Here is a 48,157-nt window from a genome sequence, read left to right on the forward strand (position 1 = left end):
TTATGGAGTGCAAGGAAATATGATTGATTTTGGTTTGCAAAAAGAAGTTCCAACCAAAGATTTAATTCTCGAACTACTTGAATTTATTGATGATGTAGTGGATGAATTGGGAAGTCGTGACGAAATTAATTATGTGCACACCATCCTTCGTGAAGGAACCGGAGCCGCCAAACAATTAGCCATTTTTGAACAAACACAAGATTTAACCAAAGTTGTCGATTTTATCACGAGCGAGTTTACTAAGGGAATTTAGAAGGAAGAAGTTAGAACCATTTTTGTCATTCCGAAAGACGACGAAGTCGAAATAGGAATCTCCCGTCTTGACGGGCAAAAATGTTCGCTCAATCAAATCCATTTAAATCCATTAAGCAAAGCTTCAAAAATAAAATCCGCGAAAATCCATCTAATCCATAAAATCCGTGTTCCATTAAAAAATGTATTTAATAAAAGTAAAATCAAGAATTGTTAATTTCTATTGAATAAACAACAATAAAACCTTATCAGCCAACTAAATCAAAAGCGTTATCTTTGCATCAATAAATTGTTACCAAATGAATTCACAAATAAAAATAGCGATTTTAGATATGTACGACGGCGAACCCAACCAGGGAATGCGTTGTATTTATGATATTATCAATCGCTTTAATCAAATGGTTAGTTTTCAGGTTTTTGATGTTCGTGGAAAAAACGAGCTGCCAGACATCAAAAAATTTGATATTTTCATATCTTCTGGTGGTCCAGGAAATCCGCTGGAAGGCGACGGAGTATGGGACGTGAATTATTTCAACCTTATCGATTCGATTTGGAATTGGAATAACGAAAACGAAATGAAAAAGCACGTTTTATTTATTTGTCATTCGTTTCAAATGGCTTGCAAGCACTTTGGTTTAGCTGAAATTAACAAGCGAAAAGACACATCTTTTGGCGTAATGACTACACATAAAGTGAATGAAGGTCTAACAGATCCGTTGTTTGAGGGGTTAGACAATCCGTTTTATACGATTGACAGCCGTGATTTTCAAGTGATTCAGCCTAAACTGAAAAACATCAAAAAAATGGGTGCTCAAATCATTGCGTTAGAAAAAATCCGTGATCACGTGCAATACGAACGAGCAATTATGGGAATTCGTTTTTCCAATGAATTTGTTGGATTGCAATTTCATCCGGAAGCCGACCCGCTGAGTTTCCTGGCTCATATGAAAAATAAAAGTTTCAAAGAAAAAATCATCAAGATGAAAGGTCGTCCAAAGTTTCTAAAAATGTTAGAAGATTTGGTTGATGAAGAGAAAATCTATCGCACAAACGAAACGATTATTCCAAACTTTCTTCGTATCGCCATCAACGATTTGATGAAACATAAAAAAATACTATCTAACTAAGTTTTATAATTTTAAATTTCAAAAAAGGCACACTAGTAATTTCTTTTGTGTCTTTTTTTTAAAAATGTTTTACAATGAATACAGCTTTCAGAAAACAATTCAAAGAAGAATTCTCAACCGAAAAATACAATCAGTTAATTGATTCAATCACAGCTGATTTTGATTATAAACCGACTTTCAGAATTGGAGAAACGCCTTTTTTCATATCAAATGAATTAAAAGCTCAATTGTTAGAAGGTTGTAATGAAGTGATAGCTTTTATTCAACAAGACAACTTCAAAGAATTAACAAACAGAGCATTAGAATTAAATAGAAAAGTTCCAAACGAAGACAATCACACCACTTTTCTAGCCATCGATTTTGGTATTTGCGAAGAAGATGGAAAAGTTATTTCGAAGCTAATTGAAGTACAAGGATTTCCTTCATTGTTTAATTTTCAGAATCATTTGTCTCAAAAATTTGCTGACCTCTACCCTTTTCTAAATGAATTGACTCCTTATCTAAATGGTTTGGATAACGAATCGTATTTGAAATTAATCGAAGAAGTGATTTGCAATAATTACCCAAAAGAAAATGTAATTCTGTTGGAAATTGAGCCTGAAAAGCAAAACACCAAAATTGATTTTTATTACTGCAAACGCGACATCGGAATTCCGGTAATTTGTGTGACGGAATTAATTCAAAAAGGAAAAAAGCTGTTTTATACCAATGATAAAGGAATTGAAATTGAAGTAAAACGAATCTATAATCGCGTGATTTTTGACGAATTGGATTTGCGAACCGACTTGCAACTCAACTTTGATTTTTCTGCCGATTTAGACGTAGAATGGGCCGGACATCCGAATTGGTTTTTCCGCATCAGTAAATTTATTTTGCCTTATTTAAAAGGAAAATATTTTATTGAAACCACTTTATTAAGCGATTTAAAAGAAATTCCAACCGATTTAGAAAATTATGTACTTAAACCGTTGTTTTCTTTCTCCGGAAGTGGCGTAATCTTTCACGTGAAAAAGGAAGACATCGAAGCTGTAACAGAAAAAGACTTATACATTCTTCAGAAAAAAGTAAACTACCTTCCGATCATTCAATCACCGGATGGCAAAGTAAAAGCCGAAGTCCGGTTATTAGCCGTTTGGAAAAAAGATGCTCCCTCGCCTACTTTAGTCACCAACTTAGTGCGACTAAGCCGTGGCGAAATGATTGGTGTGAAGTTTAATAAAGATAAAGATTGGGTTGGTGGAACCGTTGGGATGTTTGAGAAATAACATTAAATCTTTTAAACATTAAGACATTAATAAACATTAAGACATTAAGATTTAAACCTTAATGAAATCAATCTTAATGTCTTAATGTTTAAAAAACTCAATAATATTTTCTTCTAATCTCTCCAAAACTCATCCCATCATAAATTATTTTCGTCACAATTTCTTTTCGTAAACCCTCCAAATCCTCATATCCCAAATACTTCGCCCAATCATCTTCATTTAAAATTTGTTTAATTGTTTTAATCGTTTTGGCAGTTTCAGAAGCATTTCGTAACGCAGCTTTTCCATCATAAAACGGCATATCTTTATGAAAAAAATCAATTGTTTTCTGTTCAAAATCCACTTGAATAAAGAATAAGTTGGCGGTTTCATCATTGGGGTAAAAATCTGTCCAGCGGGCAAAACCTATTTTGGTGTGTTGGTTTTTATAGTCGGTTAATGGTAACAATCGCCAACGGCAATTGGCGGCTCTTCCCCAATGGTTGGAGATGCGATACACACCTTCCTCGGTAAAAAAATATTCACTTCCTGACTTACTTTTGAAATGCGATTTTTGCAACTCAAAATCCGTTTGAGAAACTTCTTTCCAAAGGCAGAAAGTATGTTTATGAAAATTATATGAATTATATTTTTTCATTTTGTAAGTTGCCACGAATTACACGAATTTTCACTAATTTTAAAAAAATACAATTCTCATAATTCGTGAAATTAGTGTAATTCGTGGCTAGAAAAGCAATAAATTAAGTACAATTTGTAGCTAAAAATAATTAATGTAATTTTTTAACCGCCTGTTGTTCTGCAACTGTAGCAAAGTCTCGCACCAATCGCTCCGCATAATCATCTAATAATTCACGAACTCGCTCGTGTTTGTCGCATTTTACAATCAATCCCGCGTGGTATTCCAACGGCACACGGAAACATACTTCGCTATCATTAAATCCACTCAAATCAGGCTGTTCAAATTTGGATAACGTCAGAACAATTCCGGCGAATTGTTTCTTTTGCGAAGGAACTTTGTATTCTTTTCCTCTCACTAAAGCATCTTCAATTTTTGCCCATTCTCCCCACAAATTAATGTCGGAAGCGGCTTCCACCATCTCAGCCAAATGAGCTCCACCCACTCGCGAAGAAGTTTCTAAAAAGTAAATTTTTCCATCTTCATTACATTTGATAAACTCGGTGTGCGTAGCTCCGTGCTTCATACCAAACGCTTTCATCACTTGCTCATTCACTTTTTTGATGGCTTTGTCATCGGCAGAATTATATGGAATATTGGCACTTCTAAAAATACCGCCACCTTGCGAAATCTCCATCGGTGTAGCCAAATATTGCGATGTTAAACTGAATAAAACTTTACTGTTAAAATTCAATCCATCACAATGATAGACAGCTCCGGGTTTAAATTGTTCCACTAAATATTTAATGCGATTTCCGCCTAATTCGTGTATTTTTTCCCATAATTCTTCTTTCGAATGCACTTTCATAATTCCGTTTGCTGAAGCTTCCGAACGCGGTTTTAAAACCCAAGGCGGCGAAACAGTTTCTGCAAAATGATTGATGTATTCATCATTAAACAACGCACTAAAAGGCGGAACCGGAACACCCTCAGCGTGAGCTTTTACTCGCATAGCCAATTTGTCACGGAAATACCTTCCGGTGGTTTGCCCCATTCCGTCCACACGCAAGTTTTCACGTAAATAGGTTGCTTTTTCTACATCAAAATCGTCTAAAGCTACAATAGCATCCACTTTTTCAGTTCGCATTAATCCGGCAACACCTTGCAAAAGCATATCCAAATCCCAATCAATATCTTGGCCCGGCATATAAAAAATTTCATCAATCGAATCAAAAGCCCACGGTTTGTCACGAAGTTTTTCGGAAGTGATCAGAAAAACTTTGTTTCCTAATTTCTTCAAATTAATTAAAAAATCATTTCCTTTAAAATAATTGGAAATACAGATGAAGGTTTTGGTATTATTTTCCATAAACTATTGGTTTTCAATAAAATTAGTAATTAAATGCACGCCAAAAGCTGTTGCGTGTTTGGTTTTGGCAAATTCATCATCCACGAAAGTGACACCGGCAATGTCAAGATGTGCCCAAGAGGTATGATTTTCGGTAAAAAATTCTAAAAACTTGGCAGCAGAAATCGCTCCCGCCACCGGTTTTCCGGAGTAATTTTTCACATCAGCAATTTCACTTTCAATATCCGATTTATAAGCATCCCATAATGGCAATGGCCACAAACGCTCCCCTATTCCATCTCCGGCAAGCTGTAATTGTTTGACTAACAATTCATTATTTGTAAATAATGCTCCACACTCATTTCCAAAAGTGGCAACGCTACTTCCTGTTAAAGTAGCTAAATCAATCACCGTTTCAGGATTGAAATTTTTGATTAAATAGGATAAACCATCGGCTAAAATCAATCTTCCTTCGGCATCGGTATCAATAATTTCGATGGAATGACCGCTGTAACTTCCAATCACATCACTAGGCAAAAACGAATTGGCATCCACCGAATTTTCACAAGCAGGGACAATCGCCGTTACTCGATAAGGAAGTTGTAAATCAGCAATCAATTGCATTGCTCCTAAAACCGCTGCACCACCAGCCATATCGCACTTCATATGAACCATTCCTGCCGTTTTGATGTTGAGTCCGCCTGTGTCAAACGTGATTCCTTTCCCAACCAAACCGATGTGTTTTTTAGCATTTTCGGGTTGATAATCCATCACGATAAATTGCGATTCATTCGCACTTCCTTTTCCTACGGAAACAAAAGCATCTAATCCTACATCTTTTGACTTTTGCTGACTGAAAACTTCGACTGAAAATCCGAATTTCTTTCCCGCATCCATCGCCCAATCGGCTAAATGTTTTGGAGTAATTTTATTGGGAGGTAAATCTACTAAATGATAGGTTTCCAATTGAGCATTGGCGATTTTTAAACCTTTATCAATGGCATTTTTGACATCTGAATAAGAATTAATTTCTAAAATAAAATCTTCTAATTCCAACGGATGCTGCTTTTTATCCTTTTTGTAATGCCCTAATTGATACGTTCCCAGCCATAAACCGGAAATAATCGCTTCTATATTATCTGTGGATAAATCGCCGGAAAGAAACAATTTGGCTTCTTCTTTAAAATAAGATTTTTGTTTCGCAGAAATTCTTCTGAATGTCGTTTTAATTGATCTATAATCCGGATCCTTTCCCAAACCAATGAATAAAAAGATATTTTCATCCTTTTCATAAAAATAAAGACTGTCTTTTTTTCCTGAAAAAATAGTTTTCGATAAATGAATTTCATCAAAAATAATCGCCTCTTCTGTTTCCAAAAGCGGAATTAAATTTAATTTTTTATGAGATTGATTGTTTGTATAATGGATTTTCATTGTAAATTTTATTGATTTTTGACATTCTAATTGTCATTGATATTGTTACTCTTCTTTCGTACTAAAAAACAACCATTCAATTGCTTTCGGAAATTCATCACTCCAATACACTTCGTTGTGTTTTCCTTGTTCGTTAATGCTCAATCGCACTTTCATTTTATCATTCAATGCATCTTTTTTGAGTAATCGCTTTTTGAAATTCTTCACGTGGTCAATCATCGTGGCACTTTCATCACCGCCGGCGTACAAGTAAATTCGGGTATCTTGCGGTTCATCCATATCCAAAAAAGACAATTTTATTTTTGGAACAACCCAAAGTGATGGCGAAAAAATCATCAATTTACCAAAGACTTCGGGATACATAATTCCACTAAAAATACTTACTAATCCACCCATCGAACTTCCACCAATTCCTGTAAACTCACGTTCCGGTTTGGTTCTAAAATTTTCATCAATAAATGGTTTTAAAGTATCGGTTAAAAATCGAATGTACTTTTTACCTTGACCCGTTCCGAGAACCGTATTACCAACATTGTATTCTAATATTCGTTCGTTATCAGCGTGTTCTATGGCAATTACGATTATTTTACCAATATTATATTCCGCCATTACAGCGAGTTTTTTATCAATTTCCCAATTACCGTATTGAGCTTTTTCATTAAATAGATTCTGAGCATCTTGCAAATACATTACCGGATAATGTTCTGTAGAAGTCTCATAATCATAAGGCAATAAAGCCCAAACTTTACGTTTTTTATTCAGTTGTGGAATTTCAAATTCTTCGGAAACTAAATGAACTTTGGGTAAAAAATTGGGTTTAAAAGGCAACCAATTTTTACGCCATTTGGCAACATGCTCCTTTTTTACGCCATTGTGTTGTTTGCACGAACGGTTTTCGGTTCTGTTACCGTATTTATCAATTTCAACTTCACTCCAATCACCTCTCGTAAATTTGTATAACAATTCGTCGGGATAAACAAAATCGGTGGAAAATTTATAGTGATAGAGTCCCTTTCCAACTTTCTCCATTTGAAAATTCTTGTCTTGTGTAATCCAATTGTTAAAATTTCCGGAGATATACACAGGTCGGTCATCATCTTCATCGGTGGTTAAAAGCAAATTGAGTTGGGGTTCAATAATTTCTTTTTCAAGCTGTTGTGGTAGTATATTTTCTGCTGGCTTCATGCAATCAATTTAATCGTAATCTTAATTATATATAAAAAGTAAATATAGGTTTTTGGATTGTGATTAAAAATATTTTTTAACAGAATTTCGAAAAATGCAAGAATATTGAGTAATAGAATCAAATAGTAACAATTAAATAAATTTGAGCATTAATTTCATTCAAAAATCGTATTATTTTTAATAAATTAGCCACTTCAATTTTCACACAACAAACTAATGAAAAATACTGCATTAACGCACATTCACGAAAGTCTAGGAGCTAAATTAGTACCATTTGCCGGATATAACATGCCGGTTCAATATGAAGGAGTAACCGTTGAACACGAAACCGTGCGTAATGGCGTAGGTGTTTTTGACGTATCACACATGGGTGAGTTTTTGTTAACCGGTCCGAATGCTTTGGCTTTGATTCAAAAAGTTACTTCCAACGATGCATCTACCTTAACTATCGGTAGAGCTCAATACTCTTGTTTACCTAATAATCAAGGTGGTATAGTGGATGATTTAATTGTTTACAAAATAAAAGAAGAGCAGTATTTATTGGTTGTAAATGCTTCTAATATTGAAAAAGATTGGAATTGGATTTCCTCGCACAATGACTTAGGTGTGGAAATGAAAGATTTTTCAGAAGATTATTCTTTATTGGCAATTCAAGGTCCAAAAGCGGTGGATGCAATGCAATCATTGACATCAATCAATTTATCTGAAATTAAATATTATCATTTTGAAGTAGCAGATTTTGCAGGAATTGAAAACGTAATCATCTCAGCAACAGGTTATACCGGTTCAGGTGGATTTGAAATCTATTGTAAAAATTCAGAAGTAGAACAAATTTGGAACAAAGTTTTTGAAGCCGGAGCATCTTTCGGAATTAAACCAATAGGCTTAGCTGCCAGAGATACATTACGTTTAGAAATGGGCTTTTGTTTGTATGGAAACGACATCAACGACACTACTTCGCCATTAGAAGTGGGTTTGGGGTGGATTACCAAATTCACAAAAGAATTCACCAATTCTGAAAACTTGAAAAAGCAAAAAGAAGAAGGTGTAACCAAAAAATTAGTTGGATTTGAATTATTAGAAAGAGGAATTCCACGTCACGACTACGAAATTGTGGATGCTGACGGAAATAACATCGGAATCGTAACTTCCGGAACAATGGCTCCTACTGTTGGAAAAGGAATCGGAATGGGATATGTGAAAACTGAATTTTCAGCAGTTGATTCTGAAATCTACATTCGAATCAGAAATAATAAAGTAAAAGCGAAGGTTGTAAAAATGCCATTTTACAAGAAATAAAACATTTTGAAATAACGGTTTAAGTATTATTTTTGCACAACAAACAGAATATTGAAATAAATAGAAATGGGAAGAGCATTTGAATTTAGAAAAGCACGAAAAATGAAACGTTGGTCAGCAATGGCCAAAACGTTCACCAGAATAGGAAAAGACATTGTAATGGCTGTGAAAGAAGGTGGTCCGAATGCGGAAACCAACTCTCGTTTGCGTGCCGTTATTCAGAATGCCAAGGCTGCCAATATGCCAAAAGACAATGTTGAAAGAGCAATTAAAAAAGCGTCAGACAAAGACACAGCCAACTTTAAAGAGGTTTTGTTTGAAGGGTATGCTCCACACGGAATTGCCATTCTGATTGAAACAGCCACAGACAATAATAATAGAACAGTAGCAAACATTCGAAGTTACTTCAACAAATGCAATGGAACTATGGGAACGCAAGGTTCGGTTGAATTTATGTTTGATCATACGTGTAATTTCAGAATTCCTGCTGAAGGTCAAAATGTAGAAGATTTAGAATTAGAAATGATTGATTTTGGTGTAGAAGAAATTTTTGCGGACGAAGACGGAATTCTAATGTATGCTCCATTTGAAAGTTTTGGTGCCATTCAAAAAGAATTGGAAAACAGAAACATAGAAATTTTATCATCTGGTTTTGAAAGAATTCCGCAAATTACCAAAGAAGTCACTGCAGAACAAATGGCTGATGTTGAAAAATTATTAGAAAAAATTGAAGAAGATGATGATGTGATGAATGTGTATCACACGATGCAGGAATAGTTCCTTTTTCACTTACAGATTAATTTAAAACTCTCTTTTTAGAGAGTTTTTTAGTTTTAATAACGATTTAAAATTATAGATTGTTCAACTATTATCAAATTATAAATTACTTACTTTACAAAAAAAATGGCTAGATTTAAAGAAAATGATTTGCCTAAAGCAAAAATAAGTGCCTCTTCGCTTAGTAAAGCCTTACTCATATTCAAATATGCCGATACGCATCGATGGAAATTTTTAATCGGATTAATTTTTCTTTTGTTAACAGGTGGAACAGCATTGGCTTTTCCAAAATTAATGGGAATGCTAGTTGATTGTGTCAAAGACAAAGATTTAGATGCCGCAAACAATGTGGCTTTAGGATTAATTGCTATTCTATTTCTACAGTCCTTTTTCTCGTTTTTTAGAGTGTATTTATTTGTGAATTTCACCGAAAATACATTAGCTAATCTTCGTTTGGCTCTATATACCAATTTGATAAAATTACCCATGACATTCTTTTCTCAAAAACGAGTGGGCGAATTAAATAGCCGAATTAGTTCAGACATCAATCAAATCCAGGATACACTTACAACTACTATAGCAGAATTTTTAAGACAATTCATCTTAATTATTGGTGGAGTAATCTTGCTAGCCAGCGAAAGCATAAAATTAACTTTAATGATGTTGGCAGTGGTTCCGCTAGTGGCTGTAGCAGCAGTTATTTTTGGACGTTTTATTCGAAAATATTCAAAAAAAGTGCAGGATTCCGTAGCCGAAAGTCAAGTTATTGTAGAAGAAACATTGCAAGGAATAAGCAACGTTAAAGCGTTTGCCAACGAATGGTATGAAATTGCACGCTACCGTGGAAAAATAAGCGAAATTGTTTCCATAGCAATCAAAGGCGGACAATATAGAGGTTATTTTGCTTCTTTCATTATTTTCTGTTTGTTTGGTGCTATTGTAGCTGTGGTTTGGTATGGAGTTACTTTAAGTATAAATGGAGAAATGACTGTTGGTCAATTAATTACATTTGTGTTGTATTCCACTTTTGTTGGAGCTTCTTTTGGAGGAATTGCCGAATTGTATGCTCAAATTCAAAAGGCGGTTGGAGCTACTGAACGTGTTTTTGAACTGTTGAATGAACAACCGGAAAACATCAATGGCAACCAACCGAAACTAACAGAAAAAATTCAAGGCAATGTAACCTTCAAAAATGTAGGATTCAGTTATCCGTCACGAAAAGAAATTGAAGTACTCAAAGGGGTAAGTTTTTCTGTGAAATTTGGTCAAAAAATTGCATTAGTTGGTCCAAGTGGTGCAGGAAAATCAACAATTTCTGCTTTGTTACTTCGTTTTTATGATTTGAATTCAGGTGAAATTATCATCGATAATAAAAGTATTTACGACTACGATCTAGAACAATTACGCGGTAATATGAGTATTGTGCCGCAAGATGTTATCTTATTTGGTGGTAGCATCAAAGAAAACATTGCTTATGGTAAACCGGATGCTTCTTTTGAAGAAATTCAAATGGTGGCAAAACAAGCGAATGCCTTAGAATTTATTAATGGTTTTCCTGAACAATTTGAAACATTGGTGGGAGAACGTGGCATTAAATTATCTGGTGGACAGCGGCAACGTATTGCAATTGCTAGAGCTTTATTAAAAAACCCAAGTATATTGATATTGGATGAAGCTACTTCTTCATTAGATAGTGAAAGTGAAAAACTCGTTCAGGAAGCCTTAGAAACTTTAATGAAAGGAAGAACCAGCATAATCATCGCTCATCGATTAGCCACTATTAGAAGTGCTGATAATATCTTAGTATTGAATAATGGAATTATTTCTGAACAAGGAACACACAAAGAACTCTTAGAAATTGAAAGTGGAATTTATAAAAATTTAAGCAACCTTCAGTTTTCGGAATATTAATTGCAATAGAATTTAAAATTACTAAATTTACTATAAACAAATTTTTAAAATGAAAAAAATTATAATTCTTTTTGTTTTATCGCTCTTTTTAAAGGGTTGTAATACTACAAAAGATACTAAAATTGACGATTATGTTTTTAAACGAAAACAAGAGAAATCAAAATATATTAAGGCCTATAATGAGACATTAAAGCTTTGGAAAATTCCTTTTCAAGAAGAAAATATAAAAACGAGTTATGGAACAGCTCATGTCATTATTACTGGACCAAAAAATGCAGAACCATTGATTTTATTACACGGAATGGATGCTAGCTCAACTATGTGGTATCCGAACATCAAAGCATTATCTAAAAATCATCGCGTGTATGCCATCGATTTTTTAATGGAACCCGGAAAATCTGTTTCATGTGGAGAAACCATTTCAAAAGAAGAAACCATCGCTTGGTATAATGAAATTTTTAAACATTATAATTTAAAAAAAATCAAAATAGTAGGTGCTTCTCGCGGAGGTTGGTTGGCAACTTTATTAGCTACCCAAGAAAACAGCACTATCAGCAAAATGGTTTTGTTGAGTCCGGCACAGACGTTGGAAAATTTAGATAAAATGCATAAAGCTTCTTCTGCTTTAATGTTTAAACTTTTTCCAAACAAGAAAAAATTAGAAAACACATTGAATGCTTTTGCTTTTTATCCTGAAAAAATTCATCCAATTTATAAAAATCAGTTTTTTTTAGCCAATAAATTTGCAAAAACAAACATGAGTTTTATACAAATGCAACCGTTTTCTAAAGAAGAAATTGAAAAGATTACGATTCCTGTTTTAATTATGATTGGAGATAATGATATAGTAAATTCTCAAAAAAGTTTAGAAAAGGGCAATGAACTTCTTCCAAAAGGCGAAATGGTTACTATTGAAAATGCAGGTCATTTTTTAACTATCGATCAGCCTGAAGTTGTGAATCAAAAAATAATAGATTTTTTAGAAAAATAATTTTTGGTTGAATGGAATATAATAAAAAACTCCAAGTTAAAAGCTTGGAGTTTTCTATATTCTCTAAATTCTATGTTACTTAATAAATTCTATTTTCTGAACTTCTTCCAAATTAACACTATCAAAAAATCCTTGTTCATTCATCCAATCATCGCTAAACACTTTACTCATATAACGTGAGCCGTGATCTGGAAATATTGCAATAACGTTGGAATTAGCATCAAATTCGCCTTCTTCGGCAAATTGTCTGATGGCTTGCACAACTGCTCCGGAAGTGTAACCAACAAATAAACCTTCTTTAACGGCAATTTCTCTTGTTGTATGTGCACTTTCCTCATCGGTAACTTTGATAAATTTATCAATAATATCAAAATCTGTTGCAGTAGGAATTAAGTTTTTACCCAAACCTTCAATTCGGTAAGGATAAATTTCTTCGTTATCAAATTCTTTGGTTTCATGGTATTTTTTCAACACTGAACCATACGCATCAACTCCTAAAATTCTGATATTTGGATTTTTTTCTTTCAAAAACTTTGCAGCACCGGATAATGTTCCACCAGTTCCGCTGCAAGCAATCAAGTGAGTAATTTGTCCGTTGGTTTGTTCCCAAATTTCAGGACCTGTAGATTTATAGTGAGCATCAACATTTAATTGATTAAAATATTGATTGATATAAATTGAACCTTTGGTTTCTTCATGCAAACGTTTGGCTACGTTATAGTAAGAACGTTCATCATCTGCAGAAACGTGAGCAGGACAAACATATACCTTTGCTCCCATGCTACGTAGCATGTCAATTTTATCTCTAGATGATTTTGAACTTACTGCTAAAATACAGTTGTATCCTTTGATGATGCTTACCATCGCCAAACTAAAACCGGTGTTACCAGAAGTAGTTTCTATGATGGTATCACCAGGAGAGAGTAATCCTTGCCTTTCAGCTTCTTCAATAATATAAAGAGCAATTCTGTCTTTTGTAGAATGACCAGGGTTGAATGATTCAACCTTTGCGTAAAAATTACCTTCTAAATTCTCTGTAATCCTATTGAGTTTAATTAACGGTGTATTCCCAATTAAATCCAATACACTATTATAAGCTTTTATCTGTTCTTTCATAAAAAATATGTTAGTCAAGGCAAACTTCTCTTGTTTTTGGAAACCTTAAAACCTTGCAAATTTATAAAAAAAATTTTTACTTTTCAATTCCTTCTAAATCTAAAAGAAAACTAAACTCTTTTGCCAGCTCTTTTAACGCTTCAAATCTTCCTGAAGCCCCACCATGACCCGCATCCATGTTTGTGTCTAAAAATAATAAATTTTTATCTGTTTTTATTGTTCGTAATTTGGCTACCCACTTGGCCGGTTCCCAATATTGCACCTGAGAATCATGTAACCCGGTGGTAACCAACATATTCGGATAATCTTGTGCTTTTAAATTGTCATAAGGCGAATAGGACTTCATATAATCATAATATTCCTTGTCATTCGGATTTCCCCACTCATCATATTCTCCGGTAGTCAACGGAATTGTTTCATCTAACATTGTTGTAACCACATCTACAAAAGGAACACCTGCTAAAACACCATTATACAATTCAGGAGCCATATTCACAACCGCACCCATTAATAAACCTCCGGCAGAACCGCCTTGAGCATATAATTTTTTAGGATTCGTATATTTTTGGTCAATTAAATACTTAGAACAATCAATAAAATCGGTAAACGTATTTTTCTTCTTCAATAATTTTCCGTCTTCATACCATTGACGACCCATGTCCTCGCCCCCACGGATGTGAGCAATCGCATAAATAAAACCTCTATCTAATAAACTTAAAATTGTTGAATCAAAATTAGGTTCCATCGAATGTCCATACGAACCATAAGCATATTGCAACAACGGATTATTTCCGTCTTTTTTTACTTCTTTGCGATAAACTAACGAAATCGGAACTTTTGTGCCATCCGTCGCCGTAGCCCAAACGCGTTCTTCTTTGTAATTGTTTTTATCAAACTTTCCACCCAAAACAGCTTGTTCTTTCATCACCTGCTTGGTTTTGGTTCTCATATTAAAATCAATTACTGATGAAGGAGTAGCCAACGATTGATAACCATAACGCAGGATTTCTGTATCAAAATCAACATTCGTTCCTACATAAGCCGAATACGTTTCAATTTCAAACGGCAAATAATACTCACCACTTCCATCCCAGGGCATGACGCGAATTTTATTCAAACCATTCGAACGCTCTTCTACAACCAAATAATTTTTAAAAATCTCAATTCCTTCAATCAATACAGCGTCATTGTGCGGAATAACGTCTACCCAATTTTCTTTGGTAGTAGCGTTGTCCGGAGTTTTCATTACTTTAAAATTGGTTGCCTTATCTTTATTGGTTACAATGTAAAAATGATCATTAAAATGGGCTATATCATATTCTAAACCTCTTGTTCTGGGTTGAAAAACTTTGAATTTATCAGATGGTTTATTTGCATCCAAAATCTGAAACTCCGACGTTAAAGTACTACTACTGTTAATAACCAAGAATTTTTTAGATTTTGTCTTAGCAATGTAAATAGTGAACGTTTCATCTTTTTCATGAAAAATCAACTCATCATTTTTTGCATCGCCACCCAAAACGTGTTTATGAATTTTATCCGAACGTAAAGTTACCTTATCTTTCGTAGTATAAAACAAAGTCTTATTGTCGTTGGCCCAAACGGCTGCACCGGAAACATTTTCAACCTTATCTGCCAAAATTTCTCCGGTTTCTAAGTTTTTAACTTGAAGAGTATAAATTCTTCTTCCTACTAAATCTGTAGAAAATGAAGCTAATTTGTTATCTTCACTTATATTTAATCCTCCCAAATTGAAATATGAATGCCCTTTTGCCATTTCATTGCAATTAAACAAAATTTCTTCTTTAGCAGTTAAACTTCCTTTTTTTCGTGAAAAAATTGGATATTCTTTACCTTTCTCAAAACGAGTAATATAATAGTAACCGTTGTATAAATAAGGAACCGATTCATCATCTTCCTTAATTCGCGACTTCATTTCCTCAAACAAATCTTTTTGCAGAGTTTGTGTATGAGCAGTCATCTTTTGATAATATTCATTCTCATCTTTCAGATACTGAATCACTTCCGGATTTTCCCGATCGTTCAACCAATAATACGGATCTACTCGTTTATCTCCATGTTTTTCAAGAACTGTATCTTTTTTTGCAGCAATTGGCGGCACTATATTTTCTGACATATTAGCTTCTTTTTTTTGACAAGAAGTTGCAAAAATAACACAAACTAAACTTAACGATAACCATTTATTCATAAAAAATTTATTTACTCAAAACTATGCAATTTACTACATTTGTAGTTCTAAAACTATAAAAATTATCAACATGTTTGGAGACCTAATGGGAATGATGGGAAAACTTAAAGAAACCCAACAAAAAATCGAAGAAACCAAAAAACGTTTAGACCACGTTTTAATAGATGAACAAAGCAATGACGGGCTTTTAAAGGTAACTTTAACCGCAAATCGCACGATAAAATCAATCGACGTTCACCCAACTTTGCTCGAAGACAAAGAGCAATTAGAAGATTATTTGATTTTGGTTATGAACAAAGCCATCCAAAAAGCAACCAACGTAAACGAAACAGAACTCGCTGCAGTCGCCAAAGACGGCATGCCAAACATCCCGGGAATGGATATGTTCAACAGATAACGGATAACAGACAACTTTTTTAGTAGCGAATGGCTAGGGCTTTTTCAGCAATCCATTTTCCCGCTTTCCGTTCCAATATCTTTGGCAAAGTTAAAAACTTTGCCAAAGATGATTTCCACTGCAATCGGGGCTAAAAAGTAAACCATAAAAAATCGCTTTTCAAAATTGAATTTCTACTAAAAAACCATTTTCTCTAAAGCTTCCAACACATACGTATGCATCACTTCCTTATAATCCAAATGCGTCACCATTCGCAATTTTCCTTTACCTAACGAACTAATGGCAATATTTCGTTGCTTCAATTTTTCAATCACAACCGCATCTTGAATCGTTGGTTTCACCGAAAAAATTACAATATTCGTTTCTACTTCTTCCACAGATTGTACCCAATTTGTTTTCAAAAGGGCTTTGCCTAATTCTTTTGCTCGTCTATGGTCTTCTGTTAATCGTTCTATATTGTTCTCCAAAGCATAAATTGCTGCAGCAGCTAAATAGCCGGCTTGTCGCATACCACCTCCAAAAATCTTTCTAATTCGCATTACTTTTTGATAATCCTTTTCACTCATCAACAAAACCGAACCAATTGGTGCTCCCATTCCTTTAGAAAAGCAAACCGAAACAGTGTCAAACAGTTGTCCATATTCTAACGGATCTTGGTTTTTGGCAACCAAAGCATTCCACAAACGAGCACCATCCAAATGATATTTTAAACCATGTTTATCACACACTTTTTTAATTTCTACCAAATCCTGCATTTCATAACACGCTCCACCACCTTTGTTTGTTGTATTTTCCAACGAAACCAATGTCGTTAACGGACTATGATAAAAATCCGGCGGATTAATCGCTTCTTCAACTTGCTCCGCTGTAATCATCCCACGATTTCCTTCCAACAATCGGCACGAAACACCGCTGTTGAACGAAACTCCTCCTCCTTCATAATTAAAAATATGAGCATATTTATCGGCAATCAATTGCTCACCCGGCTGCGTGTGTAATTTTATCGCAGCTTGATTCGCCATCGTTCCACTCGGAAAAAACAAAGCCTTTTCCATTCCAAAAAATGCTGCCGTATAAGCCTCTAATTCATTCACTGTTGGATCTTGCTTAAAAACGTCATCGCCCACTTTTGCATTAAACATAGCACTTAACATTTCAGGGCTTGGCTTGGTAACTGTATCGCTTACTAAATTTATTTCCATTTAATTTTAAATTTTTTATTTCATTCAAGTAGGGAAAGGTCGTGACCTGTCCCTACGCAATTATTAATTTTCACCATTAGGACAAATCACAACTTGTTCCTACATTTGCAAAAAACAAAACTACAATAATTATGACAAATACCGAACAAATAAAAGGTATTGTAGAGCGTCTTGGTGCGTTGAGGAGGTATCTTTGACATCGATAAAAAATTAATCGAGATCACCAACGAAGAAGAAAAAACGTTCGATCCAAACTTTTGGAACAATCCCAAAGAAGCAGAAATAGTAGTCCGTGACCTTCGATCCAAGAAAAAATGGGTAGAAGATTACCAAAAAGGATTAGCCTTAGTCGAAGAACTTCAAATGGTTTTTGAATTCTTCAAAGATGGCGATGCTACCGAAGAGGAAGTAGATGCTATTTACGAACAAACCAACACCTTAGTCGAAAACCTGGAATTCAAAAATATGCTTTCAGACGAAGGCGATAATTTGAGTGCCGTGTTGCAAATTACTGCCGGAGCGGGTGGTACAGAAAGTTGCGATTGGGCTTCGATGCTTATGCGTATGTATTTGATGTGGGCCGAAAAAGAAGGCTACAAAATCAAAGAACTCAACTTTCAGGAAGGCGATGTAGCCGGAATAAAAACTGTTACCTTAGAAATTGAAGGCGAATATGCTTTTGGTTACCTAAAAGGTGAAAATGGCGTACACCGTTTAGTGCGAATTTCTCCGTTTGATAGCAATGCCAAACGTCATACATCCTTTGCTTCTGTCTATGTTTATCCATTGGTGGATGATACAATCGAAATCGAAATCAATCCTGCAGATCTAGAAATCATAACTTCAAGATCAAGTGGTGCCGGTGGTCAAAATGTGAACAAAGTAGAAACAAAAGTGCAGTTGTTTCACAAACCAACCGGAATTCAAATTCAGTGTTCAGAAACGCGTTCTCAGCAAGACAATCGTCAACGAGCAATGCAAATGTTACGTTCGCAATTGTATGAAATTGAACTCAAAAAACAAATGGCTCAACGAGCCGACATCGAAGCCGGAAAAATGAAAATCGAATGGGGTTCGCAAATCAGAAATTATGTGATGCATCCCTATAAATTAGTCAAAGACGTTCGTTCCGGACACGAATCCAGCGACGTAGAAGGCGTGATGAATGGCAACATCGATGCTTTCCTAAAAGCCTATTTGATGATGATGGGACAAAAGGAGGAATAGTTTAAAGGTTTAAAAGTTTAAAGGTTTAAAAGGTTAAAAGGTTAAAAGGGTTTGAGGATAAAAGCTCTGTTTGAATTAAAAAAAGAGTGAAGAAACCAATAAAGTATAGATTTTTTTACTACTTTTATTAAAAGAATTGGCATGAATCATTCGAAGGTAACCTTGCATACACCCGCCTTAACGCACGAAAAATCACTTAAAACATTAGTTGAAAACAGAACAGTTTATTCACTGAATAACTGTGAGTTAAACTTATTTGAAACGTATCAGAAAAGCATTAAGGTTCCACTGAAGTTTAATGATTTGGTGGTTACCAGCATGTTGCGAGGCAAAAAAGTGATGCATCTTTTTGAGGATCCAAAGTTTGATTATCTTCCGGGCGAAACAGTTATCATTCCTTCTAATGTTGAAATGAAAATTGATTTTCCGGAAGCTTCCCATCATAATCCAACGCAATGCCTTGCCTTGGCTATTGATCAATTTAAAATCAAAGAAACCTTAGATTTTTTAAACGAACGATATCCAAAAGAAGGCAATAGTCCATTTTGGAAATTGGATTATGAAAATTATTTCTTTTATAATAATTTGGAATTGGCTACCACCATTAATAAATTAATTAAAGAGTGTATGAGCACGGCCATTACAAAAGATGCTTTGGCCGATTTAACTTTACAAGAACTTCTGGTTAGAATCATTCAATCTCAAAGCATGAAAACGGTTGAAAGTTCGCAGCAATTGGATAGCACAAACCCTATTCATCACATTGTGCAATACATTCGCCAGAATATTCAAGAAAATATTAGTTTAAAAGTATTGAGTGACAAAGCGTGCATGAGTTCAACATCTTTCTATCGTTCTTTCAAAAGAGAATTAGGTATGAGTCCGATTGAATTCATTCTCAACGAAAAAATTAAATTTGCCAAGAACTTACTAAACAACCCAAAAATCAATATTTCCGAAGTTTCGTATGCGTCCGGTTTTGAAGATGCTAATTATTTTATCCGGCTGTTTAAAAAGCATGAAGGTGTCACACCCAAACAATACCAATTAATGAATTTTAACGGGTAATTTATTCATTGCGTTTTACTTCTTCCAAATTCATTGCTTCTTCTTCTGTGAACAGACGGTAGTGAATGATAAATGTTTTTCCATAAGGTGTTTCTAAAGAAAAACCGCCTGCTCCTATTCCATCGGTAACATCCAATGTAAAATGAGCATGTTTCCAATATTCAAATAAATCTTTGTCAACCCAAAATTCAAATCCGGTAACGGTTCCGATGCAAACATCGCCATAGCGTAAATAGAAACCACCTTTTTCAAAACATTGTGGTTGCGTTCCTTCACAGCATCCGCCAGCTTGATAAAACATCAAATCACCAAATTTTTCCTTTAGCATTTTGATTAATTCCAGTGCTTTTTCGGTAGCATACAATCGTTTTATTTTTTCCATAATTATAAAAGATAAGCCATGAATTCAATAATTACTTTCTGAATCCATGGCTAAAATTAACTAAATGTTATATTTAAAAGAAACCTAATTTATTTTTGTTGTATGAAATTAGCATATTTTTACTCTGACGATAGTGTCCTAACATCATTTTATGATTTTCTCTTCCAATTCCGGATTGTTTATAACCTCCAAAAGGTGCTCCTGCCGGATACGCATGGTATTGATTCACCCAAACTCGTCCGGCTTGAATGGCTCTCGGAACTTGGTATAGTTCATGAGCATCACGCGTCCAAACACCTGCACCTAAACCATACATGGTATCATTGGCAATCGCAATCGCTTCTTCTGTCGATTTAAATGTTGTTACCGCCAACACAGGTCCGAAAATTTCTTCTTGAAAAATACGCATTTTGTTGTGCCCTTTAAATAAGGTAGGTTGAATGTAATAGCCACCTTCCATATCGCCACCCAAATGATTCACTTCGCCACCACACAATAATTCGGCTCCTTCTTCTTTTCCTAATTTTATGTACGAGAGAATTTTATCTTTTTGAATTTGAGATGCTTGTGCTCCCATCATCACCGACATATCGAATGGATTTCCGGTTTTAATGGCTTTAACTCGTTCTAAAACACGTTCAATAAATTTGTCGTAAATCGATTCATGAATAATCAATCTAGACGGACACGTGCAAATTTCACCTTGATTTAATGCAAAAAGCACTGCACCTTCAATGGCTTTGTCTAAAAATTCATCGTCGTGATCCATGACCGAGGGAAAGAAAACGTTTGGTGATTTTCCACCTAGCTCTAATGTAACCGGTATAATATTTTCGGTGGCATATTGCATCACCATTCGTCCCGTTGCTGTAGAACCTGTAAAAGCAGCTTTTGACACTTTTGGATTGGTGACTAGTGTTCTACCTAGTTCCGCACCAAAGCCATTTACAATATTGATCACTCCTGCAGGAAGTAAATCTTCAATTAATTCCATTAACACAAGAATAGAAATAGGTGTGCTCTCTGCCGGTTTTAAAACCACACAATTTCCGGCGGCTAAAGCGGGAGCTAGTTTCCATACTGCCATTAAAATTGGAAAATTCCAAGGAATAATTTGTGCCACTACACCAATTGGCTCGTGAACTATAATAGAAACTGTGTCTTTATCCAGCTCACTAATTGAACCCTCTTCGGCACGAATCACTCCCGCAAAATAACGAAAATGATCAATAGCTAAAGGCATATCAGCAAGCATGGTTTCCCGAATTGCTTTTCCATTGTCTAATGTTTCAACAGAAGCTAAAAATTCTAAATTGGCCTCCAAACGATCGGCAATTTTATTTAAAATAATGCTTCGCTCCGTAGAGGATGTTTGTCCCCATGATTTAAAAGCTTCATAAGCTGCATCAACGGCCATTTCAACATCCATTTTTGCTGAGTGAGCGGCTTTCGACATTAGTTTACCATCTACGGGTGACAATACTTCAAAATATTGGCCTGTTGATGGCGGAGTCCATTTTCCTCCAATGTAATTATCATACTTTTCTTTTAATTGTGGTCTTTGTATTAAACTCATAATTTTTACTTTTTTATTTATTCAAATTTAAAATCATATTGTTTACAAAAACAGGACAAATCGTTCTATTTATAGCATTATATTGTCAATTTGATAATAGTAGTAACTTTTATTTTTATAAAACAAAAAAATATTCTATAAATAATAACAAATCAATAAGTTTTATTTTTTAATCAAATCCAATTAAATTTGGTTTTTATTATTTTAAAGCATTATTTTTAGAAAAAATATCAACTATTATATGAAAACATGCACTTTGCAGGAAATTAATGCCGTTTTGAACGGAACAATAGTAGGAAACACTTCACATTCAATTGAAGCTCCTGAGCAAATTGAAAAAGCAAAAGAAAACCACATTACGTTTATCGGTAATAAAAAATATGAAAAATTTTGGGCAGATTCAAATGCTTCTATTGCAGTTGTAAATGAAGATATTTCAATTGAACCCGGCGATAATAAAGCTTTCATCAAAGTAAAAAATGCCGAATTAGCGATGTCGCAAGTATTGGAATTCTTCGCTCCACCTCCACCCCATTTCGAATTTGATATTCACCCAACTGCTGTCATTCACAGTTCGGCAAAAATCGGTGAAGGAACTCGAATTGGTGCTCATACTTATATTGGTAAAGACGTTGTCATCGGAAAAAACACAACAATTTATTCTAATGTCTCCATTTTAGACGAATGTACCATCGGAAATGAAACCATTATTTGGAACGGTGCTGTGGTTCGCGAACGTTGTCACGTGGGTTCGCATTGCATCCTTCATCCTAATTCTACTATTGGTGCAGATGGATTTGGTTTCCGACCTTGTCCTGAAAGAGGTTTGGTAAAAGTCCCTCAAATCGGAAATGTAATCTTAGGAAACTGGGTCGAAATCGGTGCCAATTCCTGCGTCGATCGTGCCAAATTCAGTTCAACAATCTTAGGCGATGGCTGCAAAATTGATAATTTAGTTCAAATCGGACATAATTCAATTCTCGGTCGTTTTTGCATTATGGCAGGAAACAGCGGTTTGGCCGGTTCTGTAACGTTGGGAGATGGCGTAATCATTGGCGGAAGTGCTTCCATCAAAGACCACGTAACCATCGGTTCAGGTGCAATTGTTGGAGCAGGTTCAGGTGTTGCTGCCGATGTTCCAGCCGGAAAAACAATGCTCGGTTATCCTGCTGTTGAAGCTCGTGATGCCTTAAAACAATGGGCTGTTTTAAAAAGATTGGCTAAAAATTAAACAATTCAGCTTTTTAAATCTCAAACGTTTTCGTAATTTCGCACACAACAAAATTTACATTCTTTATGGACATTAACTTCAACAAAAACGAAGATCACAATAAACTCATATTAGCCGAATTAAAAAGACGTTTTGCCATTATCAAATTAGGTGGCGGCGAAAAAAGAATTGCCAAATTACACGCCGAAGGCAAAATGACTGCCCGTGAACGCATCGATTATTTGTTGGATGAGAAAGCCAAAAGCATCGAAATCGGAGGTTTTGCTGGCGACGGAATGTACAAAGAACACGGTGGTTGTCCGTCCGGAGGTGTGGTCGTAAAAATCGGTTACATCAAAGGAAAACAATGTATCGTGGTTGCAAATGATGCAACTGTAAAAGCCGGAGCTTGGTTTCCCATCACCGGAAAAAAGAATCTACGTGCTCAGGAAATTGCCATCGAAAATCGTTTGCCAATCATTTACTTGGTAGATAGTGCAGGAGTTTATCTTCCGTTGCAAGACGAAATTTTTCCCGATAAAGAACATTTCGGACGCATTTTTAGAAACAATGCCATTATGAGCAGTATGGGAATTACCCAAATTGCTGCCGTGATGGGTAGTTGCGTTGCCGGTGGTGCCTACTTACCGATTATGAGTGACGAAGCGATGATTGTCGATAAAACCGGAAGTATCTTTTTGGCCGGAAGTTATTTAGTGAAAGCCGCTATTGGCGAGAATATTGATAATGAAACCTTAGGCGGAGCCACAACGCACTGCGAAATTTCAGGTGTGACCGACTACAAAGCCAAAGACGACAAAGATGCGTTGGATAGAATCAAAAGCATTGTCAGCAAAATTGGCGATTATGACAAAGCCGGTTTCAATCGCATTAAAGCCGAAAAACCTGCGTTGAAAGAAAGTGATATTTACGGAATTGTTCCGAAATCCAGATCCGATCAATATGATATGATGGAAGTCATCAAACGTTTGGTTGATAATTCAGAAATGGATATGTATAAGGACGGTTACGGTCAATCCATCATCACCTGTTATGCTCGAATTGACGGTTGGGCGGTCGGAATTGTCGCCAATCAGCGAACAGTTTCCAAAACTAAAAAAGGTGAAATTCAGTTTGGTGGTGTGATTTATTCCGATTCGGCAGACAAAGCGACTCGTTTTATTGCGAATTGTAATCAGAAGAAAATTCCATTAGTTTTCCTTCAAGACGTCACCGGATTTATGGTGGGAAGTAAATCAGAACACGGCGGAATTATTAAAGACGGTGCCAAAATGGTCAATGCGGTTTCCAATTCCGTTGTGCCGAAATTCACAGTTGTCATTGGAAATTCCTACGGAGCAGGAAATTATGCGATGTGCGGAAAAGCATACGACCCACGATTAATATTTGCTTGGCCAAGTGCCGAATTAGCCGTAATGGGCGGAACACAAGCCGCAAAAGTATTAGCTCAAATTGAAGCTTCCTCCCTAAAAGCCAAAGGCGAAGTGGTTGACGAAGCCAAAGAAAAAGAATTATTCGATAAAATTAAAGCCCGTTACGACGAGCAAGTTTCCCCCTGCTACGCCGCTTCTCGTTTGTGGACGGATGCCATCATCGACCCGCTCGAAACCCGAACTTGGATTTCAATGGGAATTGAAGCCGCCAACCACGCTCCGATTAAAAAGAAATTTAATTTGGGTGTGATTCAGGTTTAAATTGGTTTAGTTTTTGATTTATAAAGATTAAAAATCAATTCAGATGAAACAACTTCTACTTTTACTCATTGCATCTTTTTCTATAAGCCTATCAGCTCAAAGCGAAGAATAGGCCGGAAATTATTTTCTTTTTAATGAAACTGTAAAAGGTGAAATCTTAGACTATAAACTTGATTTGAATAATGACGGAACATTTCAATTTACCAGTTATAGAAAAGATATTAGTAAAAATGAATATCATCATCACAGTAAAGGAAAATGGACTGTTACAAATAAAGTCATTCATTTTACAACCGAAAACATCGATTTAGAAGATAAAAAGTCTTTAAACTTCACTGGTACAACGGCAAGAGTTTTTAAAAAATCACCAAGAGATAAGTCGGATGTAATTAAACCAACATTTCTTCAATTCTATAAATCAAAAATTCCTTGGATTGAAAACTTAAAAATTTCTAAGAAGGAATAAAACCCAAAACCAACCAAATTCCAATTTCCTTTTATAGCTTTGCAGCGATGAAAAACCACACTCATTTTATCGCTTTTAAACAAAACATTTCCGGTATTAATTTACCTCATAAATTTACCTTTCCGTTTTACTACGAACCGCATAAGTTGAGTAAAATAGCGGCTTCCGAATTGCAAGACTACCTGCAAACCCAAACCGAATGGGAACACAATTTCGGTCTCCAAGAAGGACAAAAAGGTTTAGTTATCGGAAAAATGTTTGGCGTTTTAGTTGTGCAAAATCAATCAGGAGAAATCGGTTATTTAGCCGCATTCTCCGGAAAATTAGCCGACAGCAACGAACACCACCACTTTGTTCCGCCCGTGTTTGACATGTTGAAACAAGACGGTTTTTTTAAACAAGAAGAAAAAATCCTAAACGAATACAACCGAAAAATAGAAGCGTTAGAAAACGATGCTGAATTCATTTCATGTCAAAATGAACTCGCTTCTACACTCCTAAATGCTGAAAAAGACAAAACCGAAAAGAAAGAACTCAGAAAACAAAACAAAATCATTCGTGATGAAATTCGGATTAAAGCCGAAAACGAATTAGATTTTGAATCTTATAAAAGCATACAAAAAAGTTTGAGCAAAGAAAGCCAGTTAGAAAGCATTCAACTCAAACAAATGAATCATTTTTGGAAAGAAGAAATCGCGAAAGCTCAGCAAAAAGTAAACGATTTTCAATCCAAAATCAATCAATTAAAAGAAGAACGCAAAGCAAAATCGGCGGCGTTGCAACAAAAATTGTTTCAGCAATATTCCTTTTTAAATCAAAACGGAGAGACCAAAAGTTTAGGAGCCATTTTCGAAGATAATCCTCCGGCAAGTGCGGGCGAATGTGCCGCTCCCAAATTGTTGCAGTACGCGTTTGCTCATCAACTCAAACCCATTGCGTTGGCAGAATTCTGGTGGGGACAATCGCCCAAATCCGAAATCCGCAAACACGGTCATTTTTATCCCGCTTGCACCGGAAAATGCAAACCCATTTTGGCTCATATGTTACACGGAATGGCATTAGACGACAATCCCCTCTTGCAAAATCCGGCAGAAAACAAAGAATTAACCTTTTTATACGACGACGCGTATTTGTCGGTTGTGCACAAACCGGCGGAGTTTCTATCCGTTCCCGGAAAATCGATACAGGATTCGGTGTACACTCGCTATAAAGAGAAATTTCCCGAAGCAACAGGTCCGTTGATTGTGCATCGCTTGGATATGTCCACATCCGGCATTTTGGTCATGGCAAAAAGCACCGAAATCTATTTGAATTTGCAAGCTCAGTTCATGAAACGAACGGTACAAAAACGCTATGTTGCCTTACTTTCCGGAAAAATTGAGCAAGACAGTGGCGAAATCAATTTGCCGTTGCGAGTCGATTTAGACAACCGCCCTAATCAGTTGGTGTGTTACCAACACGGCAAACCCGCCAAAACGCAATGGAAAGTCATTGAACGACGAGAAAACACCACATTGGTACACTTTCACCCCATCACGGGACGCACGCACCAGTTGCGGGTGCACGCCGCCCATCCCGAAGGGTTGAACACCCCCATTGTGGGCGATGATTTATACGGCACCAAAGCCGACCGGTTGTATTTGCACGCAGAAGCCATACGGTTTTGGCATCCAGTTTTAGGGAAGGAAATGGAGATTGTGGATGGAGTTGGGTTTTGATTGGTTGGATTATAAGCCGTGGAGCTTACTACGTGTAGACTCATTAATCTGTCACCATTGATGCTTTATGTAGGGAGAAGATTAGGAGTTGGTATAAGGTATCTATAGAGGAGATTCGTTGTTGGTTGTTGGTTGTCTGTTGTCTGTTGTCTGTTGTCTGTTGTCTGTTGTTGGTTGGCGGTTGTTGGTTGGCGATTGTTGGTTGGCGGTTGTTGGTTTGCGGTTGTTGGTTGTTTGGTGGGAGTTTTGGGAAGTTGTTGTTGTGTTTTTTGGAGAAAAGTAGTATTTTTAGGGTTTTGATTTTAGTTTTTTTTATGGCAAAAATAATTGTACCGCCCTCCTATCTTGATGCTTTGGTGGCTTTGGATGTGGCGATTGCGGATTTGAATGAGCAGAAAATTAGGTTGTTGTTTGAGCTGTTGGGTATAGAGCTGACGGATGCTGATTGGGAAAAAATGAAGGTGTGGGAGCTTATCATGATAACTGTATTGGACAAGCAAATGGCTGTGCAACTCAACAAATTGAGTGCTTATGTGCCAAGGTTGAAGTTTGTGGTGCGGACAGACTGTATTCTTTTTACTTTATTGCAAGGAGATAAAAAGCGGCGGGTTTGGAAAGAACGGTAGATTACCGATTTTTACATAAAAATTTCCTGATTTGACAACGCTAGATTTGAGAAATTGAGTATTTTTGTTTAGTACGGTAGTTGTATTGGTAATTTACCGACGATATAGTAGCAAACCTTTTTATAATTTTACGATGAATACAGACAGTAAACCTAAGCACCTGGGCAGAAATATAAGCCGACTGAGAGAATTGAGAGGTATGAAGCAAGAAGCCTTGGCTATGGCCATAGGGGTGAGCCAACAAACGATTAGTATGATTGAAAACAGTGAAAAAGTGGATGAAGACAAACTTGCCGACATTGCCAAAGCGTTGGAAGTGAGTGTTGAGGCTCTTAAACATTTTAGTGAAGAAGGAGTTATTAATTATATTTCTAATTTTTACGACCAAAGTTCAAACAGCGGAAGTGCATCAAGCACAAACCACAATTGTACCTTTAACCCTCTAGATAAATTAATGGAAGTGGTTGAAGAAAATAAGAAGTTGTATGAACGGCTTTTGGAGAGTGAGAAAGAGAAGATTGCTTATTTGGAGAAACTAATTAAATAAATAATTAAGACCCACTCAATTGAGTGGGTTTGTTTTTAATGGTTTAATTTGTTAGTTTGAATCCCTATTGATAACGATGATTTATACGGCACCAAAGCCAACCGTCTGTATTTGCACGCAGAAGCCATACAGTTTTGGCATCCGGATTTGGGGAAGGAAATGGAGGTTGTGAATGGGGTTGGGTTTTAGGGGGTTTAATCAAAAAACTTGAAAAATGAAAATATGATATCTTTGTATAAAAACTAATTATTAATTATTATAATTATTTTTGTAACTATGTATTCAAAATATTAAATATGACAGATTATCATCAACTTTGGAAAACTTTATTTTTAATTAAAGATTATCTAATTAAAAATAAAATTCATAAATTTAAATCTTTTGATTTAATTAATAATTCAAAAAAGAATGGTAAAGATTCATTTAAAGTGCCAGTTAAAAGTTCTGAAGAAGTCATTTATTATATAAAATTTTATGACCTGATAGAGGAATTAACTGAAAAGGATATTGACAATCTTTACAAAGAAAAAGGTTATAATAGTTTTGATGAAATTTATTTAGTTTTATATGTTTAAATAAAAATTTTAGTAATGATTTTTAATTTCTATAACTTTTAAATTCCTGTTTTATAAAATATTTTTTTTTCTACAATTAGCAAATTATCTTCAAGTTTCATTATAAATTCTTTTTCAGGATCAATATTTAATTGTTTTATATCTGTTAATAATTTATTTGCCTCTTGATTGTCTATCATAGTAACTTCTAAAATTTTTCCGGTATTTAATTCTTCTAAAATTATAGATCTCAAATTTATTAAAAAGCCACTATATTTTCCATGTTCATCTTTTGGATGTAATGGCGGGTTCACTCCGTTTATTTTTATTACTTCTTCTCGTTGCTCCATATAACATAAAATTAAAAATATTTTATCAATGAAAAGTCTATTTCTTTGTTAAGTTAACATTTAAATCTTGTATGATTCTTTCTTTTTCATTTTGAAATTTTAAGTTTATTAAATTTTCAATTTTAATATTAAATTCATCTTCAGAAATTAATTTTTTTTGTTTAGCTTGAAGTAATAAATTATAGTCTTCAGTATCTTTTATATCCTTCTTTAATTTTTCTTTAGTATGTATTTCTAATTTATTGTTATACTCATCCTGAGAGATTAAACCTTTTTCAAGAAGTTTTTGTAAATCAAATAAATCATCACTGTATTTTTCCAAGTCTTTTTTCTTCACTTGGTTAGTGATGTCCGATTTTGTTCCTACAATTGTTTCAAAATAGATAAAATAAAGATATGGAATAAAAATCAACAATGATATCAAATAACTATCTCCTTTAATAGTATTTAGCTTAAGTTCACTAGAAGTTAACGCAAAAATAATCCATACAATGACAAACACAAGTACAAATAATGCATATTTATGTTCTTTAGCTTTAAATCTTTTCGCGAGTAAAAAAAATATTACTATTGCAAACAAAACTATAACTATTCCATAAAATGTTTCATAACTAGTTATTTCATAATAAATATCAGTATTGAAAACACTTTCATAATTGTTATTTCTGTAAAATTGCGATAATTTAATTTCTAATGATTTAAATTTAAATATAAATAATTGCCTAATGATTAAGAAAAATGATATTAAAGTAAAAAATTGAATTAATGGATTATAATTTCTCTTTGTGATTATTATCTTATTCATTGTATAGATTTATAAATGTTAAAATTATATTACAATAATAACATTAAATTTCAGAATATCAATTTCAAAATTTAGTTATTTCTTTAAATTGTTACCTATTTTGCACCTCTAAGCCCCTGCTCCTTTAATTCTTCTTCAATAGCACGTACTCTGTCAATATCATTTTTCAATCAGAAAAACAGCTTTTGATTTTTGTGAGAAGTTGAGAAAGTTATGTAGATTTTTTTATATTTACGAGTCAGCACTAATTCTATAGCAAAACATGATGAAGTACTATTTAACTTTTTTTATTTTTATTTCATTTGTATTCTCGACATTTGGTCAGACAAATGAATTTATTAAAATTAAACTTGTTGACTTTTCGAATGTTGAATTACCACCAAAGTGTGGACGTGAGCCATTTGGTGTAACTTTAAAATTTGAAATGCTTGAAAATTTAAATTCAATTAACAAGGGAGAAAATATTTTAGTGAAAATTTTATGTCCAAGTGATATTGGAGTGGAGAATTATATAGATAATAATCACTTTAAATTTTCAAGTTACTCAGACAAAGAAGAAATAAAAATGCTTGAAAAGGATTGGATTGTTTGGAACGTTTTTGAAAATCAAAATCTACCAACTTTTTGGGCTATAAAAATTGAAAAATTAGAATAAAACTAGTATCAACTAGTATCTTAATTCTTCTTGAATATCACCTATTCTGCAAATAGCAATTTCAATCAACAATACAGCTTTTGATTTTGTGAGAAGTTGAAAAAGTTGTGCAGATTTGGTTGTGTTTATTGGTTGGTAATAATCTTAGAAAACAAATACTATAATTATGAAATCCAATATTTAAACAAAAAAAAATAGAAATGCGGAAAATACAAAAATGAAAAAAGTAATTAAAATATTAGCAATTGTAATTCTATCTATATTTCTATTTTTTGTTGGTGCTTATTTGTATCTAACCGATTTTGGTCGAAAAGGAATTCTATCAAACGAACCAAGAAAACCCAAAATTGAAATTCCTGTAACATATACTATTGGTTGGTGGTCATACCAAGATGATTTAGTTATTGATAGCTTAAAAATTAAAATTATAGAAAGTAAACTAAACTTATTTAATTCCAAGTCTTTGATTTCGTATTCAGTTTATGGAAAAATGAAAATTGATAATAGCTATTGGGAACCAAATATTAAAGAAATACATTTATCTGAAAGAATTGAAAATGATAGTTTGAGAGATAGAATTATAGAAATCACACCAATAATATCTGTTACTGAAATAGACAACAAAAAAGATGGGTTAAAAAAATTCAAATTTACAAACGAGCATACAATAATTTCCAACGGTTGGGGAAATAATACATTAAAATTTATCTGTGGAGATAAAGAACAAATTATTAAGTTGCAACAAAGAAAATAATACTGCCTGCTCCCTATGTCTTCTTTTATAACAAGGTGTTCTGCAATTATCCCAGCTCCCCGCTTTCCAAAGTCTTCGTTGACAGCACACTGGTCTAAGAATGTCTATGACTTCGCTACCTGCTCTTTGAATAGCGGAGATTCCTACGGAATGACAAGATTGGGTGAAAACTGTGACTGATCCCGAAAGCTTTCGGGAGCAACTGATGAATGAAAACTACTAACTGACTACTGCTACCCTAACCCGCTCTTCAAAGTCTTCTTTGATAGCAGACTAGTCTAAGAATGTTTACTTCGCTACCTGCTCTTTGAATAGCGGAGATTCCTACGGAATGACAAGATTGGGTGAAAACTGTGACTGATCCTCCTTGCTCCCCTAAGTCTTCTTTGATAGCACGTCGCTCTACGAATGTCTCTGACTTCGTAGCCACAAAATAGGTTCATTTGTTTAAAAAAGTTGTATATATTTGAGAATTACTGTTAGTTATCAAAAAAATTGTTGCTGATGCATAGCTTAAATAAAATTACATGATAGAAAAATACAAGAAAATTTGTTTTAAAATTCTGTTTATAATTCCTTTAGTGGCAGGTGTATTTTTTTTAGATGTTTATGTTTTACCGCAAAAAAGTAGTGACGATACTATTGTTTCTTGTATAATAAAAAAAAATTACGGATACTCAAGAAAATTTACCTATAAGAAAAGTGAAATAATGCGTAATTATACATTCCACACTGAAAAGGGTCATCATTTTTCAACTGAAAAAAAATATATTGACGAAAATGAAATAACAATCGAATACAGTTATCTATTTAAAATTGTCACTTCTGTTAAGTCGCAAAATGAAGATTAATCATCTAAATTGACTTCCGGGTTAACCGGACTAAATTTAATGTTTACAACAAGTTTACTTCTATCGTCGATTGTTAGCATCCTGATTCTTCGGTTTAAAGAAAGCTTGTCTGTTAACGGGTTTTATAATATCATTTTAGTAAATTCATTTTTGATATTTTTTTTACTTTATTTCTGGGGCTTTCAGAATTAGGCTTCATCATAATCTCACATCAAATCAAGCCATCCCCACCAACCCAACAAATCAAAAAACTAAAATAAACCAAAAGAATAATGATTTTTATCTCCATTTTAGTTCTTCTACTACTTGCATTAGTGTTCACCTTCACACTTAAAGATAAAAAACTAAGAAGAAATTTATTAATTTTAATTCTAAGTGTTCTTGTAATAGGTATAGCATTAGCAATTTATCTTTTAATTCAATTTGCAAAAGTTTGGGATATTTAATTGGTTGTTTTAAATCTCCATCAAAAATCCAAATTGAGCACAGACACCTAGCCCCGATTGCAATGAAAAGCCTTGTGCAACTCAAGCTGATTTTTTCTTGCTGAACCAAAGCGACCAGAGGAAGCTCTTGGGGCAGCTTTGAAAAAACAGGTTGAGGAAACAAGCTTGGAATGAAAAGCGGGAATAGCTTCAAATAATTTCTCACAGAAAACACGGAAAGCACGGAAATTCGGTTGTGCCTGAAAAACTTTTCATTAGAACAATTTGCTATATTTGTTCCGCTTAAAAAAATAACAAACCGAAAAACCTTAATTAAAAATCATGAAAAGATTAATTTACATTTTTATTGTATTGGTGAGCTTTAGCAGTTTCAGTCAAGAAGTTTTTGACTACGAATTTGATGACAACGTAACCATTCAGGTGTTGGAAGATACGGAGGAAGGCGAAATTGCAGGTGGAAAATTTGTAAAAGGAACGTACAAAAATGAAATTGTGATTTTTATGGGTTCTGATAAAGGCATGGACAAAATGATTAATTCCGATGATGCAGGCTTATTGAAGTTTTTTCAGGGTGTGAAAGATGGAGCTATAAAATCAAGTAAGGGAACGCTACTGAATGAGGAAGTCATTTCCATTCAAGATCAAAAAGCGTTTAAGTTCTCGTATACTTTGAGCATGGAGGGTAAAAAGAACAGAGTAGACACGTATGTTTTTATTTATAAAAATGTATCATATTCACTTCAATTTGTTAATAGCGAAAAAGGTTTTGAGAAAGGGAATGATTTGAGAAAGCAAATTTTGGAGTCGATTGTGTTGAAGTAGTTTTTAACCGCAAAGAACGCAAAGGTTTCGCTAAGGGCACAAAGACGCTTCGCTTTTTAAGGGAACACGGATTGGACGGATTTGCTAAAGCAAAACGCAGACTTTCACGGATTTTGATAGCTTCGCTATAATGGATTGAAACGGATTCATAACTGTTAAATTAGTAGGTTTTACCACGTCTCGTCTCCCCTTTCCTTTGGAGAGTCCCGAGGCTTCGGGAGGGGTGAGGATAAAAAGTGATTTCTTTCTTATAAACTACTTAGTGTGACATACTTTATGTGATTTCTCCTATCGTCGAAATGACACAGACGGTCAACAACAGGACACAAAAAAAGTGACCCGTTTCCGAGTCACTTTCAGGGTAAATTTATAATATGGAATTATTTCACATCAAAACGGTCTGCGTTCATTACTTTCACCCAAGCATTTACGAAATCTTTTGCAAACTTTTCTTGGTTGTCGTCCTGAGCATACACTTCTGCATACGATCTCAAAATAGAGTTAGAACCGAATACTAAATCTACGCGGGTTGCCGTCCATTTCGTGATGCCGGTTTTGCGATCAACAATGTTGTATAGGTTCTCGCCTACCGGTTTCCAACTGTAATTCATATCAGTTAGATTCACAAAGAAATCATTAGAAAGTACGCCTTCTCTATCTGTAAACACTCCGTGTTTTGTTCCTGCATAATTAGTTCCTAACACTCGCATTCCGCCCAAGAGAACGGTCATTTCCGGTGCTGTGAGTCCCATTAATTGGGCTTTGTCTAACATCATTTCTTCAGGAGAAACTATATAATCCTTTTTCGACCAATTACGGAAACCATCTTGTAGCGGTTCTAAATCAGCGAATGAATCTACATCTGTTTGTTCTTGCGTTGCATCACCTCGGCCTGGTGTAAATGGTACGCTTATGTTGAAACCTCCTTCACGAGCAGCTTGTTCTACTGCGGCAGTTCCGCCCAAGACGATTAAATCGGCAATACTTACTTTTTTAGGTAAACTATCTTGTATCTCGGACAATCTGTTCACTACTTTTTGTAAACGTCCCGGTTCGTTTCCTTGCCAGTCTTTTTGTGGTGCTAAACGAATGCGAGCTCCATTGGCTCCTCCTCTAAAATCTGAACCGCGGAAAGTTCGGGCACTATCCCAAGCGGTATTGATTAAATCGGTTCGGGTTAAACCGGAATTCAATAATTTAGCTTTTAAATCTTCTATTTCAGAAGCACTCAACGTATAATCAACCTTTGGCACAGGATCTTGCCAAATTAAATCTTCGGCAGGCACATCGGCTCCAAGGTAACGTGATTTTGGTCCTAAATCTCTGTGGGTTAATTTGAACCAAGCTCTGGCAAATACATCACGGAAATAAGCCGGATCTTGTTGGAATCGCTCGGATATTTTGCGGTAAGCCGGATCCATTTTCAACGCCATATCGGCATCTGTCATCATTGGCATTCTGCGAACGGTTGGGTCATGTGCGTCAAGTGGCATATCTTCTTCGGCAATGTTTACGGGTTCGTACTGCCAAGCTCCGGCAGGACTTTTGGTTAACTGCCAATCGTATTTAAATAATAATTTAAAGTATTCATCGTCAAAAACAGTTGGATGGGTTGTCCATGCCCCTTCGATTCCAGACGTAACGGTATCTGCTCCGTTTCCTTTTCCGGTTGGGTTCATCCATCCAAAACCTTGGTCATGAATTTCTCCGCCTTCGGGACTTTCGCCTAACAAAGAAGCATCGCCATTTCCGTGAGCTTTTCCAACGGTGTGACCGCCGGCAGTTAAGGCAACAGTTTCTTCGTCGTTCATTGCCATTCTCTCAAATGTTACTCGCATATCACGAGCCGTTTTTAATGGATCAGGATTTCCATCAACGCCTTCCGGATTTACATAAATTAATCCCATCATAACAGCAGCTAGAGGATTTTCAAGGTCGCGTTCACCTGAATAACGGCTACCTTCGCTTCCTGATGGTGCGAGCCATTCTTTTTCTGAACCCCAATAAATATCTTTTTCCGGGTGCCAAATATCTTCTCTTCCTCCCGCAAAACCAAAAGTCTTAAAGCCCATTGATTCATACGCCATGTTTCCAGCTAAAATCATCAAATCGGCCCAAGAAATTTTGTTACCGTATTTTTTCTTTATTGGCCAAAGTAAACGACGGGCTTTGTCTAAGTTACCGTTATCAGGCCAGCTATTTAAAGGTGCAAAACGCTGATTTCCTGTGTTAGAACCTCCTCGCCCATCGGCAATTCTATAGGTTCCGGCTGCGTGCCAAGCAAGACGAATCATTAATCCGCCATAATGTCCCCAATCAGCCGGCCACCAATCTTGGCTGTTGGTCATTAGGTTTTTTAAGTCGGTTTTGAGTGCTTCTAAATCTAATTTTTTGAATTCTTCTGCGTAGTTAAAATCATTTCCTAACGGATTGGTTTTGGTGTCGTGTTGGTGCAAAATATCTAAATTTAGTGCTTTTGGCCACCATTCCATAACCGATTGATTTGTATTGGAATTAACTCCGTGCATCACGGGACATTTTCCGGAAGAAGTGTGTGAGGGTGTCGCTTCATTGCCCATTGCTTGATGATGATGTGGGCATTGACCTTCATTTGAATTGTTCATATTTTAAAAATTATTTGTTGGTTACTAATTTGCTTTCGATAAGAACTTTGTAGATTGAAAAATGAATTTTAAATTTATAAAAAATGAATGATTTATTAAACTATTTTATAATTATTAGCAATAAAATAACATTTAACTGTTTCCTTTTATTAAATCGTTTGATTTTTCAACAGGACTAAATTACCAAAAATTTACTATTGAAATATTTTTTTTAATAGATTTTATCTATGTTAAAATTGATTGGAATTTTTTGATTTGGAATAGTTTCAAATCGTAAACAAAATCATAAAATTAATTGAGTTATCTAAAATTAAATTAATATTGTAGCATTAAACCTTTATAACCATGAATCGACTTGTACTCTTTTTTCTGTTTCTGACTTTTATAAGTAATGCTCAGGATTTTACCCGTCGTGACACGCTTCAAGGAAGTTTACGTGCGGAACGAACTGCTTTTGATGTACAACGCTATGATTTGAATATAGCCATCAATCCGGACACAAGAACGATTGTAGGTTTTAATGATATTACCTTTAAACTAGTTGAAAAATCAGCAAAAATTCAATTGGATTTGTTTGAAAATATGAATGTGGATAGCATTATTCACAATAATAAAAAGCTAACCTATCAACGGGAATTGGATGCTGTTTTTATTGATTTACCAGCTGAATTAGCTTTGAATTCAGAACAAAAAGTACGTTTTTACTATTCCGGCAAACCTTTGGTAGCCAAACGTGCTCCTTGGGATGGTGGTTTTGTATGGAAAAAAGACAGCAACGGAAACGATTTTGTCGGAGTGGCTGTGCAAGGAACCGGAGCCAGTTTGTGGTATCCTGTGAAAGACCATCAAACGGATGAACCTGATCGTGGAGCTTCTGTGCGAGTGGCGGTTCCAAATGGATTAATGAATGTTTCGAATGGTCGGTTTTTAGGCAAAGAAGATTTAAAAGATGGCTACACACGTTGGGATTGGGAAGTTAATAGTCCGATTAACAATTATAATATCGTTATTAATATTGCGGATTATGTTCACATTCACGATGAATTGAATGGATTGGATTTGGATTACTATGTATTACGTGAAAATGAAACTATTGCACGCAAACATTTTGAAGAAGTAAAACCAATGATGAATTGTTTTCAGGAGAAGTTTGGAGCTTATCCGTTTATGGAAGACGGATTCAAATTGGTTGAAACTCCTTATTTAGGTATGGAACATCAAAGTGCTGTGGCTTACGGGAATAAGTATACAAAAGGTTATTTGGGAAATGATATGACCGGCACAGGAATCGGACTTTTATTTGATTATATTACGATTCATGAAACCGGACACGAATGGTTTGGAAACAGCATTACTTCAAAAGATATTGCGGATATGTGGATTCACGAAAGTTTTACCACTTACTCAGAATCGGTATTTGTGGAATGTCAGTTTGGCTACGAAAAAGCAATGGACTACTTAAACGGTCAAAAAAAGATGGTGGGCAATCAAAAACCGGTTATTGGACAATTTGGTGTAAATTATAAAACCGGAAATTCGGATATGTATTATAAAGGTGCATTGATGCTAAATACCATTCGTCACATCATAAACGACGATGAAAAATGGTGGAAATTAATTCGCAACTACGCAGAAACCTATCGTCATCAAATCATTGAAACAAAAGACGTAGTGGATTTCTTTACCAAAGAATCAGGATTGAATTTAGCTCCTATTTTCGATCAATTTTTACATCACAAAAATTTACCCGAATTAGAATTCAGAACCAATAAAAAATCAATTGAAGCTAGATGGAATACAAATGTAACCAACTTTGAAATGCCGATTGAATTTTACATCAATAACAAAAAATCGAGAATTTTAGTCAGTAATAATTGGGTGAAAATTCCGCATGCGAATACTATAGACGAGATTAATTTGTTGATGTATAAGATGTTAGTAACAGTGAAGAAATAACTTTTACACCTTACAAGTTTTCAAAAGCTGTAAGGTGTAAAAGACAAATTAACTCATAAACTTTCCCATTGTATCTTTACGAACAATCTTGCCTGTAGGAGTTTCTTCAAAATGCTTCACAAAGTGAATTTCTTTCGGTTTTTCATATTTATCTAAAACATCAAAAACACTGTCTTCAATTGGAAAGGTTTCTCCTTCCACAATCAAGACCAAACGTTCGCCAAGAACTTGATCCGGTTTTCCTGCAACAAAATAGCGTCTTGGAATTCGAGTAGCAAGTTTTTCTTCAATTTGTTCCGGGATTAATTTTATACCGCCGCTATTCACTACATTATCATATCTTCCCAGCCAAATAAATTGATTTTCAGAAACCATTTCAACAATGTCATTGGTTTCAATAACATCAGGGGAAACAGAAGGAGCTTTTATTAATAAACAATTTTTATCATCCAACGACAACATTACATTTGGGAAAACGGTAAAAGAATCCTCACCCATCTTTCGTGCTGCGATATGCGTAATCGTTTCTGTCATTCCATATGTTTCATAAATTTCTGATTTAATCTTCAGTAATTTATCTTCCAATGGTTTAGTTATTTTTGCACCTCCAATGATTATTTTTCTAACGTGTTTCAATTTATCTAACGAATATTGAGCCTGCATCGGAACTAACGCTGCAAAATCATAATCATAATCAATTTTGGCCAACGGATGTGAACTGGGAGCTACAAAATCAATTTCTAAACCTAAAATAAATCCGCGAATCAACATCATCTTTCCTGCAACATAATTGGCAGGCAAACAATGCAAAACTTTGTCGCCGGGTTTTAAATCAAAAAAATCGCCGGTTGCTAAGGCTGAACGAACCATTGCTTGTTTGTCTACTTTAATCAATTTTGGTGTTCCGGTTGAGCCGGATGTGTTCATTTCGATGTAACTTTTGTCATCAAACCAGTCAAGTAAAAAATCGCCAACAGGTTTTTCAAAATCTTCACCTTCTTTTATAAAGCTGTAGGCAGACATGCAAAGTTCTTCTCGATTGAGATGAAACCCGTTTAATTTGAATTTATTGTGTACGTTGTGATAGGTAATTTCTGTGTTAATCATGATCGCCAATGGTATTAATTAAATCATTTTCAGGACAATGTTCGTAAACTTTTCCGGTTAGTTTTTCCTTCCAATTTGTCCATTTATATTTCCTACCAAAAATAAGCAAAAGAATCGGAAAAATCACTAAAACAGGAAACAAAACATCAAAGCCTGCAGAAGGTTCAGAAACATCTTTTAGAATGGAATGTGTTTGAAAAGCTGTCCAATCGGCAGTTACCAAAAGTGCTCCAATTAGGTTGTTTGCAGCGTGGAAACCAAGAGCAAGTTCTAATCCTTCATCCATTAAGGTAATTATACCTAAGAAAAATCCGGTTCCTATATAATACACCATGATAATCATCCCTAATTTACCCACTTCGGGATTTGCAATATGCATTAATCCAAATGAAACGGAAGTAATTATCAATGGAATTAATCTGCTTTTGGTGACCACACCAATTCCTTGCATCAAATAACCTCTAAAAAGATATTCTTCAAAACTTGTTTGTAACGGGATTAGTACAATTGCTAAAATTAAAAAGGGAAAAAATTTAATCGGATCAAAGTTAACAACAAAGTTTTCGGGAGATAAAAAATATACTACCAAGGTTGTTGCTAAAGTAAAAGCTCCCCAAATTGAGAAAGAAAAAAATATTCTTTTCCAATCTATCTTTTTTCTGGAAGTAGTTAGACTTCTAATACTTTGTCCGTGAATGAATTTTACCCAGAAGAGCAAAATTAAACAGCAAAAAGCAAGTTGCCCAACCATTATTGCAAAGGTTAGATTAGTTCCTAATTGGTTTATCATTATTTGCATCATTTCCTCCACATTCATATCTTCTGTGGTGAAATAATTTAAGACAATTAAACCTAAAAACACTAATGGAATTGGTAGATAAAGAATAAAATTAAATTTTTTGTTGTTAATCTGATCGATATACATGTGCAAAAGTTTAGTTTTTCAAATATAGGTTATTTTGTTCTTGAATATGTTACATTTTTTTTAACAAAAATTGAGTTTCATTGCTTTTACTTTGTAAAAAAAGGAAAATGATAAAAATTTTACACAACCCTCGATGCGGTAAATCAAGAGAAGGAATTGCTTTATTAGAAGAAACCGGAAAACCTTTTGAAGTAATAAAATATCTAGACAATTCTCTGAATGAAAACGAGATAACATCACTTATTCAAAAACTTAACATCGCTCCAATTGATTTAGTGAGACAAAAAGAAAAGATTTGGATTGAACAATTTAAAGGCAAAAACCTCTCTGATTCTTCGATTATTAAAGCAATAGCAGATTTTCCTATTTTGATGGAACGACCAATAGTGATTTCTGAGAATAAAGCAATTATTGGTCGCCCACCTCAAAAAATTTTTGATTTTCTTAAACAATAGTTAAGAAATCATTTAACAAACCTTTGTGAGTTTAAGGTTAAACCTATCAATATTTTTGCAGTCTTAGCATTTAAATCAAAAACCAACTTAATGAAAAATTTTAAAGCTGTTCTTATACTATTCTTATTGAGTATATCTACATTGTCTTTTGCACAACGACCCGATGCCAAAAAAATTAAAGTTACTGGGAAAGTAATAGAAAAATCGTCTTCGCAACCTTTAGAATATGCAACAATTGTATTTCAAAGTGTTAGCAACCCAGATGTGGTTACCGGTGGAATTACAAATCCAAAAGGAGAGTTTGACATTGAAGTTAATGCAGGAAATTATAACATCAGAGTTGAATTTATTTCATTTAAAACTGTTGAATTTAAATCACGTAATTTGCAGTCTAACACAGATTTAGGAATTATTTCTTTAAGTGATGATTCAACTATGCTTGAAGGTGTAGAATTAAGAGCAGAAGCTTCAACTGTAGAAATAAAACTAGACAAACGTGTTTATAATGTTGGGCAAGATATGATGGTGAAAGGTGGAACAATAAGTGATGTTTTAGATAATGTTCCCTCTGTTTCTGTAGATGTTGAAGGTAATGTGAGTTTAAGAGGAAACGAAAATGTTCGGATTTTAATTGACGGAAGACCTTCTAATGCTATTAACGTTACTGATGCTTTACGATTAATTCCTGCCGATGCCATAGATAAAGTAGAAGTTATTACCAACCCATCTGCTCGTTATGATGCCGAAGGTGGTGGTGGAATTTTGAATATTATTCTTAAAAAAGGTAAAAATCAAGGTTTAAACGGTGTAATTACAGGAACCGTTGGAGATCCTAGAAACTATGGTTTAACCGGAAATATTAACTACAAATCAGAAAATTTCAATGTTTTTGCAACTTTAGGCTACAGTGACAGAAATAGCCCTGGAAATTCTAAAACAGATTCTCAATATTTTAATGAAGACGGAACTACAAAAAATTTCATTAACGAAAGAAGAACCAACAACCGTTTGAGAGAAGCATACAATGGAAGTTTTGGTGCAGAATGGTTTCTAGACAAAACTACCACTTGGACAAACACTGTTTCCTATAGAAAAGATGATGGAGCAAATCCTGATGAAGTATTGTTTTATGATTATGATGCCGATTTTAATTATTTGGGAGTTAGACGTCGTTTCAATGACCAAACAAGTTTTGGAGAAAGCATAGAATATTCTTCAAATTTGATTAAAAAATTCAAAAAAGATGGCCATCAATTAACCGCTGATTTTTCAACTTCACTAAATAAAGATAATGATTTTTCATATATTTATGATGTTAGAGATCAAACCACAGATAACGTTCAAAGGCAAAACAGAAACCTTTTTCAAGCAGACTATGTTTTGCCAATAGGAGAAAATTCTCGTTTTGAAGCCGGTTATAGAGGTGATTTTACCGAAGTAACTACCGATTTTGAAGTTCAGACATTTAGTGAAACAACGAATGAATTTGAAATAGATCCTTTTTCTAATGTCTTTGAATACAAAGAATATGTAAATGCCTTTTACACGCAGTTTGGTTCAAAAATCAACAAATTCTCTTATTTATTTGGTTTGCGTTGGGAAGATTCAAACATCGACGTTAACCTTATTTCAGATGATATATATACCAATAAACGATACAATAACTTTTTTCCAAGTGCCTTTTTTGCCTATGAACTTTCAGAAAAAAGCAATGTAACGTTGAGTTATAGCAGAAGAATCCAACGTCCAAGAGGAAGATTTTTAAATCCTGCCACCAACCTTTCAAGTAACATTAACCTATTTCAAGGTAACCCCGATTTAGATCCTGCCATGACTCATGCTGTTGATTTAGGTTATTTAAAACGTTGGAACAAATTAACTTTTAACACTTCCGCTTACATCAATAAAACTGACGATGTATTCCAATTTATTAGAAGAGAATCTGGAAATGAAATTGACGGTGTGGCAGAAGTTATTACAAGCCCAATCAACCTAGCTACAGAATACCGCTTTGGTTTTGAATTTACACTAAATTATTCTCCTTATAAATGGTGGAGATTAAACGGTAACTTTAATTTCTTTAGAAACGAAACCATTGGTGAATTCAATTATATTAATTCTGAAGAAGAGCTAATTAACATCAATTTAGATAACGTTGCTACAAGTTGGTTTGCCCGAATTAATTCAAAAGTTACACTTCCTTACGGAATCGATTGGCAAACAAATGCTACATACAATGCTCCGCAAACAACTGCTCAAGGTAAAAATCTAGGTGTTTTAAGTGCAAACTTAGCCTTGAGTAAAGATATTTTGAAGGACAAAGCAACTATCGCTTTTAACGTGAGTGATATTTTTAATTCAAGAAAAAGAATTTTTGAAACAAATCTTACTAGTGTAATTTCATCCGGAGAAATGCAATGGAGAGAAAGACAAATTAACCTTTCTATCACCTACCGATTTAACAAACCGAAGAACGAAAAAGAAAGAATGCCACGAAGAGAAAATGGCGATGACGGTGAGTTCATGGGAAAACCATAAACACAAAAACAAAAAGGGACGCAATAGCGTCCCTTTTTTGATTAATACATTTTATCAAATATATTATTCAGCGTCTTTTTTTGCTCTTTTCTCTTTGATTAATTCCATAATTGCTCCGCCCAACCAATAGTGAACAAATCCAACTAAAAAAATCATCAACCAAAAACCAATGGTTAATACGGTTAAGAAAAGTAAAAAGCCTAAGTACTGTTGAAATTCAAACATGTTTTCCGGAATTTATCGAATTCAATTACAAATGTAATTTAACTATATCATTTTATCAACATAAATTCAAAAATATTTTAAAATAGGAATGTTAATAAGTAAATTTGTAGCTCGGTTGAACGTTGTCAGTTGTCGGATATCGGTTTTAACGATTGCGGTAACAGATTTTGAAATGAATGACGAAGATGATGAAAAAAAATCAGTGTAAACCCGCGTTTAGCGTCAGCTAATCAGTCAAATCCGTGTTCCGTTTTTAAGTTGCGAGTTGAAAAGTTGCGAGTTACGGGTTTAAAAAAAGCATATAAATTTTAAAGATTTTTCAAATTATAATAATCTGTGTTCAATAAAAAACAAAATAATTAATAAATAAACACAACCATGAACTACCGTATCGAAAAAGACACCATGGGCGAAGTAAAAGTACCCGCCGACAAATACTGGGGAGCACAAACCGAACGTTCCCGCAACAACTTCAAAATAGGTCCATCGGCGTCTATGCCAAAAGAAATTATCGAAGGTTTTGCTTACCTTAAAAAAGCGGCTGCCTATGCTAACCATGATTTAGGCGTTTTGTCCAAAGAAAAAAGAGATGCAATTGCAGCGGTTTGCGACGAAATTTTAGCCGGAGAATTAGCCGACCAATTTCCGTTAGTAATTTGGCAAACCGGTTCAGGTACGCAAAGCAACATGAACGTGAACGAAGTCATCGCGAACCGTGCACAAGTGTTAGGCGGATTCAACATTGGCGAAGGCGAACAATTAGTGAAAGCTAACGACGACGTCAATAAATCGCAATCATCCAACGACACCTTCCCGACCGGAATGCACATTGCGTGCTACAAAGCCGTTATCGAAAAAACAATTCCCGGCGTAACACAACTTCGCAATACATTAAAAGCCAAAGCCGATAAATACATGAACGTGGTTAAAATCGGCCGTACGCATTTAATGGATGCCACTCCCCTCACCTTAGGTCAAGAATTTTCTGGCTACGTTTCTCAATTAGACCACGGTCTAAAAGCTTTAAAAAACACCTTAGATCATCTTGCCGAAGTTGCCTTAGGCGGAACAGCCGTTGGCACCGGATTAAACACTCCTCCCGGCTACGATGTAAAAGTGGCAGAATACATTGCCCAATTTACAGGTTTACCGTTCATAACCGCAGAAAATAAATTTGAAGCTCTTGCCGCTCACGATGCTATCGTTGAATCACACGGAGCCTTGAAAATGCTAGCCGTTTCATTAAACAAAATCGCCAATGATGTGCGTATGATGGCTTCAGGACCACGTTCCGGAATAGGTGAAATCTTAATTCCAGAAAACGAACCGGGTTCATCCATTATGCCCGGAAAAGTGAACCCAACCCAATGCGAAGCACTAACCATGGTATGTGCACAAGTATTTGGAAACGACGTAACCATTACCGTTGGTGGCACGCAAGGACATTACGAATTAAACGTATTCAAACCCGTAATGGCATCCAATTTCTTGCAATCGGCAATTTTAATTGGCGATGCCTGTGTTTCGTTTGACGAACATTGTGCACAAGGAATCGAACCAAACTACAGCAGAATCAAAGAATTGGTAGATAATTCATTGATGTTGGTAACAGCTCTTAATACCAAAATCGGTTATTACAAAGCAGCAGAAATCGCTCAAACCGCACACAAAAACGGAACAACCCTAAAAGACGAAGCCGTTTGTTTGGGTTACGTTTCACCGGAAGATTTCGATGCTTGGGTAAAACCCGAAGATATGGTGGGAAGTTTAAAATAATTCCACTTTAAATAAATTCTAAAAGCACTTTCAATCGAAGGTGCTTTTTTTTATCAGAAGCTATTCCCGCTTTCCGCTGCAAGCTTTTGCTCAAAAACCTTTTTTTCTATGGTCCGGCAGTAGCTCCCAAGGTCGCTCTGCCAAACCAAGAAAAAATAGGTTTTCTTCACAAAAGGCTTTTCGCTGCAATCGGGGCTAGGAGATTGTGCAAATAAGATATAATTTTCATAATTCAATAACATTCTATAATTTAGTGTTATGACAATAACAAAATAATATATGCCAACAATTACAACCAAGCTCATTCGCTACAAAGGCGAAAAAAGAATTGCTATTTACTTCGAAAAAAATGCGGAATTAATTCAACGAATAAAAAGATTAGAAGGAATTCGCTGGAGTGCATCACTAAAAGCGTGGCATTTGCCTAATAATGAAGCAAACCGAATTCGATTCAAAATTGTGGAGAATATACCCTCTCCCGAAGGTATTCAGCAAATTGAATTATTTAAAAATTTTTTACTTTCCAAGAGGTATAGCGAAAACACTATTAAAACCTATTGTGATGCATTAAAATCATTTCTCTCCTTTTTCAGCAATAAGAAAGTAGCAGAAATAGACAATCAAGATGCTATAATTTACAACAATGAATACATACTCAAAAACAACCTTTCCTCCTCGTATCAAAACCAAATTGTAAATGCTATCAAACTATTTTTCACTTCGCAATGTGATAAAAAAATTGTAATAGAAAAAATTCATAGACCTAAACGAGAAAAAAACTTACCAAACGTCTTGAGTAAAGAAGAAATAAAACTAATTTTAGAAGCCCATAGCAATCTTAAACATAAAACCATGCTAAGTTTAATTTATAGTTGCGGATTACGTTGTGGAGAACTACTAGCTTTAAAACCTGTACATATTGATTCCAAAAGAAATATAGTATTGCTAAAAAATGCAAAGGGAAAGAAAGATCGAATTGTTCCATTGAGCCCTAAAATTTTGGAAATGCTTCGAGAATACTACAAATTATTTAAACCAAAAACCTATTTGTTTGAAGGACAAGCTTCAGGACAGCCTTATGATGCTAGAAGTTTACAACTTGTATTAAAACAAGCACTAAGAAAATCGGGGATTACAAAACCGGCTACCTTACATTGGCTTAGACACAGTTATGCAACACATTTGCTAGAAAACGGTACTGATTTACGTTTCATACAAGAATTATTAGGTCATAGCAGTAGTAAAACAACAGAAATTTATACACACGTTAGTACTAAAAACATACAACTAATTAAAAGCCCATTTGATGATTTGTAATAAAAATTCCTATATTTGAAAATAAATAAAACGAAACAAACCTTCGCCAATCTATCCAAAAAAGGATGTATATACGAAAGTTTGTTTCGGATATAAACAAGTTGTGCGTCAGCTTAAAGACACCCCCTCACAGAAAATACTACCTTGACAAGATAGAATTGATTTATGAAGGGTGAAACTTTTCAGGGACAACTTTCAGCATTTCAATAAAACAATCTTTCCATTGACTTGGAGATAGATTCACGATTTTTAAGTTCAAATTAATTCCAAGTTTTTCGGAAATTTCATTAACCTGACTTTTTCTGAATATTAATTTTAAAGCCGTTCTGACAGGTAAATTAGGTTTTTGTAACAGAAAAGATAGAAAATTTAAATATTTGACTTTCTGATTAAAATCAATATGTAAAGGTTTTCGTTCAATTTTAAGAAAAGCAGACTTAACAGTTGGAGGAGGTATAAAACTATTAGGATTAATTTCGTAAACTATCTTCAAACTATAAAATGTATGATATAGGATAGTGTAAGGATTAAAGATTTTGTCTGCAAATAACTTTTTAGCAGGTTCAAATTGTAGGAAGATTGAACCGCCCTGAAAACTTTCCATATTTTCAAACATCAATATTTTTAAAATTTCTGATGTTATACCAAATGGTATGTTTGAAACAACCTTAAACGAAAAATTTGGAATTTTATAATTTCTGAAATCACATCCAAAAATTTGAATGTTTTGAGTTTGTTTAAATTTGTGTTTTAAATGCGTTATTAACTCAAAATCATTCTCAATCGCAATGACTAATTTAGCCTTTTGTAGTAGATGTACAGTTAGAAATCCTTTTCCTGCACCAATATCTAAGACCGTATCGTTTTGATTAATTCTTGATTGTTTTATTGCATCTTCAATTAGCACTTTGTCAATTGTAAAGTGCTGACCCGTAAATCTTACAGGCAATTTATTTTTATTCATTATGACTTCTTACAGGTGAATACTTGAATTCAAATCGTAGCGATTTGACTGCAAAATTAGTAACTTTGCTTCAATTTACAATAAGAAGATGAAATAAATAAAAGCCGAACGCACAACACGCGGTATAGTTAATTGCCGGTGCAGTGCGTATTCAAGCGGCACAGCTCGTATCAAAAGTAGTTGTAACTTGATAGGAAAGTGCTTCGAAATCGGCAACTAACCATACCGCCATCCGTTAGTGGCAATTTTAGAACGACACATATGACAACAAACATTTGGATTGAAAAAGGTTGGGGCGACTCGGTTGAGAACGCAACATTTGACGACATAAAAACCGCTATTGAAGAAACTATAAAAATGGATGAAGAGCACGGAGCTTTTTGGGTTGGACATATGGAAAATGAATTTGTTCTTGAGGTTCACAAAAACGGTGACTTGTTTTTTGTTTATGGAGAAAACCAAGACGAACAAATACAAACTAAACTTGACAATTGGGAGGATGTAAAACACTTCTTTAAAATGTATTTTGACAGCGATTTTGAAAAACTAAAAAAAGAAATTGAGTTGCGACCATTTACGTATAAAAAACTGACAAATGGATAGCAACAATTTACCAAAAACAGAAATAGAACTTGAAAATTGGATGAGCGAAAATTGTTTCAATTTCAATAGTTATTCAATAAACGGAAACAGTATTTATGAAGGTTTTGGAATTGACAAATCGGGCGGACTTTATATTTGGTATTATACAGAAAGAGGACAAAAAGATACTTTAAAGTATTTTCAATCAGAAGTTGAAATTGTTGGTTATGCTTTTAATCAAATTAAGTCTGACAAATGGGCAAAAACACATTGCATTGGCTTTTCGGAAGACGTAGATAAAATTACTGACCTAAAAAGTGAATTACAGAAAATGAGAATAGAATTTTTTGAAGACAAAATACCTTATTACGGATTAGAAAGACCTGTTTACAGAGTTTTTGTATTAGGTTGCGACATTCAAAAAACAGAACACTTAAAAGAAAAATATTGGACAGAAAAATAAAAACTGCCACTAACATCGGTAACCGTTGCACAACCCCTTCAAAAAACTAAATTTTCATTCTAATCATAAAAAACAACCTCGTTTAGTGCTTTCTAAGCGAGGTTTATTTTTGAGAGTAAGTTACTGTTTCTAAAAATCAGATGCCTTAAAAAGGTGTTTTTTAGGTTTACAAGAAAGGTTTTTAAACAAGCGTTTTCTTCCCCTTGCTTTATCGATACAACTTGGGCTTGGCTTTTTGGTTTTTTGGCAATAAACTTGAGGTATTTCTTCAAGTTATACGTCATAGCGGCCATCAAAACATGTTTGTTGGCTTGTTGTATTCCT

The 48,157-nt window shown here is 34.7% G+C and carries 44 protein-coding genes and 1 pseudogene (1 of these 45 running past the window's edge); 28 read left to right on the forward strand and 17 right to left on the reverse strand.

Features of this window, described 5'->3' with window-relative positions:
* The 3 genes from AC23MC_RS09920 to AC23MC_RS09930 form a co-directional block, all read left to right on the forward strand.
* A protein-coding gene (locus AC23MC_RS09920; RefSeq protein ID WP_487568198.1) for a carboxylate-amine ligase crosses the window boundary here: on the forward strand, positions 1–253 show its final stretch. The gene continues 857 nt to the left of window position 1, outside the view; 253 of the gene's 1,110 nt are visible here — the last part of the coding sequence; its start codon lies off the left edge, out of view; it ends in the stop codon at positions 251–253.
* A gap of 298 nt (positions 254–551) precedes the next feature.
* Complete coding sequence (locus AC23MC_RS09925; RefSeq protein ID WP_487568197.1) at positions 552–1,379, forward strand: type 1 glutamine amidotransferase; 828 nt, start codon at positions 552–554, stop codon at positions 1,377–1,379.
* Between the two features lie 74 nt (positions 1,380–1,453).
* Entirely contained in the window at positions 1,454–2,644 is a 1,191-nt protein-coding gene (locus AC23MC_RS09930) for a hypothetical protein (RefSeq protein WP_487568196.1), read from the forward strand.
* Between the two features lie 97 nt (positions 2,645–2,741).
* Here the strand turns inward: AC23MC_RS09930 and AC23MC_RS09935 are convergent, their stop codons facing one another.
* From AC23MC_RS09935 to AC23MC_RS09950, 4 genes are all read right to left on the reverse strand, one after another.
* The gene (locus AC23MC_RS09935; protein WP_487568195.1) at positions 2,742–3,281 is read right to left on the reverse strand and encodes a hypothetical protein; all 540 of its coding nucleotides are present in this window, start codon (positions 3,279–3,281) and stop codon (positions 2,742–2,744) included.
* Between the two features lie 130 nt (positions 3,282–3,411).
* On the reverse strand, positions 3,412–4,629 hold the full coding sequence (locus tag AC23MC_RS09940; protein WP_487568194.1) for an ATP-grasp domain-containing protein: 1,218 nt from the start codon (positions 4,627–4,629) through the stop codon (positions 3,412–3,414).
* A gap of 3 nt (positions 4,630–4,632) precedes the next feature.
* Entirely contained in the window at positions 4,633–6,042 is a 1,410-nt protein-coding gene (locus AC23MC_RS09945) for a leucyl aminopeptidase family protein (RefSeq protein WP_487568193.1), read from the reverse strand.
* 45 nt (positions 6,043–6,087) lie between these two features.
* Complete coding sequence (locus tag AC23MC_RS09950; RefSeq protein ID WP_487568192.1) at positions 6,088–7,227, reverse strand: alpha/beta hydrolase; 1,140 nt, start codon at positions 7,225–7,227, stop codon at positions 6,088–6,090.
* A 216-nt stretch (positions 7,228–7,443) separates the two neighbouring features.
* Here AC23MC_RS09950 and gcvT point away from each other — a divergent pair, with 216 nt between their 5' ends.
* The 4 genes from gcvT (at position 7,444) to AC23MC_RS09970 (ending at position 12,205) form a co-directional block, all read left to right on the forward strand.
* Complete coding sequence (gcvT, locus tag AC23MC_RS09955) at positions 7,444–8,526, forward strand: glycine cleavage system aminomethyltransferase GcvT (RefSeq protein WP_487568191.1); 1,083 nt, start codon at positions 7,444–7,446, stop codon at positions 8,524–8,526.
* A gap of 66 nt (positions 8,527–8,592) precedes the next feature.
* Positions 8,593–9,303 (forward strand): YebC/PmpR family DNA-binding transcriptional regulator, encoded by a 711-nt coding sequence (locus AC23MC_RS09960; protein ID WP_248433913.1) that lies wholly within the window; start codon positions 8,593–8,595, stop codon positions 9,301–9,303.
* Positions 9,304–9,429: 126 nt separating this feature from the next.
* Positions 9,430–11,214: an ABC transporter ATP-binding protein gene (locus AC23MC_RS09965; protein ID WP_487568190.1), complete on the forward strand. Its 1,785-nt coding sequence runs from the start codon at positions 9,430–9,432 to the stop codon at positions 11,212–11,214.
* Between the two features lie 49 nt (positions 11,215–11,263).
* Complete coding sequence (locus tag AC23MC_RS09970; RefSeq protein ID WP_487568189.1) at positions 11,264–12,205, forward strand: alpha/beta fold hydrolase; 942 nt, start codon at positions 11,264–11,266, stop codon at positions 12,203–12,205.
* A gap of 75 nt (positions 12,206–12,280) precedes the next feature.
* Here the strand turns inward: AC23MC_RS09970 and capA are convergent, their stop codons facing one another.
* Positions 12,281–13,321: a cysteate synthase gene (capA, locus tag AC23MC_RS09975; protein WP_487568188.1), complete on the reverse strand. Its 1,041-nt coding sequence runs from the start codon at positions 13,319–13,321 to the stop codon at positions 12,281–12,283.
* 76 nt (positions 13,322–13,397) lie between these two features.
* Positions 13,398–15,458, reverse strand: a complete 2,061-nt coding sequence (locus tag AC23MC_RS09980; protein WP_487570645.1) for a S9 family peptidase — start codon at positions 15,456–15,458, stop codon at positions 13,398–13,400.
* Positions 15,459–15,600: 142 nt separating this feature from the next.
* Between AC23MC_RS09980 and AC23MC_RS09985 the strand changes: the two genes are divergently transcribed.
* Positions 15,601–15,927 (forward strand): YbaB/EbfC family nucleoid-associated protein, encoded by a 327-nt coding sequence (locus AC23MC_RS09985; protein ID WP_487568186.1) that lies wholly within the window; start codon positions 15,601–15,603, stop codon positions 15,925–15,927.
* Between the two features lie 176 nt (positions 15,928–16,103).
* On the opposite strand, the gene AC23MC_RS09990 is transcribed toward AC23MC_RS09985, so the two are convergent.
* Positions 16,104–17,129, reverse strand: coding sequence for a threonine aldolase family protein (locus AC23MC_RS09990; RefSeq protein ID WP_487568185.1), 1,026 nt, complete (start codon positions 17,127–17,129; stop codon positions 16,104–16,106).
* A 131-nt stretch (positions 17,130–17,260) separates the two neighbouring features.
* Here AC23MC_RS09990 and prfB point away from each other — a divergent pair.
* Together prfB and AC23MC_RS10000 are read left to right on the forward strand one after the other, a co-directional pair.
* A protein-coding gene (prfB, locus tag AC23MC_RS09995) for a peptide chain release factor 2 (protein ID WP_112085818.1) occupies positions 17,261–18,356 on the forward strand; the annotation gives its coding sequence in 2 pieces (ribosomal slippage) (positions 17,261–17,323 and positions 17,325–18,356; 1,095 coding nt in all).
* A gap of 141 nt (positions 18,357–18,497) precedes the next feature.
* Complete coding sequence (locus AC23MC_RS10000) at positions 18,498–19,424, forward strand: AraC family transcriptional regulator (protein WP_487568184.1); 927 nt, start codon at positions 18,498–18,500, stop codon at positions 19,422–19,424.
* Between the two features lies 1 nt (position 19,425).
* On the opposite strand, the gene AC23MC_RS10005 is transcribed toward AC23MC_RS10000, so the two are convergent.
* Together AC23MC_RS10005 and AC23MC_RS10010 are read right to left on the reverse strand one after the other, a co-directional pair.
* On the reverse strand, positions 19,426–19,806 hold the full coding sequence (locus AC23MC_RS10005) for a DUF779 domain-containing protein (protein WP_487568183.1): 381 nt from the start codon (positions 19,804–19,806) through the stop codon (positions 19,426–19,428).
* Between the two features lie 73 nt (positions 19,807–19,879).
* Positions 19,880–21,382 carry an aldehyde dehydrogenase family protein gene (locus AC23MC_RS10010; protein WP_487568182.1) on the reverse strand — a complete coding sequence of 501 codons (1,503 nt, stop codon included), beginning with the start codon at positions 21,380–21,382 and terminating at the stop codon, positions 19,880–19,882.
* A 241-nt stretch (positions 21,383–21,623) separates the two neighbouring features.
* Here AC23MC_RS10010 and lpxD point away from each other — a divergent pair, with 241 nt between their 5' ends.
* The 7 genes from lpxD (at position 21,624) to AC23MC_RS10045 (ending at position 28,239) form a co-directional block, all read left to right on the forward strand.
* Complete coding sequence (gene lpxD, locus AC23MC_RS10015; RefSeq protein ID WP_487568181.1) at positions 21,624–22,613, forward strand: UDP-3-O-(3-hydroxymyristoyl)glucosamine N-acyltransferase; 990 nt, start codon at positions 21,624–21,626, stop codon at positions 22,611–22,613.
* Positions 22,614–22,678: 65 nt separating this feature from the next.
* Positions 22,679–24,307, forward strand: coding sequence for an acyl-CoA carboxylase subunit beta (locus tag AC23MC_RS10020; RefSeq protein WP_487568180.1), 1,629 nt, complete (start codon positions 22,679–22,681; stop codon positions 24,305–24,307).
* 175 nt (positions 24,308–24,482) lie between these two features.
* Complete coding sequence (locus AC23MC_RS10025) at positions 24,483–24,773, forward strand: hypothetical protein (RefSeq protein ID WP_487568179.1); 291 nt, start codon at positions 24,483–24,485, stop codon at positions 24,771–24,773.
* Positions 24,774–24,820: 47 nt separating this feature from the next.
* The gene (locus tag AC23MC_RS10030) at positions 24,821–26,491 is read left to right on the forward strand and encodes an RluA family pseudouridine synthase (RefSeq protein WP_487568178.1); all 1,671 of its coding nucleotides are present in this window, start codon (positions 24,821–24,823) and stop codon (positions 26,489–26,491) included.
* 314 nt (positions 26,492–26,805) lie between these two features.
* On the forward strand, positions 26,806–27,117 hold the full coding sequence (locus tag AC23MC_RS10035; protein ID WP_487568177.1) for a hypothetical protein: 312 nt from the start codon (positions 26,806–26,808) through the stop codon (positions 27,115–27,117).
* Between the two features lie 133 nt (positions 27,118–27,250).
* Positions 27,251–27,664 carry a helix-turn-helix domain-containing protein gene (locus AC23MC_RS10040; protein WP_487568249.1) on the forward strand — a complete coding sequence of 138 codons (414 nt, stop codon included), beginning with the start codon at positions 27,251–27,253 and terminating at the stop codon, positions 27,662–27,664.
* 296 nt (positions 27,665–27,960) lie between these two features.
* Positions 27,961–28,239 (forward strand): hypothetical protein, encoded by a 279-nt coding sequence (locus tag AC23MC_RS10045; protein WP_487568176.1) that lies wholly within the window; start codon positions 27,961–27,963, stop codon positions 28,237–28,239.
* A 38-nt stretch (positions 28,240–28,277) separates the two neighbouring features.
* Here AC23MC_RS10045 and AC23MC_RS10050 read toward each other — a convergent pair whose 3' ends face one another.
* Positions 28,278–28,568 carry a hypothetical protein gene (locus AC23MC_RS10050; RefSeq protein ID WP_487568175.1) on the reverse strand — a complete coding sequence of 97 codons (291 nt, stop codon included), beginning with the start codon at positions 28,566–28,568 and terminating at the stop codon, positions 28,278–28,280.
* Between the two features lie 37 nt (positions 28,569–28,605).
* The gene (locus AC23MC_RS10055) at positions 28,606–29,373 is read right to left on the reverse strand and encodes a hypothetical protein (protein ID WP_487568174.1); all 768 of its coding nucleotides are present in this window, start codon (positions 29,371–29,373) and stop codon (positions 28,606–28,608) included.
* Between the two features lie 265 nt (positions 29,374–29,638).
* Here AC23MC_RS10055 and AC23MC_RS10060 point away from each other — a divergent pair, with 265 nt between their 5' ends.
* The 4 genes from AC23MC_RS10060 (at position 29,639) to AC23MC_RS10075 (ending at position 32,901) form a co-directional block, all read left to right on the forward strand.
* Positions 29,639–30,028 (forward strand): hypothetical protein, encoded by a 390-nt coding sequence (locus AC23MC_RS10060; RefSeq protein WP_487568173.1) that lies wholly within the window; start codon positions 29,639–29,641, stop codon positions 30,026–30,028.
* Positions 30,029–30,245: 217 nt separating this feature from the next.
* Entirely contained in the window at positions 30,246–30,782 is a 537-nt protein-coding gene (locus AC23MC_RS10065; protein ID WP_487568172.1) for a hypothetical protein, read from the forward strand.
* A gap of 527 nt (positions 30,783–31,309) precedes the next feature.
* A complete protein-coding gene (locus tag AC23MC_RS10070; RefSeq protein ID WP_487568171.1) occupies positions 31,310–31,633 on the forward strand; it encodes a hypothetical protein in 324 nt (107 codons plus the stop codon).
* A gap of 767 nt (positions 31,634–32,400) precedes the next feature.
* The gene (locus tag AC23MC_RS10075) at positions 32,401–32,901 is read left to right on the forward strand and encodes a hypothetical protein (protein ID WP_487568170.1); all 501 of its coding nucleotides are present in this window, start codon (positions 32,401–32,403) and stop codon (positions 32,899–32,901) included.
* Between the two features lie 380 nt (positions 32,902–33,281).
* Here AC23MC_RS10075 and katG read toward each other — a convergent pair whose 3' ends face one another.
* A complete protein-coding gene (gene katG / locus AC23MC_RS10080) occupies positions 33,282–35,480 on the reverse strand; it encodes a catalase/peroxidase HPI (RefSeq protein ID WP_487568248.1) in 2,199 nt (732 codons plus the stop codon).
* Between the two features lie 390 nt (positions 35,481–35,870).
* Here katG and AC23MC_RS10085 point away from each other — a divergent pair, with 390 nt between their 5' ends.
* The gene (locus AC23MC_RS10085; protein WP_487568169.1) at positions 35,871–37,481 is read left to right on the forward strand and encodes a M1 family metallopeptidase; all 1,611 of its coding nucleotides are present in this window, start codon (positions 35,871–35,873) and stop codon (positions 37,479–37,481) included.
* 48 nt (positions 37,482–37,529) lie between these two features.
* Here AC23MC_RS10085 and AC23MC_RS10090 read toward each other — a convergent pair whose 3' ends face one another.
* Positions 37,530–38,588, reverse strand: coding sequence for an AMP-binding protein (locus AC23MC_RS10090; RefSeq protein WP_487568168.1), 1,059 nt, complete (start codon positions 38,586–38,588; stop codon positions 37,530–37,532).
* Positions 38,581–39,513 carry a CPBP family intramembrane glutamic endopeptidase gene (locus AC23MC_RS10095; RefSeq protein ID WP_487568167.1) on the reverse strand — a complete coding sequence of 311 codons (933 nt, stop codon included), beginning with the start codon at positions 39,511–39,513 and terminating at the stop codon, positions 38,581–38,583. The genes AC23MC_RS10090 and AC23MC_RS10095 overlap by 8 nt, the downstream gene beginning before the upstream one ends.
* A 107-nt stretch (positions 39,514–39,620) precedes the next feature.
* Here AC23MC_RS10095 and arsC point away from each other — a divergent pair, with 107 nt between their 5' ends.
* Positions 39,621–39,968 carry an arsenate reductase (glutaredoxin) gene (arsC, locus tag AC23MC_RS10100; RefSeq protein WP_487568166.1) on the forward strand — a complete coding sequence of 116 codons (348 nt, stop codon included), beginning with the start codon at positions 39,621–39,623 and terminating at the stop codon, positions 39,966–39,968.
* Positions 39,969–40,058: 90 nt separating this feature from the next.
* Complete coding sequence (locus tag AC23MC_RS10105; RefSeq protein ID WP_487568165.1) at positions 40,059–42,506, forward strand: TonB-dependent receptor; 2,448 nt, start codon at positions 40,059–40,061, stop codon at positions 42,504–42,506.
* A 63-nt stretch (positions 42,507–42,569) separates the two neighbouring features.
* On the opposite strand, the gene AC23MC_RS10110 is transcribed toward AC23MC_RS10105, so the two are convergent.
* Entirely contained in the window at positions 42,570–42,731 is a 162-nt protein-coding gene (locus AC23MC_RS10110; RefSeq protein ID WP_487568164.1) for a hypothetical protein, read from the reverse strand.
* A gap of 378 nt (positions 42,732–43,109) precedes the next feature.
* On the opposite strand from AC23MC_RS10110, the gene fumC reads away from it, so the two are divergent.
* Positions 43,110–44,507 carry a class II fumarate hydratase gene (gene fumC, locus AC23MC_RS10115; protein ID WP_487568163.1) on the forward strand — a complete coding sequence of 466 codons (1,398 nt, stop codon included), beginning with the start codon at positions 43,110–43,112 and terminating at the stop codon, positions 44,505–44,507.
* Between the two features lie 279 nt (positions 44,508–44,786).
* Positions 44,787–45,824 carry a site-specific tyrosine recombinase/integron integrase gene (gene xerA, locus AC23MC_RS10120; protein ID WP_487568162.1) on the forward strand — a complete coding sequence of 346 codons (1,038 nt, stop codon included), beginning with the start codon at positions 44,787–44,789 and terminating at the stop codon, positions 45,822–45,824.
* 163 nt (positions 45,825–45,987) lie between these two features.
* Here the strand turns inward: xerA and erm are convergent, their stop codons facing one another.
* The gene (gene erm, locus AC23MC_RS10125; protein ID WP_487568161.1) at positions 45,988–46,788 is read right to left on the reverse strand and encodes a 23S ribosomal RNA methyltransferase Erm; all 801 of its coding nucleotides are present in this window, start codon (positions 46,786–46,788) and stop codon (positions 45,988–45,990) included.
* 261 nt (positions 46,789–47,049) lie between these two features.
* Between erm and AC23MC_RS10130 the strand changes: the two genes are divergently transcribed.
* Positions 47,050–47,391 carry a hypothetical protein gene (locus tag AC23MC_RS10130; RefSeq protein WP_487568160.1) on the forward strand — a complete coding sequence of 114 codons (342 nt, stop codon included), beginning with the start codon at positions 47,050–47,052 and terminating at the stop codon, positions 47,389–47,391.
* A complete protein-coding gene (locus AC23MC_RS10135; protein WP_487568159.1) occupies positions 47,384–47,833 on the forward strand; it encodes a hypothetical protein in 450 nt (149 codons plus the stop codon). The genes AC23MC_RS10130 and AC23MC_RS10135 overlap by 8 nt, the downstream gene beginning before the upstream one ends.
* 92 nt (positions 47,834–47,925) lie before the next feature.
* Here the strand turns inward: AC23MC_RS10135 and AC23MC_RS10140 are convergent.
* Positions 47,926–48,157 (reverse strand): annotated as a pseudogene (locus AC23MC_RS10140) (IS1182 family transposase); the annotation flags it as partial.

This window comes from Flavobacterium sp. T50_26 (assembly GCF_057652995.1).

Coding starts and splice junctions, on each gene's coding strand:
- AC23MC_RS09950 (WP_487568192.1), bottom strand. CDS start 7,227: ATGAAGCCAGCAGAAAATATACTACCACAACAGCTTGAAAAAGAAATT.
- AC23MC_RS09930 (WP_487568196.1), top strand. CDS start 1,454: ATGAATACAGCTTTCAGAAAACAATTCAAAGAAGAATTCTCAACCGAA.
- AC23MC_RS10055 (WP_487568174.1), bottom strand. CDS start 29,373: ATGAATAAGATAATAATCACAAAGAGAAATTATAATCCATTAATTCAA.
- gcvT (WP_487568191.1), top strand. CDS start 7,444: ATGAAAAATACTGCATTAACGCACATTCACGAAAGTCTAGGAGCTAAA.
- AC23MC_RS10085 (WP_487568169.1), top strand. CDS start 35,871: ATGAATCGACTTGTACTCTTTTTTCTGTTTCTGACTTTTATAAGTAAT.
- xerA (WP_487568162.1), top strand. CDS start 44,787: ATGCCAACAATTACAACCAAGCTCATTCGCTACAAAGGCGAAAAAAGA.
- AC23MC_RS10040 (WP_487568249.1), top strand. CDS start 27,251: ATGAATACAGACAGTAAACCTAAGCACCTGGGCAGAAATATAAGCCGA.
- katG (WP_487568248.1), bottom strand. CDS start 35,480: ATGGGCAATGAAGCGACACCCTCACACACTTCTTCCGGAAAATGTCCC.
- AC23MC_RS10045 (WP_487568176.1), top strand. CDS start 27,961: ATGACAGATTATCATCAACTTTGGAAAACTTTATTTTTAATTAAAGAT.
- AC23MC_RS09985 (WP_487568186.1), top strand. CDS start 15,601: ATGTTTGGAGACCTAATGGGAATGATGGGAAAACTTAAAGAAACCCAA.
- AC23MC_RS10135 (WP_487568159.1), top strand. CDS start 47,384: ATGGATAGCAACAATTTACCAAAAACAGAAATAGAACTTGAAAATTGG.
- AC23MC_RS10105 (WP_487568165.1), top strand. CDS start 40,059: ATGAAAAATTTTAAAGCTGTTCTTATACTATTCTTATTGAGTATATCT.
- AC23MC_RS10110 (WP_487568164.1), bottom strand. CDS start 42,731: ATGTTTGAATTTCAACAGTACTTAGGCTTTTTACTTTTCTTAACCGTA.
- AC23MC_RS10095 (WP_487568167.1), bottom strand. CDS start 39,513: ATGTATATCGATCAGATTAACAACAAAAAATTTAATTTTATTCTTTAT.
- lpxD (WP_487568181.1), top strand. CDS start 21,624: ATGAAAACATGCACTTTGCAGGAAATTAATGCCGTTTTGAACGGAACA.
- AC23MC_RS09945 (WP_487568193.1), bottom strand. CDS start 6,042: ATGAAAATCCATTATACAAACAATCAATCTCATAAAAAATTAAATTTA.
- AC23MC_RS10020 (WP_487568180.1), top strand. CDS start 22,679: ATGGACATTAACTTCAACAAAAACGAAGATCACAATAAACTCATATTA.
- AC23MC_RS10090 (WP_487568168.1), bottom strand. CDS start 38,588: ATGATTAACACAGAAATTACCTATCACAACGTACACAATAAATTCAAA.
- fumC (WP_487568163.1), top strand. CDS start 43,110: ATGAACTACCGTATCGAAAAAGACACCATGGGCGAAGTAAAAGTACCC.
- AC23MC_RS10075 (WP_487568170.1), top strand. CDS start 32,401: ATGAAAAGATTAATTTACATTTTTATTGTATTGGTGAGCTTTAGCAGT.
- AC23MC_RS10000 (WP_487568184.1), top strand. CDS start 18,498: ATGAATCATTCGAAGGTAACCTTGCATACACCCGCCTTAACGCACGAA.
- AC23MC_RS10065 (WP_487568172.1), top strand. CDS start 30,246: ATGAAAAAAGTAATTAAAATATTAGCAATTGTAATTCTATCTATATTT.
- AC23MC_RS10070 (WP_487568171.1), top strand. CDS start 31,310: ATGATAGAAAAATACAAGAAAATTTGTTTTAAAATTCTGTTTATAATT.
- AC23MC_RS09990 (WP_487568185.1), bottom strand. CDS start 17,129: ATGGAAATAAATTTAGTAAGCGATACAGTTACCAAGCCAAGCCCTGAA.
- AC23MC_RS10005 (WP_487568183.1), bottom strand. CDS start 19,806: ATGGAAAAAATAAAACGATTGTATGCTACCGAAAAAGCACTGGAATTA.
- AC23MC_RS10130 (WP_487568160.1), top strand. CDS start 47,050: ATGACAACAAACATTTGGATTGAAAAAGGTTGGGGCGACTCGGTTGAG.
- AC23MC_RS09970 (WP_487568189.1), top strand. CDS start 11,264: ATGAAAAAAATTATAATTCTTTTTGTTTTATCGCTCTTTTTAAAGGGT.
- AC23MC_RS09925 (WP_487568197.1), top strand. CDS start 552: ATGAATTCACAAATAAAAATAGCGATTTTAGATATGTACGACGGCGAA.
- AC23MC_RS10035 (WP_487568177.1), top strand. CDS start 26,806: ATGGCAAAAATAATTGTACCGCCCTCCTATCTTGATGCTTTGGTGGCT.
- AC23MC_RS09965 (WP_487568190.1), top strand. CDS start 9,430: ATGGCTAGATTTAAAGAAAATGATTTGCCTAAAGCAAAAATAAGTGCC.
- arsC (WP_487568166.1), top strand. CDS start 39,621: ATGATAAAAATTTTACACAACCCTCGATGCGGTAAATCAAGAGAAGGA.
- AC23MC_RS10060 (WP_487568173.1), top strand. CDS start 29,639: ATGAAGTACTATTTAACTTTTTTTATTTTTATTTCATTTGTATTCTCG.
- capA (WP_487568188.1), bottom strand. CDS start 13,321: ATGAAAGAACAGATAAAAGCTTATAATAGTGTATTGGATTTAATTGGG.
- AC23MC_RS10010 (WP_487568182.1), bottom strand. CDS start 21,382: ATGAGTTTAATACAAAGACCACAATTAAAAGAAAAGTATGATAATTAC.
- erm (WP_487568161.1), bottom strand. CDS start 46,788: ATGAATAAAAATAAATTGCCTGTAAGATTTACGGGTCAGCACTTTACA.
- AC23MC_RS09935 (WP_487568195.1), bottom strand. CDS start 3,281: ATGAAAAAATATAATTCATATAATTTTCATAAACATACTTTCTGCCTT.
- AC23MC_RS09980 (WP_487570645.1), bottom strand. CDS start 15,458: ATGTCAGAAAATATAGTGCCGCCAATTGCTGCAAAAAAAGATACAGTT.
- AC23MC_RS10050 (WP_487568175.1), bottom strand. CDS start 28,568: ATGGAGCAACGAGAAGAAGTAATAAAAATAAACGGAGTGAACCCGCCA.
- AC23MC_RS09940 (WP_487568194.1), bottom strand. CDS start 4,629: ATGGAAAATAATACCAAAACCTTCATCTGTATTTCCAATTATTTTAAA.
- AC23MC_RS09960 (WP_248433913.1), top strand. CDS start 8,593: ATGGGAAGAGCATTTGAATTTAGAAAAGCACGAAAAATGAAACGTTGG.
- AC23MC_RS10030 (WP_487568178.1), top strand. CDS start 24,821: ATGAAAAACCACACTCATTTTATCGCTTTTAAACAAAACATTTCCGGT.